The sequence below is a fragment of the Streptomyces sp. NPDC043876 genome, from assembly GCF_056435825.1.
Map to the genome: position 1 here is coordinate 678,349 of NZ_JBWKDV010000004.1, position 57,131 is coordinate 735,479.

Sequence of the window (57,131 nt, forward strand, 5' to 3'; positions counted from 1 at the left end):
AGGACCATGACGGCCATCTGCAGCCCGAGCGAGGAGAGTTGTCCCGTGCGGACCGCCTGCTGAAGTCCGGTCGGCGCCTCGGTGTTCTTCTGGACGAGCTGGATGAGCACGTTCTGCAGCGGCATCATGTCCTGGTCGGTGAGGTAGAGGGAGGCGTTGAACCAGGCGCTCCAGTAACCGACCGCGTAGAACAAGGAGATGACGGCCAGCACCGCACGCGACAGCGGCAGGACGATGGTCAGCAGGATGCGCAGGTCACCGGCCCCGTCGATGCGGGCCGACTCGGTGAGTTCGGGCGAGATCCCCATGAAGAAGGACCGCAGGACCAGGATGTTGAAGACGCTGACGGCGCTCGGCAGGACCAGCGACAGGTAGGTGTCGGTGAGGCCGAGTGACTGTACGAGCAGGTACGTCGGGATGAGGCCGGCCCCGAAGAACATGGTCGCCATCATGGTCATGAGGAAGAACCGGTGGCCCAGGCTGCCGGGGCGCGACAGCCCGTAGGCCGCCAGCACCGAGACCGTCATCGAGAACAGAGTGCCGCAGAGCGTGACCCCGGCCGACACCATGATCGCCCGGCTGACCTGCCCCCCGCCGAGGAGTTCGGTGTAGTTGACGAAGGTGACGCCCCGGGGGACCACGACGAGGCCGCCGACCCGGTCGATCACGGATTTGGGCGAGAGGCTGGTGACGACCACGATCCACAGCGGACCGAGCACCCCCAGGCAGCAGAGCGCCAGGAAGCCGCCCTTGGCGGTCAGTCCCGCTCCGCTCGGCCGTTCCTCCCACACGGGGCGGGCAGGCCCCCTGAGACTACGGACGAGCTGTGTGTTCGGGCTCATTTCTTGTACACCCCCTGCTCGCCCAGCAGGTGGGCGAACTTGTTCGCGCCCAGGACGAGGCAGATGCCGATGGCTCCCTTGGCCAGGCCGACCGCGGCCGCGTAGCTGAAGTCGCCGTTCTGGATGCCCATGTTCCACACGTACGTGTCGAGGACCTCGCTCGCTCCCGCGCCGACCGCGTCCCGCTGGAGCAGGAACTGCTCGAAACCGACGCTCAGCGCGTCCCCCACGCGCAGGACCAGCAGGAGCGCGATCACCGGGCGCAGCGCGGGCAGCGTCACGTGCCACATGCGCCGCCAGCGCCCCGCGCCGTCCATGGCGGCCGCCTCGTACAGGTCGGTGCTGACGGCGGACAGCGCCGCGAGGAAGACGATGACGCCCCAGCCGGCGTCCTTCCAGACGGCCTGCGCGGTGACCAGGTAGGCGAAGAGGTCGGCGTCGGTCATCAGGTCGAAACCGCTCCGTCCGTGCTCCTCCAGGACCTGGGCGATGATGCCCGCGCCGCCGAAGATCTGCTGGAACACGGTGACGACGAGGACCCACGAGAAGAAGTGCGGGAGGTACATGATCGCCTGCGCGACGGCCCGCACCCGCGGCCGGACCACGCTGTTGATGAGCAGGGCGAGGGCGATGGGGACCGGGAAGAACAGCACCAGTTGGAGGGCGAACAGGACGAGGGTGTTCTGCGTGGCGCTCCGGAACAGGGGGTCTGCGGCCATGCGCGAGAACTGTTGGAGACCCACCCAGGGACTGTGGAAGATCGCCGTGACGCCGTTGCCGGCGGCGTACGGGTCGTAGTCCTGGAAGGCGACGACGTTGCCCAGCAGCGGGACGTAGTTGAAGAGCAGCAGCAGGAGGATGACGGGCACCGTCATCAGGATGAGCGTGCGGTCGCGGCGCAGCCGGATCCGGAAGGCAACCTTGGCTCCCCCGCCCGTCCCGCGAGGTGCCCGGCGCGGGACCGCCGCGGTGGCGACGGCGGCCGTGGGCTCTTCGACGGCCGCGGGGGGACGGGTCCCGTCGGGCCTGCTCCCGGCCGTGAGCGTCATCAGTTGCCGCTGCCGTTCTTGTCGAGGAGCTCCTTGTACCAGTCGCGCAGCTCGTCCCCGCCGGAGGACCTCCAGGTGGAGATGGCGGCCTGCACGTCCGACAGCTTCTTGTGGCCGCGAACGTAGTCGATCTGCAGTTGCTCGAACTGGCTGGCGAGGTTGGCGTAGCGGGTGGGCTCGACGATGGTCATGCCGTAGGTGGACGTCTTCTTCATGAAGGCCCCCATCCGCTGCTGCCACTCGACCTGCTTGCGGGCGATGTCGGGGAGGTCGGGGTGGGCGTAGTAGGGGGCCGGCGTGGCCAGCATCGCCCAGGCGTTGACCACTTCCGTCGTGCCCAGGTCGTTCTTGACCGGGACGCCGTCCTCGACCGTGTAGTGGGTGCCCTCGACGCCGTAGTCGACGAGCATCCGCTCCTTGGTGCCGTAGGGCGCGGCCGCGAAGTCGGCGGCGGCCAGCGCGTTCTCCACGGTCTCCTTCGGGGCGCCCTTGCGGATCAGCGACCAGAGGGTGGCGGGCGCGGACGCGTAGAGCGTCGGGCTGCCGCCGCCCGCGCCGAAGATGTCCATGGCCTCGATCCGGAACCCGGGGTTGGCCCGGGCCTGTTCGGCGGCCTTCTGGTACCAGGTGGCGATGTCGGCGTTGAGGACCAGGATCTGCCCGGCGGTGAAACGCTGGCCCGCGTCGCCGGAGCGCGCGCTGTCGTCGGGATGGACCACGCCGGCGTCGAACAGCTTGCGGGTCCACTCCAGGGCTTCGAGGTACTCGGGCCGCTCGACGCCGTACCTGAGCTTGCCGTCGGCGTCGAGGTTCCAGCCGGGACAGGCGCCGAAGATGCTGGAGGAGACCCAGCTCAGGTCGCCGCAGGCGTACACCTTGGCCTTCGCGCTGGTGGCGTCCTTGGCCCAGGCGAGGAACTCGTCGGCGGAGGTGGGGACGGAGTAGCCCCGCTGGTCGAAGAGGTCCTTGCGGTAGTAGGGCACGATGATGTCCGCCGGGGCGGCCGACAGCGGAATGCCACGCAGCGCGCCGCCGAAGACGCCCATGCGCCAGCCGTCGGACGGGATCGCGGCCAGGTTCGGGTACTTCTTGACCCTGTCGCCCGCCAGGTGGGGGCCGAGGTCCATGAACTTCGCGGTGAGGGCGTTCGCCGTCTTTCCGACGAGCTCCCAGCCGGGCACGACCACCATGTCGGGCAGGGAGCTGGAAGCGAGGACGGCGCCGAGCTTCTGCCCGTAGGTGTTGCCGTCCTGGTTCTGCCAGGTGATCCTGGTGCCCGCCGCCGCGTCGAGCGCCTTGTAGTACGCGCAGTCCCCCTTCGGCGGGGTGCCCCAGAAGGGCGACATGACCTTGAAGGGGGCGCCGGTGCCGAGCGGGCTGGGGACCGAGGTGGCCAGGGCCGAGAGGTCGGTTCTGGCGGTGTAACCGGCGGCCGAGCCGTTCTTCGACGGGAGGTCCGGGGCGGCGATCGTGCCGGCCACGTACGTCGGGATCAGCTCGTCGGCGGCCCTGCCCGATGTGGTGCCCTCGCGCGGGCCGCCGTCCGAACCGCCGCAGGCGGTGAGGAGCGGCACTCCTCCGGCCACCGCTGCGGTGGCGACCGCCGTGGAGGCGAGGAAGCTTCTCCGGCTCGGTCCGGGGGAGGCGGCGTTCGGCATCATTGCGTCAACCCTTCATGGCTCGCCCGGACGCCCGGTGAGGGGGCGTCGGCTGCGGCGTCGTGACCGGAACTGACGGAGCGTGAAGCGGACACCGGACCCTGCGACGCGGTCCACAGTCGAAGCGCTTCGATGTTGCAGTGAGGTTAAGTGAACACCCATAGGCGCACAAGGGTCGCTGCCAAGATTCCCGCCTATCGAAGCGCTTCAACGTCTGGAGGTCGGGCCGCTGCGCGACGGCGCCGACGCGCGCAGCCCCCGGAGGCCCTCAGCCGAGCCTGGTCATGTTCCAGTTCTGCGCGGGTCCGCCGTTCGCGGCCCGCTGGATGACCGGGCTGCCGTCCCCGCTCGCGCAGCCGTTGTCCAGCGCCTTGCCGCTGTGCCGGTTGGTGAGCCGGAAGGCGCCCTCGCCCACCGCGGTGACCGCCCACTGTTGGCTCCGGCCTCCGCCGTCGGCGCGCTGCACCAGGCCCGGACCGTCGGCGCCGGCGCCGTTGCCGTCGAGGGCCTTGCCGCTGCGGACGCAGACCAGGGTGTAGTACCCGTGGCCCGCGTCGGTGACCCTCCACTGCTGCGGCGGGCCTCCGTCGGGGGTCCGCTGGACGACCTGACCGCCCTCGGTGACGGTGTCGTCGTTGTCCAGGGCCTTGCCGCTCTGCGCGCTGACCAGCCGGTAGACGCCGCCCGCGAGGACCGCCGGCATGCCGTCGACCTCCACGCAGACCACGCAGCCGTACGCGTTCGACGCGGTGGACGGCACGGTCGGCACGGTGACGGTGATCTGGCCGCCTGCGACGGTGTGGTCGAGCGGCACGGAGGGGTCGTTCATCAGGTGGACGCGGCCGATCGTGTTGTGGACGGCGGGTATCCGCAGGGTGCCGTCCGTCGGCAGGCTGAAGACGTGGGCGAAGAGTGTGCCGCTCTTCTTCGTGATCCGGCCCCAGGACGGCTCGACGGCGAAGGGGCTGCCGCTGGTGCCGTGGATGCTGTCCGCGTGGGTGCCCATCCAGGAGGCGAGCCCGCCCAGGACGGCGGCCGCTCCCGCGGGCACGGCGCCGTCGCCCTCGGGGCCGATGTTGAGCAGGTAGTTGCCGTCCCGGGAGACGACCGTGACCATCTCCTGGACGATGTCCTGCACGGACCGGTAGTCGTTCTCGGCCCAGTCGGTGTGGCCCCACTGGCCGTTCATGGTGGCGCAGGTCTCCCACGGCCGGTCCAGCGGCCGCGCCGGCACCGTCTGCTCGGGGCAGGCGAAGTCGCCGAGGCCGAGGTCCCGCTTGACGCGCTCGTTGACGACGAGGCCGGGCCTGCGGGCCGTCAGCCAGTCGTAGAGGTCCTCGCCGTCGGCCCCGGTCCACCAGTCGGTGAGCGTGGGCGCGGCCGGGTTGCCGCACCAGTCGCCGTCGAACCACAGGACCGCCGGGTCGTAGCGGTCCAGCAGTTCCTGCAGCTGGGCCTTCATGTCGGTGACGTAGGCGGAACGCGCGTCCTGCGAGGACATGTCGGAGAAGAGGGTGGTCCGGTTGACGGTCTGGGAGCGGTGGCTCCAGTCCACGATCGAGTAGTAGAGACCGAACGTCACGCCCCGCTTCTCGCACTCGGTCTTCAGCTGGGCGAGCAGGTCGGGCCGGAAGCCGTTGTAGTCGGGCAGGTTGTACAGCTTGGCGCCGGTGGTGTCGGTGAAGCCCGTCACGTCGGAGTCCCACATCGCGTAGCCCTCGTGGTGCTTGGCCGTGATCACGAGGTACTTCATGCCGGCGTTCTTCGCCAGCTCCGCGATGGTCGCGGCGTTGAAGGACGTCGGGGCGAACGGGGCGGTCACCCGGGTCTGGTAGTCGGCCTTGTCCCAGTCCTCGGTGCAGAACGCCCACTCGCCGTGGCCGCGGTGGGAGTAGGACCCGAAGTGGATGAACATGCCGAACCTGGCCCGGTACCACCAGTCCAGCTTCGGGGGGACGGCGTAGGCCCGGCCATCGGTGGGCGACGGGCCCTGCGGCAGGCCGGAGGGCGCGGCGCCGTCGGCGGGGGCCGTGGCCTTCGTCAGGGAACGCGGGCTGAGGGAGGAGGACATCGTTCGGCTCCTGGGGGGGGCGACGGATGGCGGGGGTTCCGGTGGGTGACGGGATGCGGCGCCGGGTTCTCCGTCCGGAGGCGGCGGCGTGACGGGCCGGGGAAGAGCGGGACGGGGTGGCGTACGCCGGTCCGGGGCGGGGTGCGTCGCCGGCCCGGCGCGGGGTGCGTACGCCGGCCCGGCGCGGGGTGCGTACGCCGGCCCGGCGCGGGGTGCGTACGCCGGCCCGGCGCGGGGTGCGTCGCCGGCCCGGCGCGGGGTGCGTCGCCGGCCCGGCGCGGGGTGCGTCGCCGGCCCGGCGCGGGGTGCGTACGCCGGCCCGGCGCGGGGTGCGTACGGCGGTCCCGGGCGGACTGCGTACGCCGGTACGGGCCGTCCGGCAGGCTCCGGCCCGCGCAGGGCCGAGCCGGTCATCGGATGCATGCCGGGCGCAGCGGCCACAAGGGCGGAGACCGCGACTGAACATGTGTCCCGCGAGCATCTTCCGCCGCTGCCCCTCCAGGCTGCCGGAGCTCCGCCCAGGCGCACAAGAGGGCCTCGTGCAGGGGCACATGTCCGGAGGGCGGCCACCGGGGGCCTGCGGCACGCGGTCCGCCACCTCATCGGGTACGGACCCGGGCGCCGGCCTCAGCGACAGCCTGCTGCGGACCGTCGACGGCCGACCGGCCCCGCGCGCCCGGCTACGGGGCCGGCAGCCGGGTGGGGTCGGCGAGGAGCTGCCGGACGGTCGACCAGGCCGCGCCCAGCACCGGTCCCCGGCGCCCCAGCGCGGAGGGGCGCACCGCCTCCGGGGACCAAGGCCGCACGGTGACCCGGGCGGCGAGTTCGGCCCGTACCGGCGGCAGCAGCCACTCGGCGAGTTCGGCGTAGGCGCCGCCCAGGACGACGGCGTCCGGGTCGATCAGGTTCACCGCCGACGCGAGGGCGAGGCCGAGGGCCCGTCCGGCGCGGTCCAGGGCGCGCAGGGTCGCCGCGTCCCCGGCGCCCGCCCGTTCGGCCAGCAGCGCCACCGGATCGCCGGCCCCGCGCAGCCCGGCTTCGCGCAGGACGGCCGCCTCGCCCGCGTACTGCTCCAGGCAGCCGCGCGACCCGCAGGGGCACCCGGCCCCCTCCGGGTGGACGGGCACGTGGCCCAGTTCTCCCGCGAAGCCGCGGGCGCCCCGGAACAACCGGCCGCCGATGACCAGCGCGGCCCCGATTCCGGCTTCGGCGGAGACGTGGACGAAGGTGTCGGCGGGCTGTCCCCGGTGCCACTGCTCGGCCAGCGCCCCGAGGTTGGCCTCGTTCTCCGGCTCGGGCACGGTGGCGGGGTCGGGCCAGTGGTCGGCGAGGCGGACCGCCTGCCAGCCGAGGTTGGGCGCGTTCGCGACGAGCCCGCCCGGCGCGTTCGGCACCACGCCCGGCACGGCGAGGACGCGGCCCTCGACGCGCAGCCCGAGGGCGGTGGCCTCCGCCTCGGCCTCGGCTCCGAGGGCGGCGGCCTCCGCCAGGACCCGCGCGGGCGGCCGGCCCGCGTTGGCCCGCTCCGCGCGGCGCCACACGCGGGGCTCTCCGCGCAGGTCCACGACGCAGGCGGCGAGGTGGGTGACGCCGATCTCCAGGCCGAGGCCCGCGGGGCCCCGGTCGTTGAGCGCGAGGGCCCGGCCGGGGCGGCCGACCCGTCCGCTGGGCGCGGTCTCCGTCTCGGTCAGCGCTCCGCGGCCGATGAGTTCGTCGACCAGGGAGGAGACCGCCGGCCGGGTCAGGCCGGTCTGTCCGGCGACGTCCGCCCGGGAGAGCGGGCCGTGCGCGGCGACCGCGCCGAGCACCACCGCGAGGTTCTGGCGGCGCATGTCCCGCTGCGAGGCGGGCGCGGCCTCCGTGCCGCCCTCGCCCGCCCTGCCGATCCCCGCCATCGCGCCGGTCCTCCTGTATCGCCTGGTCGGCTCTCACCTGGTCGGCGCGGCCTCCTGCAACGCCCGCGCCCGCCGCAGCGTACTGGTGATCCGTTCGAGCGTGTCGTCGTCACGGGCGACGGGCTCCCGTACCGGGCCCTCGGCGGTCCGCCAGCGGCGGGCCACGGCGTCGGCCGGCTCCCCGGTGAGCAGTGCGGCGGCCTGGGCGGCGGCGCCGAGGGCGACCAGTTCCCGCGCTTCGGGCACCTGGACGGCGCGGCCGGAGAGCCGCAGGACGGTCCGCTGCCAGGCCGCGCCGCGGGCTCCGCCGCCGATCAGCAGCAGGGGCTCGCCGGAGTCCGGGTTCTCGCCGCCGGCGCGCAGTACGCCGTCCAGCGCCGCCAGCAGGGCGTGGGCGGCGCCGTCGTAGGCGGCCTGGAGCACCTGTCCGGGGGTGGTGTCGTGGCGCAGGCCGTGGATCAGGCCGGAGGCGTGCGGGAGGTCCGGGGTGCGTTCGCCGTCCAGATGGGGCAGCACCACCACCGTGCCGCCCGCTTCGACGTCCTCGCGGTCGCGGCCGACGAGGGCGGCGAGGCGGTCGACGGCGAGGGTGCAGTTGAGCGTGCAGGCCAGCGGCAGCCAGCCGCCGAGGGCGTCGGCGAAGCCGGCGACGGTGCCGCCGGGGTCGGCGGGGCGGGTCCGGCCGACGGCGTAGACGGTGCCGGAGGTGCCGAGGCTCAGCACCGGGCGGCCGGGCGTCAGGCCCAGCCCGAGGGCGGCGGCCATGTTGTCCCCCGTGCCGGTGGCCACCGGCGTGCCCTCGCGCAGGGGCGTTCCGGCCCGTACGACGCCTGCCCGGGCACCCGGCGCGAGGACCCGCGGGAGCAGCGCAGGGTCGAGGCCGATCCGGTCGAGGACGTCCCGGTCGTAGCCCTCGGGGCCCCACCAGCCGGTTCCGGAGGCGTCACCGCGGTCCGTCACCGCCTCGCCGGTCAGCCGCTCGGTCAGGAAGTCGTGGGGAAGCCGGACGGCCGCGACGCGCTCGGCGGCGGCGGGCTCGTTCGCCCGCAGCCAGGCCCACTTGGCGGCGGTGAAGGCGGCCGTCGGGACGCTTCCGGTGCGGCGGGCCAGCTCCGCCGGGCCGAAGGCGGCGGTGAGCGCGCCGGCCTGGGGGGCGGAGCGCACGTCGTTCCACAGGAGCGCCGGGCGCACCGCGCGGCCCGCCGCGTCGAGGGTGACCAGGCCGTGCTGCTGGCCGGCGATCGAGCAGGCCGCGGCGCGGTCCGCCCAGCCGGTGGCGGCCACGGCCGCACCGAGGGCCCGCCACCACTGCTCGGGGTCGCTCTCGCGGGCGGCGCCCCCGCTGACCGCGTGCTCGGCCCGTCCCTCGCCCACCACCGCGCCGCTGTCCAGGTCGACGGCGAGGGCCTTGGTGGACTGCGTCGAGCTGTCGACACCGATCACGACACGCTGTGCGGACATGCGTTCCTCCGGTGGGCTTCCTCTTCAGGTCCCCGCATATTAGTTTGTTTTCTGTCATTACAAATAGCCCCTCGGCACCTGACTCCGGAGCGCCCCATGACCAGCGACCCGCTCGTCCCCACTCCCGCGCACAGGTTCACCTTCGGCCTGTGGACCGTCGGCTGGCAGGGCCGGGACCCCTTCGGCGACGCCACCCGGCCCGCTCTCGACCCGGTCGAGAGCGTGCAGCGGCTGGCCGAGCTCGGCGCCTACGGCGTCACGTTCCACGACGACGACCTGATCCCCTTCGGCTCCGACGAGGCCGCGCGCGAGCGGGCGGTCAAGCGGTTCCGCAGCGCGCTCGACACGGCCGGGCTGAAGGTGCCCATGGCCACCACCAACCTGTTCACCCACCCGGTGTTCAAGGACGGCGCCTTCACCGCCAACGACCGGGACGTGCGCCGGTACGCGCTGCGCAAGACGATCCGCAACATCGACCTGGCCGTGGAACTCGGCGCCTCGGTCTACGTCGCCTGGGGCGGCCGGGAGGGCGCGGAATCGGGCGCCGCCAAGGACGTGCGCGCCGCCCTCGACCGGCTCAAGGAGGCCTTCGACCTGCTGGGCGAGTACGTCGAGGAGCAGGGCTACGACCTGCGCTTCGCGATCGAGCCCAAGCCCAACGAGCCGCGCGGCGACATCCTGCTGCCCACCATCGGCCACGCCCTGGCCTTCATCAACGAGCTGGAGCGCCCCGAGCGGGTCGGCCTCAACCCGGAGGTGGGCCACGAGCAGATGGCCGGGTTGAACTTCCCGCACGGCATCGCCCAGGCCCTGTGGCACGACAAGCTCTTCCACATCGACCTCAACGGCCAGACCGGCATCAAGTACGACCAGGACCTGCGCTTCGGCGCGGGCGACCTGCGCCAGGCCTTCTGGCTGGTCGACCTGCTGGAGTCGGCGGGCTACGACGGCCCCCGGCACTTCGACTTCAAGCCGCCGCGCACCGAGGACGCCGAGGGCGTCTGGGCCTCGGCGGCCGGCTGCATGCGCAACTACCTGCTGCTGGCGGAACGTTCCCGGGCCTTCCGGGCCGATCCGGAGGTCCGCGACGCGCTCGCCGCCTCCCGGCTGCCGGACCTCGCGCTCCCCACCGCCGAGGACGGCCTGGCCGGGCTGCTGGCCGACCCGTCCGCCTTCGAAACGTTCGACGTCGAGGGCGCCGCCCGTCGCGGCATGGCCTTCGAGCAGCTGGACCAGCTCGCCCTGGAACACCTCCTCGGCGCCCGCTGAGCCGGCCGCTCGGGCCCCGCGTCACGCGCGGGGCCCGGGGGCGCCTTCGCCCGGCCGCCCGGCCGCCCGGTTCAGGACGGGTAGGCGAAGGCCGCTTCCGGGGTGCCTGCGGGCCGGGCGTGCAGGGCGCCCTGCGGCCCGCCGAAGCGGAGCCGCCAGGGGCGCGTGCTGTCGGTGGTGACGTGGAGGCGCCCGCCCCGGCGGCGCAGGGTGAAGCGGGCCGCCCCACCGGTGCCCTCGGGACGCGGGATCACGACCGTGCGTTCGGCGCCGTCCGCGAAGTCGTGCACCCGCAGCTCGACGTCATCGGCCCAGGCCGAGACGGGCCGCTGGTCGTCCGCGGCGAGCGGGACGACGGAGTCGGGGCGGGCCAGCAGCGGCAGGGTGTGGAACCCGTGCCGCTCCCGGACCCAGCGGGGACCGGTGATCCGGTCCCCGGTCAGCACGTTCGTCCAGGTCCCTTCGGGCACGTAGTACTCGACCGTGCCGTCGTCCGTGAAGACCGGGGCGACCAGCAGGTCGTCGCCCAGCATGTACTGCCGGTCCAGGGTGGCGGCGGCCGGGTCGTCGGGGAACTCCAGCACCATGGCGCGCATCACCGGGACACCGGTGGTGTGCGCCTGCTGCGCGGCGCGCTGGAGGTACGGGGCGAGGCGGTGCTTGAGCAGGGTGAACTCCCGGGTGACCTCGACGGCCTCCTCCCCGTAGTCCCACGGCACGCGGTAGGACGTGCTGCCGTGCAGCCGGCTGTGCGAGGAGAGCAGGCCGAACTGCACCCACCGCTTGAAGACGGCCGGCGTCGGGGTGCCCTCGAAGCCGCCGATGTCGTGGCTCCAGAAGCCGAAGCCCGACAGGCCGAGGGAGAGTCCGCCGCGCAGCGACTCGGCCATGGCGTTGAAGTGGGACTCGCAGTCGCCGCCCCAGTGCACGGGGTACTGCTGACCGCCCGCCGTCGCGGAGCGGGCGAAGAGCAGCGCCTCGCCCTCCCCGCGCACCTCGCGCAGCAGCTCGAAGACGGCCTGGTTGTAGAGGTGGGTGTAGTAGTTGTGCATCCGCTCGGGGTCCGAGCCGTCGTGCCACACCACGTCGGTGGGGACGCGTTCGCCGAAGTCGGTCTTGAAGCAGTCCACACCCATCTCCAGCAGCGCCCGGAGCTTGCCGGTGTACCAGGCGCGGGAGGCGGGACGGGTGAAGTCCACCAGGGCCATCCCGGGCTGCCACAGGTCCCACTGCCACACGCTGCCGTCGGGGCGCCGCACCAGGTGGCCCTCGCGCACGCCCTCCTCGAACATCGCCGACTTCTGCGCGATGTAGGGGTTGATCCAGGCGCTGATCCGCAGTCCCCGCCGCCGTAGCCGGTCGAGCATGCCCGCCGGGTCCGGGAAGGTGTCCGCGTGCCACTCGAAGTCGCACCACTGGTAGGCGCGCATCCAGAAGCAGTCGAGGTGGAAGACGCTCAGCGGGATGCCGCGCTCGGCCATGCCGTCGACGAAACGGTTGACGGTGGCCTCGTCGTAGTCGGTGGTGAACGAGGTGCTCAGCCACAGGCCCAGCGCCCAGGCCGGGGGCAGGGCGGGGCGGCCGGTGAGGTCGGTATAGCGCCGCAGGACGTCCTTCGGGGTGGGGCCGTGGACGACGAAGTACTCCAGCGACTGGTCCTCGACGCTGAACTGGACCTGGCCGACCGCCTCGGACCCGACCTCGTAGCCGACCTTGCCGGGGTGGTTGACGAAGACCCCGTACCCCCGGTTCGTCAGGTGGAAAGGCACGTTCTTGTAGGCCTGTTCGCTGCTGGTGCCGCCGTCGGCCTGCCAGATGTCCACGCTCTGGCCGTTCTTGACGAACGGCGTGAACCGCTCCCCCAGGCCGTACACCGCCTCCCCCACCCCCAGGGCGAGTTGGCCCAGCATGAAGTGCCGGCCGGCGGCGTCGGTGGCGAAGCCGGTGCCGCGCTCGCCCACGGAGGTCAGTACCTCTCCGGCCGCGGTGAACTCCAGCCGCCACGGCCGGGAGGTGTCGACCCGCAGGGTCAGTTCGCCCGCGCCGAGCTCGACCACCGGCCCGTCGCGGCGCACCTTTCCCGCGTCCTGCCGCGCACCGGGCAGGGCGAACTCCGGTCCGCGCCGCACCGCCCCGGCGTGGTGCGTGACGCGGACCCCGATCACGCCCTCGGCCGGCGACCAGCAGTCGACGGTCAGCAGGGCGCTGTTGAGCGTGCCACCGCGCCCGCGCACGTGTTTCACCGGCGCGTAGAGGGTCATCCGGTGCTCGTCCGCCCGGACGTCCGCCACCTCCGCGGCGTACTGCGCGGTGACGCCGGGACGCATGAGCCAGTAGCCGTCGGTGAACTTCATCGTGCGGGTCCCCCCGTCCGCGCGCGGTGCGGCTGCGGCGCCAGGCCGCGCTCGCGCAGCCAGGCCAGCTGGACGGGCGGGTGGGAGCCGCCGCCGCCGGCGTGGTCGCCGAAGGGCCAGACGGTCATGGTGCGGTCCTCGGCGGCGTAATGGTTGAAGGCGGCGTAGACCGTGGAGGGCGGGCAGACCGGGTCCATCAGGCCCACGCTGAAGAGCGTCGGCGCGGTGGCCCGCCGCGCGAAGTGGACGCCGTCGAAGTGGGCGAGGGTGGCGAAGGCGGGCTCCACGCGGTGCCGGCTGTGCCACCGCAGGTAGTGGGCGATCTCCTGGTACGGGCCCTCGCCGCAGATCCCGGCGGCACGGCGGAAGTGGCACAGGAACGGGACGTCCACGAGCGCGGCCGCCACCGCGTCCCCGGCGAGACCGGCCACGGCGAGCGCCAGGCCACCGCCCTGGCTGCCCCCGGCCACCGCCACCCGGCGGGGGTCGAGTCCGGGCAGCTGTGCGACCGCGTCCACGGCCCGCACGCAGTCGGTGATCAGCCGCCGGTAGTAGTGGGTGTCGGGAGAGTCGATGCCGCGGGTCATGAAGCCCTCGACCCACTGCGTACCGTCGCCCTCGCCCCGGTCGGGGGTGTCGTGGCCCTGACCGCGGCTGTCGACGACGAGTTGGGCGTAGCCCGCGGCGGACCAGAACAGGTGGTCGGTGGGCAGGCCCCGGCCGCCGCTGTAGCCGATGTAGGTGACGACGACGGGCAGCGGTCCGGTCGCGTCGCGCGGGCGCAGCAGCCAGGCGGCCACCGGCTCGCCGTTCCAGCCGGGGAAGCGCACGTCGTCGACCTCGACCGTGCGCAGTCCGTGCCGCTCGGTGACCGGCTCGGCCTTCACCACCCCCTCGTGCGAGCGGGCCGCGGCGAGGGTCCGCCGCCAGAAGGCGTCGAATTCCGGCGGCTCGGGCAACTCGGGCCGGTAGTAGACGAGTTCGTCCTCGCCCAGGTCGGTCAGCGGCATGGGGTGTTCCTCCGGTCGGAGCGTGTGAGGACCTGACGTGGCGAGTCGGCGACGGGGAGAGGTTGCGAGGGGACACCGGGTGCCGGAGCGCGGCGGCGGGCGCGCGGTCCTGCCCCTCGGCCCGTGCACCGGAGTGCGGGCCCCGTACGGGGGGACCGGCGGCCCGCCCCCCCCTGTGGCGGGCCGCCGGTCCCGTGGGCGTGGGCCTCAGTCGGTACCGCCGGACGCGGCGAAGCCGAAGGCAGCCAGCCGGAAGCCGCCGTGCAGCGTGAGCCGCAGGTCGTGGACCCCGTCCGGCGGCGGGGCGAGCGCGGCCGCCGTGGTCGTCCACGCGTAACGGTCACCGGTGACCGGGACCGCGATCTCGGCCAGCAGCCGGTCACCGGCCCGGACCTCCAGGCGGGCCGCCCCGCCGACGGCGCTCTCCAGGGCCGTCTCCGCCTCCACCCGGACGGCCCCGGACAGGTCGACGTCGCGGAAGAGGAGCGTCGCGGGCCGCGCGGGGTCGGCCGGAGTCACGGCGTCCCCGTCGGCGCGGGTGGCGTCGACGAGGACGGTGTCCGCGTGGTCGTCGAAGTCGGCGGCCGGCGTGCGGCGACCGACGACCACGCGGGGCGCGGGGGCCTGCCCGGTCACGGTGAGCCGCGCGGTCAGGACGGGGTGCTCGGCGGAGCGGGCGACGGCGATCTCGTACGCGCCGGGGTCGACGGTGAAGGCGCCGGTCGCGACGTCCCAGTGGGCGAGCTGGTCGGCGGGCAGGGAGAACGCCACCTCCCGGCTCTCGCCCGGCGCCAGGCGGACCTTCCGGAAGTCGGCCAGGCGCCGCCGGGGGGCCTCGTAGCGGGCGTCGAGCGCCCGGACGTAGAGCTGCACCACCTCGCTGCCGGTCCGCCGCCCCGTGTTGACCAGGGTCACCCTGACGTCGACCGAGGCGTCCTGGCCGATCGACGCCCGCGACAGGCGCAGGTCGCGGTGGGCGAAGTCGGTGTAGGACAGCCCGTGTCCGAAGGGATAGAGGGGCGCGGCCCGGTGGTACTGGTAGGTCCAGCCGGCCTTGATGATGTCGTAGTCGAGCGGCTCCGGCAGTGGGTCCGCGCCCCGGTACCACGTCTGCGGCAGACGTCCGGCGGGCTCGGCCTCCCCGAGCAGCACCGCGGCCAGCGCGTGGCCCGTCTCCTGGCCGCCGTGCGAGGTCCACACCACGGCCGGCAGGTGTGCCTCGGCCCAGTCGACGGCGTACGGGTAGCTGCTCATCACCACCAGCGCCGTCTCGGGGCGGACGGCCGCGACCTCCCGCAGCAGTGCCTGCTGCGTCTCGGGAAGGTCGAGGCCCCTGCGGTCCTCGGTCTCGCGGCCATTGATCATCGGGTGGTTGCCGAGGACGACGACCGCCGCGTCGGCCGCCCCGGCGGCGGCCCGCGCCGCGGCCGCGCCGTCGCGCAGCAGTTCCCGGTGCCAGCGCTCGGCGGTGTCGGGGGTGAGGGCGGTGACGGTCACCCGGCCGTCCGCGGGGTCGACGGCGGCGTAACGGCGGGTGAGCACGGAACGCAGCAGTACGGTGCCGTCCCCGGCCGGTTCGAGCCGGAAGGTCTCCCGGACGTCCCAGCTCTTGATCACGTCCCGCTCGGCGGCCAGCGACTCGTCCTGCGTCAGGCTCAGGTAGCGGCCGGAGTCGGCGGCGCGCAGCGTCAGGACGCCGCGGCCCCAGTCGGTCACGTCGAAGGCGGTCCTGCCCAGCAGGTCGCCGGTGGTGGCGGAGCGCAGCGCGATCTGGTCGGCGCCCTCCTCGTGGACCACGTCGCCGCCGTGGACGCCGAGCGCCGCGGCGAGTCCGGCGGCGACGCCGACCTGGTAGGACATGGTGCCGCTGTACCAGTCCTCGCACAGCCTGTCGGCGAGCGGGCCGATGACGGCGACCCGCGCGGTGCGCGCCGGGTCGAGCGGCAGCAGGCCGTCGTTCTTGAGCAGCACCACCGACTCGGTCGCGGCGTGCCGCGCCAGCTCGCGGTGTTCGGCGCAGCCGACGACATCGGGGCCGATGCCGGCGTAGGGGTCCAGTTCGGGGTCGAACTCCCCCAGACGAAAGCGCAGTTCCAGCTGCCGCCGGACGGCTCGGTGCACGTCGGCCCGGTCGATCAGGCCGCGCTCCAGGGCCTCGCGCAGGCGGCCGACCGGCGTGGCGCTGTCCTCGCCGTGGTCGGTGAAACTGTCGATGCCGGCCTTGAGCGCGGCCGCGTGGGATGCGGCGTGGTCGTCGAAGTACCGCTCCGGGTCGACAAGGTTGGACGGGGCTTCGGCGTCGCTGACCACGAAGAGTTCGTGGCCGGTCGGCTCCGCCCAGCGGCGCAGTTCGCTCTCGATGAGCGGACTGACGTGACAGGGACGGCCGTTGACGAGGTTGTAGGCGGCCATGGCGCCGGTCGCGGCGCCGGAGGCGACCACGGGACGGAAGGCCGCCAGGTCGTACTCCCTCAGTACCCGGGGGCGCACGCCGGAGGACGTGGTGCACCGCTCGTCCTCGTTGTTGTAGGCGAGGAAGTGCTTGAGCACCGGGGCCACCCGCAGGTAGACGGGGTGGTCTCCGGACAGGCCCCGGCAGAACGCCTCCCCGAGACGCGCGGTGTGGGCGGGGTCCTCGGAGTACCCCTCCTCGTTGCGACCCCAGCGCGGGTCGCGCAGCAGGTTCAGTACGGGCGCCCAGGCCTGGAGGCTGTGGGGTGCGCCCCCGCCTGCGGGCGGGCGGTGGTGGTGGAAGGCGCGCAGTTCGGTCGCGACCGCCTCCGCGACCCGGTGCACCAGCCCCTCGTCCCAGGTGGCGCCGAGGCCGACGGCCTGCGGGAAGACGGTCGCCTCGCCCAGCCAGGAGACCCCGTGCAGAGCCTCGCTGCCGGTCCGGAAGGCGGGGAGGCCCAGACGCGGAACGGCCGGCACCAGCTGGTGCAGCATCGCGAGCCCCTCCTCCGTCGTGAGACGGGCGGCCAGGTCGTCGACGCGCTCGCGCAGCGGCAGCGCCGGATCCCGGAAGGGAAGGAGACCGACGACGGGCGGGGACAGGGAACTCACGTGGACAACCCCTCGGCAGGCTGAGCGTGGCGGCCGTATGTCGAAGCGCTTCGACGCTGACACGAAGCAGTGCCGGTGTCAACTACTCTGCGCTCATCAGGCGTTGTATTCACGCGACGCCGTGGGCAGGCACCGGGGGCGCGAGGTGCACGGCATGCCAGTCCAAGCGCTTCGACGGTGTGGCGAACAGGCACCGAGGGCGATCGACCATCGTGTTGTGAACGTTAACAAAGGGCGCTGCGCGCGGGGAGCGGATTCGTCACGGAACCCGCGTCGTCACGGAACCCGCGTCGCCGCCAGGGCCCCACCGCAGCCGGGAGTCATACCCCCGCGCCGCCTCAACGGCGCCCGGCGGGCCCCACGCTGCGGCGCAGCACCATTTCCGGCGTGATCCGCACATGGGTGCGCGCGTGCGCGCCGCCCGCCAGCTCCTCCACGAGCAGCTCCAGGGCCCGGCGGCCCAGCTCGCCGAAGTCCTGCCGCACCGTGGCCAGGGGCGGAGTGAAGTATGCGGCCTCGGGAATGTCGTCGAAGCCGACCACGCTGATGTCGCCCGGGATCGAGCGCCCGGCCTCGTGCAGGGCGCGCAGCAGGCCGAGCGCCATGTGGTCGTTGGCGCAGAAGACCGCGGAGACGTCGTCCAGTTCGGCGATGCGCAAGCCCGCCTGGTAGCCGGCGCGCGCACTCCAGTCGCCGCGTTCCACGGGCGGTACGGGCGCCCCGGCCGCCTCCAGCGCGCCGCGCCAGCCCTCCTCGCGGTCCTGGCTCTCCAGCCAGCCCGCCGGTCCGGCCAGGTGGTGCACGGTGCGGTGGCCCAGGTCGAGCAGGTGCCGGGTGGCCCCTTCCGCGCCGGACCGGTTGTCCACCGAGACCATGGGAACCGGTGACTGGCTGCCCGATCCGACCGCGACGACCGGCACGGAGCTGGAGAGCCGGGCCACCGCGCTGACGGCGGAGATCTGCGGCGCGATCACGACCACGCCTTCCACGCCCTGGTCGCGCAGCCGGTCGACGGCCTCCTGGACGGAGCGGCCGTCCAGCGAGCGCAGGCTCGCCACGCTGACGAAGTACCCCGCGCTGCGGGCGGCGTGCTCGATGCCGTCCAGCATCGAGGCGGGACCGTAGAGCGTGGATTCGAAGCTGACCACCCCGAGGTTGCGGGAGCGGCGGGTGACCAGGGCGCGGGCGGCCGAGTTGGGCCGGTAGTCCAGCTCCCGGATGGCGGCGAGCACCCGCTCGCGGGTGCCGGGCCGCACGTGCGGGGCCCCGTTGAGCACCCGGGACACCGTCTGGTGGGAGACGCCGGCCAGTTTCGCCACGTCCGCCATCACAGGGTGGCGCTGCTCGGTCCCGGCACTGTCGGTTCCCACTCGCACGTCCCTCCTCGATTCCGGGCCACGGTACGCTACCGGCCCCCGCCGAAGGCTATGCGAGCACCGGCGGCCCGTGCGGCGCGCGGCGGGGTACGGGCCCGGCCGTGAGCAGGGACGACGGGGGCGGCCGCCTCGGCACGCGGCTGCCCGCAGCGGCCGATCGCTCGCCCGATTGTTGGCCCAACAGTGATCGAGCAGACCCTTGACGACTCACTTGTGAGCGTTAACACTCATGTAACGCCAGGCTGGAGCGGCTGTAACTCCAGCCCGGCGCAGCGCGGGAAACCGGCTCTCGGCCGCCCCGCTCGACCGCTTCCGGTCGCCCAACCGGGTCGCACTGTGCCGGTCGCGGAACATCACTGGAGGAACTGTGCGGAAGCTTTCAGCGGGCCTTGTCGCGGTGGGTCTGACCCTGTCTCTCGCGGCCTGCGGCCAGAGCGCCAACGGCGCGGGCGACGGCGGGGCCGGTGGGGCCGGCGCGACGGGCGGGGACAACAAGGGCGCCCTCGTCGGCATAGCGATGCCCACCAAGTCGTCGGAGCGCTGGATCAACGACGGCGCCAACATGGTCAAGGAGTTCCAGGCCAAGGGCTACAAGACCGACCTCCAGTACGGCAACAACGTGGTGGAGAACCAGGTCTCCCAGGTCGAGAACATGATCACCAAGGGTGCCAAGCTGCTGGTGATCGCCGCGATCGACGGTTCCTCGCTCACCAACGTGCTCCAGAAGGCCGCCGACGCGCACGTCCCCGTGATCTCCTACGACCGCCTGATCCGCGGCACCGGGAACGTCGACTACTACGCGACCTTCGACAACTACAAGGTCGGCGTCCTCCAGGGCAGCTACATCGTCGACAAGCTCGGCCTCAAGGACGGCAAGGGTCCGTTCAACGTCGAGCTCTTCGCCGGTTCGCCGGACGACAACAACGCCACCTTCTTCTTCAACGGTGCGATGAGCGTCCTCAAGCCGTACGTCGACGAGAAGAAGCTGGTCGTGCGCAGCGGCCAGACCTCCTTCAACCAGGTCGCCACGCTGCGCTGGGACGGCGGTCTCGCCCAGTCCCGGATGGACAACCTGCTGAGCAAGTCGTACACGGGCGCCCGCGTCGACGCCGTGCTCTCCCCCTACGACGGCATCTCGATCGGCATCATCTCCTCGCTCAAGGGCGTCGGCTACGGCTCCGGTCAGGCACTGCCCGTCGTCACGGGTCAGGACGCCGAGCTGGCCTCGGTGAAGTCGATCATCGCGGGCGAGCAGACCCAGACCGTCTACAAGGACACCCGCCAGCTCGCCAAGGCCACGGTCCAGATGGGCAACGCGCTGCTGACCGGCGGCAAGCCCGAGGTCAACGACACGAACCAGTACAACAACGGCGTCAAGACCGTGCCGGCGCAGCTGCTGCAGCCGGTCAGCGTCGACAAGGAGAACTACCAGAAGATCCTGGTGGAGAGCGGCCAGTACACCGCGGACCAGCTCAAGTAGCCCCCGGCGCCCGACCGACGGGTCCGGCGACGCCGAACCGGCGGTGCGACGCCCGCGAGAGCGCCCGGCGTCCCACCGCCCCGACGATACGGATGCACAACCATGGCCCGACCCGTGCTCGAAATGCGGTCGATCACCAAGACGTTCCCCGGCGTCAAGGCCCTTTCCGAGGTCAACCTCACCGTCGCCGCAGGTGAGGTGCACGCCATCTGCGGGGAGAACGGCGCCGGCAAGTCCACCCTGATGAAGGTGCTCAGCGGCGTGTACCCGCACGGCGGCTACGAGGGCGAGATCCGCTTCGAGGGCGAGCCCTGCCGGTTCCGGGACATCCGGGCCAGCGAGCAGCGCGGCATCGTGATCATCCACCAGGAACTCGCCCTGGTGCCGTACCTCTCCATCGCCGAGAACATCTTCCTCGGCAACGAGCACGCCACCCGGGGCGTGATCAGCTGGCACCGGACCCTGACCCACGCCGCCGCGCTGATGCGCCAGGTCGGGCTCGACGAGAGTCCGCACACCCGGATCGCCGATCTCGGCGTGGGCAAGCAGCAGCTGGTCGAGATCGCCAAGGCGCTCGCCAAAGAGGTCAAACTGCTCATCCTGGACGAGCCGACGGCCGCCCTGAACGACGAGGACAGCCGCAAGCTGCTCGACCTGATCCTCGACCTCAAGACGCAGGGCATCTCCTGCATCCTCATCTCGCACAAGCTGAACGAGATCGCCCGGGTCGCCGACGCCGTCACCATCCTGCGCGACGGGCGGACCATCGAGACCCTGGCCATCGGTTCCGAGGGCATCTCCGAGGACCGGATCATCCGGGGCATGGTCGGCCGCGACCTGGAACACCGCTATCCCGAGCGCACCCCGCAGATCGGCGAGATCGCCTTCGAGATCGAGGACTGGAGCGTCCAGCACCCGATCGACCACCGGCGCAACGTGGTGGACGGCGTCTCGCTGAACGTCCGCCGGGGCGAGATCGTCGGCGTCGCCGGCCTCATGGGCGCCGGCCGCACCGAGCTGGCGATGAGCGTCTTCGGCCGCTCGTACGGACGCTGGACCGGCGGCCGGGTGCGGATGCACGGCAAGGAGATCCGTACCCGGACCGTGCCAGAGGCGATCGGGCACGGCATCGCGTACGTGACCGAGGACCGCAAGCAGCTCGGCCTCGACCTGGGCGACGACATCAGCCGGAACATCTCGCTGAGCGCCCTCGGCAAGGTCTCCCGGCGCGGCTGGGTCGACCGGCACGAGGAGACGCGGGTCGCGGAATCGTTTCGGCGGTCCATGAACATCAAGGCCCCTTCGGTGTTCGCGCAGACCGGCAAGCTCAGCGGCGGCAACCAGCAGAAGGTCGTCCTCAGCAAGTGGATCTTCGCCGGTCCGGAGGTGCTGATCCTCGACGAGCCCACCCGCGGCATCGACATCGGCGCCAAGGCGGAGATCTACACCGTCATCGCCGACCTCGCCGCCGAGGGCAGGACGGTCCTCGTCATTTCCTCCGAACTCCCCGAACTCCTGGGCCTGTGCGACCGGATCTACACCATGGCCGAAGGCCGGATCACCGGTGAGGTGGCCCGTGCCGACGCCACCCAGGAATCCCTCATGCGGCTCATGACCATGAGCGCGGCATACCCCGACAAGCAGGTGTGAGGCATGGCCCAGATCCAGACCACCCCCAAGACAGAGCCCGGCGCACCGGACACCGGCCGACGACCGTCGGCCGGCGCCGTACTGGCCCGGGCCCTGCGCGGCAACCTGCGCCAGTACGGCATGCTGTTCGCGCTCGCGCTGATCGTGCTGCTGTTCCAGATCTGGACGGACGGCATCCTCCTCCAGCCGCTCAACATCACCAACCTGATCCAGCAGAACGGCTACATCCTCATCCTGGCGATCGGCATGATGATCGTCATCATCGCCGGTCACATCGACCTGTCGGTCGGGTCCCTCGCGGCCTTCGTCGGGGCGGCCGCGGCGGTGCTGATGGTCAAGCACGACGTGCCGTGGCCCGCCGCGGTGGCGGCCGCGCTGCTGATCGGGGCCCTCGCCGGCGCCTGGCAGGGGTTCTGGATCGCCTACCTCGGGATCCCCTCGTTCATCGTCACCCTGGCCGGCATGCTGCTGTTCCGCGGCGGGACCCAGATCCTGCTGCAGGGCCAGTCGGTGGCACCGTTCCCCAAGGGCTTCCAGAACATCAGCAGCGGCTTCCTCCCCGCGGTCGGACCCCGCACCGACTACCACAACCTGACGCTGCTGCTGGGCTTCGCGGTGCTCGCCGTCGCGGTCCTGCAAGAGGTGCGCGGACGGCGGCGGGCCGTCTCCTACGGGCTGGAACCGCTCCCGATGAGCCTGTTCCTGGTGAAGCTCGGCGCGATCGCCGCGGCCGTGGTGGCCTTCACGCTGCTGCTGGCCAGCTACCACGGCGTGCCGATCGTCCTGCTGATCCTCGGCGTGCTGCTGGTGGGCTTCGGGTACGTGATGCGCAATTCGATCCTCGGCCGCCACACCTACGCCATCGGCGGCAACGAGGCGGCGGCGCGGCTGTCCGGCGTGAAGAGCAAGCGGGTCGTCTTCCTCGCCTTCGTGAACATGGGCGTCCTCGCGGCGCTGGCCGGACTGGTCTTCGCCGCGCGGCTCAACGCCGGTACGCCGCAGGCCGGCATCAACTTCGAGCTGGAGGCGATCGCCGCGGCCTTCATCGGCGGCGCCTCCGCGAGCGGCGGCGTGGGAACGGTCATCGGCGCCCTCACCGGTGGCCTGGTGCTCGGCGTACTGAACAACGGCATGTCGCTGGTCGGTGTGGGCACCGACTACCAGCAGGTCATCAAGGGCCTGGTGCTGCTCGCTGCCGTCGGCTTCGACGTCTACAACAAGCGCAAGGCCGGAGGCTGAGCCGGGCGGGGTCCTCTTCCCTCGTTCCTCTTTGCTCTTTCCTCCTTTCCTCGGCAACCTTTCCGCCTCCGGCGGCGACCGGGTAGTGCACCTCGACCCGGATCGTCGAACGGACAGACATGCACACGGCACGGCAGGCCGCGCGGCAGCGCAGGCAGCGACAGAGACGGATATGGGCGACGGCGGTGACGGTGACCGCCGTCGCCGGCCTCGTCTGCCTGGTGACGACCCTGCTCCCCAACCACGGGACCCGGGCCGCAGCGGGCCGCGCGGCCGGGGCCGGGACGGAGGCGGCCGCCGCCACCCGGCCGGGCGCCACGCTCCCGGCCCCGACCGGCTCCGCGCCCCCGGCCACACCCTCGCCCACCGCGGCGACGGCGACCCCGACCGCCCCCGCGACCAGCGCCGCTGCGGAGCCGTCGGCCCGTGCCACCCCGCAGGCCGCGCCCCCGCCCGCGCCGTCGGCGGGACGCATCAAGCCCGGCGCCACCTACCAGGGCGTCGCCACCGCCTACGCCGCGGGCGACGGCAACGGCGCCTGCCTGTTCGGCCCGACCGACGACGTCATGACGGCGGCGATGAACACCACCGACTACGAGACCTCCAGGGCGTGCGGTGCCTACGTGCGCGTCCGCGCCGCGAGCGGCGCCTCGATCACGGTGCGCATCACCAACGAGTGCCCGCTGCCCTGCGCCCCCGGCCAACTGGACCTCAGCCAGCAGGCCTTCGCGAAACTGGCCGAGCTCAAGGTCGGCCGCATACCGATCACCTGGACCCTGCTGAGCCCCGCGGACTCCGGCACGATCGCGCTGCGCTACAAAACCGGGTCCAGCGTGTACTGGTGCGCACTCCAGGTTCTCAACCACCGCAATCCGGTGGCCCGGTTGGAGGTGCGCACCGCCGCGGACTGGCGGAGACTGCCGCGCACCGGCTACAACCACTTCCTCTCCGCCGACGGCGGCGGGTGCGGCGGCGCGGTGCGGATCACCGACATCTACGGCGAGCAACTGACCGTCGAGGGGGCCGCGATACTGCCGGACGTCGCCCAGCCCACCCGCCTCCAGTTCGCCCCGCACTGAGACCGTGGGCCGGGAGCGGGCCGGAGCCGGGGGCGGGGAGTCCGGCCCGCCGCGCACTGGTACGCTGCCGTCCTTTGTTAACGCACACATTTTCGGAGGGGGCGACCGACGCACATGGTCCCCGATGACGCGTCGGCGGAGTTCCACGACTTCTTCGAACGCCACTACGCCGGACTCGCCCGGTTCGCCCACCTGTTGACGGGTGAAGCGGACGGCGCCGACGATCTGGCCGCGGACGCCCTGGTCGCCCTGTGGCAGCGCTGGGACCGGCTGCGCCGGGCCGAGCACCCCGTGGCCTACGCCCGCGGTGTGGTCGCCAACCTGGCCCGCTCGCGCATCCGCAGCGCGGTGCGCGAGCGCCGCCGGGTGGCCCTGTTCTGGTCCCGCGGCGTGGAGCCGGCGGACGGTCCGGACGTGGCCTCGGTGGTCGACGTGCGGAGCGCTCTGGCCCGGTTGCCGTTCCGCAAGCGCGCCTGCGTGGTGCTGCGGCACGCCTTCGACCTGTCGGAGAGGGACACCGCCGAGGCGCTCGGGATATCGGTCGGTACGGTGAAGAGCCAGACCTCGAAGGGAATGGCCGAACTGGAACGGATGCTGGGCGGCACACGAGCGGCCAGGGATCTGCTGGCGGGGAGGAGGAGCCGTTGAACGAGGAACTCGCCCGGCGGCTGCGCGCAGCCGCCGAGGCCCACGAGCCCGACCGCGCCCGGATCCTGGCACGCGTGGAACGCGGCATGTCCGGCGCACCCGCACGCCCCCACCGGGCGGCGGGCGCATGGCGCTGGCAGGGGATCGCGCTCGCCTCCGTCGCCGCGGCCGGGGTCCTGGCCGTCGGCGGAGTCGCCGTGGCCTCCCTCGTGCAGACGCCACCGGAGCGGCCGCGGATCTCGGCCACCCACGCGGCGCCGTCCGGTCCGGACGCATCCCCGGGGCCGTCCGCGCACCCCTCGTCGGAAGGTGCCCGTACGACGCCCTCGGCGCCCGCCACCGGCGGCCCGACCGCGTCGGCGCACCCGTCCCCGACGGGCCCGGCCCCCGGGGCGTCGGGCGGCGCGGATTCCGCCCGGCCCGGCGCGCACGTCCAGGACGGGCCCCTGTGGTCGGCCGGTTCCCTGGCCGCGAACGGGAACGCCTACTGGACGCAGAGCAACATCACCCTCAGGACCACGCAGCCGCTCACCGCGCTCACCGTGGAGCTGCGCGTCGCGCAGACCGGTGACGTGCGCAGCACCGGGCACTGGCGGACGATGCCCGCCGACGACTTCAGCGTCACCGTGCGGTCCGAGGCCGGGGCCGTGGTCTACCGCTGGGTGCTGAAGCCCGGCCGCACGGTCCCGACCGGGCAGCACGTCTTCGCGGGACAGTACAACCACGCCGCGGGCGCGCGCGAGCTGGCCCGGGACGGCTACCGCGTCGACGCCGTCGGCGCCCACGGCGCCCTCGCGGTGTGGGGCGGCTTCACCCCGGCGCCCTGACGGGGCCGCGGCCTCCCCGAAGGCCCTCAACGCCCCGCTCCCGCCGCGCCTTCCCGCTCGCGCTCCGGAGCCGACGCCTGCGCCTCCCCCGGGGCGTGGGTGGCGGACGCACGGCGCACCTCGTCGTCGATGCGCCGGACGAGCAGGACGGCCTCCGAGTCCTCGGCCGGCCCGCGCGCCCGCCGCAGGAGGGTCCGGGCCCGGCCGGGGTCGCCGGCCGCACGGCAGACCTCGGCCAGGTCGGCCGGCGCCGCAGCCAGTTCGACCCTGGCCTCGCCCTGTTCCAGCAGGCGCACGGCCCGCTCCAGCGGGGCCGCGCGCTGCCCGACCGCAAGGGCGGCGGCCATCGCCCGCCAGGCCAACACCGAGGTCGCGCGGCGTGAACTGACCGGGATCGAAGGCTGGTTCGCCGAGCCGGGCAGCGCGGCCGCCACCCCGCCGCGCTGGAAGAGGGCGGTCGGTTCCGCCCTCGGTATCTTCCCCGTCCCCCTGCTCGGCGGCGCGGTCCTGACCCCGCACCTGGCGGCATGGCCCGCCCCGGCGCGGACGGCCGTCTTCGCGGTGCTGTTCAGCGTGCCGATGACGTACGCCGCGATGCCCGCCGTCACCCGCGTCCTGCGCCCCTGGCTCAGCCCCGGCGCCTCCACCACCCCCCCGACAGAACGAGACCCCATGAACGCGACGACGACCCCGGCCACCACGACGGCTGTCGGCGCTTCGGTCACCACGGCCGTCATTCGTCTCTTCCCGATCACGGGAATTCGGCCGCGGGGTCCTCGGTTACAGGCCATATAGTTAAATAATCAACAACATGGGAGTGGGAAGAATGAGCGGGATGCAGTTCGGCATCTTCACCGTGGGCGACCTGACCGAGGACCCCACCACCGGCACGACGGTCACCGAGCACGAGCGCATCAAGGCCATGACCACCATCGCCCTCCACGCGGAGCAGGCGGGCCTCGACGTCTTCGCCACCGGTGAGCACCACAACCCGCCGTTCGTCCCCTCCTCCCCCACCACGATGCTCGGGTGGATCGCCGCCAGGACCAGCACGCTGCTGCTGTCGACGTCCACGACGCTGATCACCACCAACGACCCGGTGAAGATCGCCGAGGACTACGCCATGCTCCAGCACCTGGCCGAGGGCCGGGTGGACCTGATGATGGGGCGCGGCAACACCGGCCCGGTCTACCCGTGGTTCGGCAAGGACATCCGCGACGGCATCGACCTGGCGCTGGAGAACTACGAGCTGCTGCACCAGCTGTGGCGCCGGAAATCGGTGGACTGGGAAGGCCGGTTCCGTACGCCGCTCCAGTCGTTCACGTCCACTCCCCGGCCGCTGGACGGCGTCGCGCCCTTCGTCTGGCACGGCTCGATCCGCTCCCCCGAGATCGCGGAACAGGCCGCCTTCTACGGTGACGGGTTCTTCCACAACAACATCTTCTGGCCCAAGGAGCACACCGAGAGGATGGTCCGGCTCTACCGGCGCCGCTACGCCCACTACGGCCACGGCACCGAGGAGCAGGCGATCGTGGGCCTGGGCGGTCACGTGTTCATGCGCGCCAACAGCCAGGACGCGGTCCGGGAGTTCCGCCCGTACTTCGACCGTGCGCCGGTCTACGGAAACGGCCCGTCGCTGGAGGACTTCGCCCGCGAGACGCCGCTCACCGTCGGGTCGCCGCAGCAGGTCATCGAGCGGACGCTGTCCTTCCGCGACTACGCGGGCGACTACCAGCGCCAGCTGTTCCTCGTGGACCACGCGGGCCTGCCGCTGAAGACCGTCCTGGAGCAGATCGACCTCCTCGGCGAGCACGTCGTACCGGTCCTGCGCAAGGAGTTCGCGATCGGCCGGCCCGCCGGAGTGCCGGACGCGCCCACGCACGCCGCCCTCGTCGCGGCGCGCGACGCCGAGGCGCCCGCGACCACCTGACCTCCGGGCCCCCGGCCCCCGGCCCCCGGAAACCACTCCCCACCCAGAAAGCGGACCACCATGAGCACCCTGCGACTGGTCGCGGTCACCGCCGGCCTGAGCCGGCCCTCCTCGACCCGCCTGCTGACCGACCGCCTCACCGGCGCGACCCACCGGCTCCTCGCGGAGCGCGGGGTGACGGTGGAGGTGGAGACGGTCGAACTGCGCGACCTCGCCGTCGACATCGCCACGGCCATGACCACCGGCTTCCCGGTCGGAAGACTGCGGGAGGCGCTGGACGCGGTCGCCCGGGCCGACGCCCTGATCGCCGTGACCCCGGTCTTCACCGCGTCCTACAGCGGGCTGTTCAAATCGTTCTTCGACGTCCTCGACAAGGACGCCCTGACGGGGACGCCGGTCCTCATCGCCGCGACCGGCGGCACGGCCCGGCACTCCCTCGCCCTGGAACACGGACTGCGCCCCCTGTTCGCGTACCTGCGCGCCCTGGTCCTGCCGACCGGCGTCTACGCCGCCTCCGAGGACTGGGGGACCACGGACGGCCTCGCGTCCCGGATCGAGCGCGCCGCCGGGGAGCTGGCCGACCAGCTCTCCGAGGGCCGCGGCCGCGCAGGGACGACGGCCGACGCGTTCGAGGACGTCACGCCCTTCGCGCAGCGGCTGGCCGGCCTGTACGAGCGGTGACGGCGCGCCCGCCGCCGGGGACGGGGGGGCGCGTCCGCGGCGTCGCGGGCGGGCCAGAGCCGCATCGCCGCCACGGCCGCGGCCAGACCGATGACGCCGAGGACGACGACGGCGGCGAGCAGTCCGGCCGTGGCTCCGACCCAGCCCGCCAGCGGGTAGGTGAGCAGCCAGGCGCCGTGGGAGAGGGAGAAGTGGGCGGCGAAGGCGGCCGTGCGCTCCCCCGGCGGGGCCGAGCGGCGGATGACCCGACCCGTCGGGGTGAGGACCAGGGCGCACCCTGCTCCGAAGGCCGCCCAGGCGCCGAGGAGCGCGGGCCAGCGCCAGGCGCCGCCGGGAGCCGCGGTGACCACACCGACCGCGGCGAACACCGCGGTCAGCAGCGCGGCGCCGCGCAGCATGACGGCGCGGTCGGCGACCCGGTCGAGGAGCCGCGGCAGCAGCAGGGCGACCAGCATGGAGCCCGCACCGTAGGCGCCCAGGGCGAAGGCGACGTCGCCGCCGGAGCGGCCGAGGCGGTCGCGGACGTAGACGACGGTGTTGACGGTGACCAGGGCGCTCGCGGCCGCGGCCGCGAGGTCGAGGCACAGCAGGGCCCGCAGGCGCGGCACCCGGAAGAACAGCCGGCTCCCCGCGGTGGCCGCGGTGTAGGCCCCGCCCGCCCGCTCCGGCTGGGGCGCCCGCGCGGGCAGGACCGCGGAGACGACGAGCGCGGCGGAGGCGAGAAACCCGGCGACCGTGCCGAGGAAGAGCAGGCCGTAGCTCATGAAGGTCATGAGGGCGGCCGCGAGCGCCGGACTGAACAGGCTCTCCAGGTCGTAGGCGAGGCGGGAGAGGGACAGCGCCCGGGTGTAGTCGCGCTCCTCGGGCAGTACGTCGGGGATGACCGCCTGGAAGGTCGGCGTGAAGGCCGCGGAGGCCGCCTGGAGGGCGAAGATCAGGACGTAGACCTGCCACACCTGGTCGACGAAGGGCAGTGCCAGGGCCACCCCGGCGCGGACGAGGTCGGACCCGGCCATCAGGGCGCGGCGCGGGATCCGGTGCGCGACGACGCCGATCGCCGGCGCGATGGCGACGTAGGCGACCATCTTGATCGCGAGGGCCGTGCCGAGCACCGATCCGGCCCGGGGGCCCGCGATGTCGTAGGCGAGCAGGCCCAGGGCGACCGTGGCCAGGCCCGTACCGACCAGGGCGATCACCTGGGCGGTGAACAGGCGGCGGTAGGCGCGGTTGCGGAGCACGGAGAGCATGCGGGCGTCCTTCACGGGGGTGCGGCGCTGCCGGACGCCCCCACCCTAGCGTCATGTGCGCAACTGCGCACATGTACTCCCGACGCTGCCCGTGCACGCGGCGCGCGGGCGGGGGTGCGGGTGGAGGCGGCGGAGGCCGCGGGAACGGCCGACATACCCTGGTCGCATGCCCGTCAGCGAGCCAGCCCCCGTTGCCACCGCGTCACACCTGCGCGCCCCCGACGACGCCCGCCTGAGCGAGGCCGCGGCGGTCTTCGCGCTGCTCTCCGACGCCACCCGGCTGCACCTGCTGTGGCTCCTCGCCCAGCACGAAGCGGACGTCGGCTCGCTCGCCGAGCGGTGCTCGGCCTCACGCACCGCGGTGAGCCAGCACCTGGCGAAGCTCCGGCTGGCGGGGCTCGTCGAGACCCGCCGGGAGGGGCGGCACGTCGTCTACCGGCTCGGCGACGGGCACCTGCGCCGCCTCGTCGTGGAGGCCCTCAGCCACGCCGACCACCGGGTGAGCGGCGAGGCCCCCCACGACTGACCCCGGACGGGCGGGGGCCGGTGGCCCTATCCCTGGCCGCGGCGCCGGGAGCGGCGGACGGCGAAGACGATCAGCACGACGACCGCGATCACGATCAGCAGGACGACCACGACCGCGGCGGCGCCGAGCTTCTTGAAGAACCCGCTCTTTTTCTTCTTCTTGCTGCTCTTCTTCTTGTCCGCCTTCTTGTCCGCGACGGTGCTCCCGGCCGCGAGCTGCCGCTCGCCCGCGGTCGGCGCGACGGGCACCTGGCCCCCGACGCCGCCGGCCACGGCGCTGACCGCGTGGGTCCGTACGGGGGCCGCCTGCGCGCTCGCCTGCGGCCCCGCCAAGAGCCCGGCCAGCACAAGTGCCGTGACCCATCCCGCTGTTCTGCCCATCCGCACTGCGTTCTCCCGTCATCGGTGGCCCGTCGCGGCTGCTCGCCGCCGGCCGTTGCTGCTGGAACCTGTACCCGCGAAAGCCGTGGGCCACCAGGAATCATGAAAAGCGCGGGGGGCCGCCCACCCGCACGACGGCCCCCCGCACCACCCGGGGATCAGCCGGTGGCGGGCCCTACCGGCTCCGCCACGGCGTCACCGTCCCGGTGTGCGGGCCGGGGCGCGAGGAGACGCTCCGTCAGCGCGCCGAAGATCAGGCCGAATCCGGCCCACAGGACGGCCTGCATGCCCAGGGAGGCCATGCGGAAGTCCCACAGCAGGGCGGCCGGGAAGGTCTCCTTCACCGCGTCACCGTTGTCCGGCAGCACGAGGAAGAGGACCGCCATGACGACGGCGAAGCCGACCCCGGCGGCCACGGTGGCGTTCCAGTTGCCCAGGCGCGGCGCCAGCCGCCGTCCGATGACGACGGCCCCCACCGCGAGCAGCACGCTGAGCAGGATCATCAGGAAGAACAGCGTGGTGCGCTGACCGATGGTGTCCGGATTGCCCACCGCCGGCGGGGTCGCCGGGTACTTGAGGAACGGCACCAGGTAGACGGTGGTGAAGGTGCCGGCGGCGACGAGCGCCGCCGTCGCCTGCGGACCGAAGCGCCCGATGCGCCCGAAGGCGAAGCAGAACGCCAGGGAGGCGATCCCGCCCAGCGCGACCCCGTAGACGAGCAGCCCCGTGGCCAGGCCGAAGGTCGACTGGACCGAGCGGCTGACGAGTTCCTCCTCCTCGTCCGCGGCGGGCGCCGCCCCGGCGCCGTGGTGGGCGTGGCCCGCCGGAGCGGACTGCGTCTGCTCCAGGGCGATGGAGTCGTTGATCGACGGCTCGCCGACCACGTAGGCGAAGGCGAAGGCGATCAGGCCGGCGAGCAGGCCCGCGACCATGCCGCGGACGAGGAGCCGTCTGACGGTTGCTGCGTGCATGAGTGCGTGTCCCCCGCGTATCAGTGGCAGGGGAAACCGAGCAGGTGCCGGCCGTCGTGCACCCACTCGTGCACCTCCTTGCCCGCGAAGACCGACGTGGCGCCCTGCTCGGCGCCGACGAAGTAGAGGGCGACGAGCATGAGCGTCCCCACGAAGAGGGCCCAGGGCAGGACGGCGCGCAGCGGGAGCGGCGCACCGGCCCCGATGACGGGGGAAACGGCGGGGGCGACGGTGGACTGAGCCATGGCAGCAGAACCTCCTTGGGAACAGCGCGTCCCATTCGGTGGAGCAGGAACGACGGCTCTCGGGTCTGACTGACCGGCATCCGCTCCCTCGTGAGGTGGCGGATCCCGGCTACACAGTGGCGCGACCGTGCCGGAGTTGCACCGGGCTTCCGTCCTGCCGTCGTCGATATCGCTGCGACCGTACCGCGTACATGCCATACCGCCAAAGGGACGGCCCGTCCGTGGACGGTCCCGGGGTGACGGCGGGCGTCCGGTCCCGGCCGCCGGCGCGGGGCCTCGCGTAGTCTCGGGCCCTTCCAGACCTCGTAACGGACGGCCTACCACCAGTGAGTGCACCCATCAGCGCCGAGCGCGCAACGGCGCGGGGCCGGGGCCGGGGCCCGGTCACCGGCCCCGGCACCCGATGCCCCGGCCACCGCATATCCCCGCGGGGAATGGTCGACCTCCGGGGGGACGCCGGCCGGGACGTCCTGCTGGCCTACCCCCGCGGCGCGGCGGTCGTCGTCGCCGGACTTCCGGGCAGCGGAAAGAGCACCCTGCTGCGCGCCTGGTCGGGGGCCGCCGCCGTGATCGACCCGCGCGCCACCCGCACCGCCTTCGCGTCCCGGATGCCCGGCTGGCTCCCGTACGCGGCGTACCGTCCGTGGGCCCGGCTGTGGCACATGGCGGGCACGCGGTCCGCGATGCGCCGGGGCGGCCCGCTCCTCGTCCACGACTGCGGCAGCAGGCCCTGGATGCGCCGCTGGCTCGTCCGCACCGCGCGCCGGGCCGGACGCCCCCTGCACCTGGTCGTCCTGGACGTCGGCCCGCGCGAGGCCCTCTCCGGCCAGCTCGCCCGTCGACGGGTGGCCTCGCGCCGGGTCTTCGGCGTCCACCGGCGCGGGCTGGCCCGGTTCCTGTCGCGCCTCGCACGCGACGGCGCGGCCGCGGCGCCGGGCATCGACTCCGTGGTCCTGCTGGACCGCGGCCAGCGCGACCGGGTCACCGCGGTGCGGTTCGGCCGCCCACCCGGCTGAGGGGGTCGGCGTGCACGGGCCCGGGTGCGGCGCGAGGCCGTGAACGCCCGCCGTCAGCCGCGTGGGCCGGGCAGCGGCAGGGAGAACCAGACGGCCTTGCCCTCCGCCGTCGGGAGGGTGCCCCAGGAGCTGGCGAGGGAGTCGACGAGGAGCAGCCCGCGGCCCGACTCCGCGTCCGGGGCGGCGAACCGGGCCTGCGGCAGGACGGGGCTCCCGTCGCAGACCTCGACCCCCAGCTCGCGCCCCGCCTGGCGCAGTCTGAGCTTGAGCGGGCCGACTCCGTGGCGCACCGCGTTGGACAGGAGCTCGGACGCCAGCAGGCACGCCGTCTCCCGCAGGTGGTCGTCCTCCCTGCCCCACGCGGCCAGGGTGGCGCGCAGGAACCGGCGGCCCTCGCCCACGCTGCCCGGTTCGGCCGGCAGGACCACGGTCCGCGAGGTGGCCGGGGCCTCGGGGATGCGCACGAGCAGCAGGGTGACGTCGTCCGCGTTGTCGTCGGCGTCCGGCAGCAGCTCCGCCAGCAGCCGGTCCGCCGCGGTCTCCAGGCACTCGGTCGTCGCGAGGCCCTTCTCCAAGGCCACTGCCAGCCCGTCCACTTGGGATTCGATGTCGCTGCCCGGGGTCTCCACCAGTCCGTCCGTGTAGAGCGCCAGCACGGATCCGGGCGGTACCCGGTGCCGGCTCTCGTGGTGGGGGACCTCGCCGACGCCGAGCGGGACGCTCACGTCCGCCGGGAGCCGGGTCACCTCCCCACCGGGACCGGCCAGCAGGACGGGCAGGTGTCCGGCCGAGCAGACGGTGACCTCGGCCGCGTCGGCGTCGACCACGAGGTAGCAGCAGGTGACGAACTGGTCCGGGAGTTCGCTCACCACCGCGTCCAGGGCGCGCATCAACTGCCAGGGCGGCATCCCGGTCTTGGCCAGGGCGTGGGAGGCCGACCGCAGCTGCCCCATGACGGCGGCGGCGTCCAGTCCGCGTCCCATCACGTCGCCGATCATCACGCCGACCCGGCCGCCGCCCAGCGGGATCAGGTCGAACCAGTCCCCGCCCACCCCGGCGCCCTGGCGCGCCGGGAAGTAGCGGCTGGCCGTCGGCATGCCCGGGACGTCGGGCGGCGAACCCATGAGGCTGCGCTGGAGGGTGAGGGCGACGTGGCGCTGCTGTTCGTAGAGCCGGGCGAGCATCTCCTCGGCGGCCTTGCGTTCGGTGACGTCGCGGATCGCGGCGGAGACGAGCGTGCCGTCGGGAGTCTCCAGGGGGCTGAGGCTGATCTCGACGGGGAACTCGGCGCCGTCGCGGCGCAGTCCGTAGAGCTCCAGGCCCGCGCCCATCGGCCGGACCTGCCGGTTGACGAAGTAGCCCTCGCGGAAGGCGGAGTGGTGGCCGCGGAACCGGTCCGGTACGAGGACCTCGACCGGGCGCCCCAGCAGGTCCTCGCGGGCGTATCCGAAGAGCGTCTCCGTCTGCGCGTTGACCAGCTGGATGGTGCCCCGCTCGTCGACGATCACCATCGCGTCGGGCGCCGCCTCCAGCAGGGCGCGGAAGCGCGCGTCGGCGGCCCTGCGCTCGCTGACGTCCCGTACGGCGGCCGAGATCAGCAGCCCTTCGGGGGTCTCCAGCGGGCTCAGGCTGATCTCCACGGGGAACTCGCGCCCGTCCCGGCGCAGGCCGTGGAGCTCCAGGCCGGCGCCCATCGGGCGCACCTGCCGGCTGGCCGCGTAGCCGCGGCGGTGACCGGGGTGCTGGCCCCGGAACCGCTCGGGCACCAGTACGTCGATGGAACGCCCCAGGAGTTCCTCGCGGGGGTAGCCGAAGAGCGCCTCGGTCTGGGCGTTCACCAGGCGGATCACTCCGGCGTCGTCCACGATCACCATCGCGTCCGGTGCCGCTTCCAGCAGGGCCCGGAAGGGTTCTTCGGTCGTCGTTGCCATGCCGTGCCTCGCACTCGCCGGATCCCGCAGAGGGGAACATCCGACCACGCGGCCGGAAACCGCGCCCTGTGATGACCGGGATCCCACCACATTTGACCGAGTGTGAACACACCTACGCACCCACGCTCGGGAGGACCGGCGGGCCGGGAGCCTACGCGGAGGCGGTGGGCGCGGCGGGTGCGGCGAACAGGGTCCGGACGATTTCGGTGGCCCGTTCCCTCAGCCAGGCGTGGGCGCGGTCGTTCTCGTAGCGCTGGTGCCAGAGCAGGTACAGGGGTACGTCGGGCAGTGCGAGCGGCGGGGGCAGTGCGGCGAGGCCCAGGTGCTCGCGCGCAGCCCGGGTGACCGCTTCGGGGAGGGTGACCACCAGGTCGGTGTCGCGGGCGAGGCCCAGCGCGAAGGCGGCGGTGGGGCCCGCGGCGACGACGCGTCGCGCGAGGCCGCGGGCGGTCAGGAGGTCGTCGATCGGGTCGCGCAGGTTGCCGCGCCGGGAAACGGTGAGGTGTTCGGCGGCGGCGTACCGCTCGACGGTCAACGGGCCTTCGGTGAGCGGGTGTCCGGGGCGGACCGCGACGACCAGCCGGTCCCTGCCGAGGAGGCGGTGGCGGATGTCGGGGAGGGCCGGAGCGCTGGAGCTCGATTCGAGGTCGACCTCGCCGCGGCGCAACTCGGCGTCGTCCGAGCCGGGTTCGGCGGACAGCCGCAGCCGGACGCCGGGGGCCCGTTGACGGACGGCCGCGATCAGGTCCGTACCGCACGCGGCGGTCAGCGCGTCGTGCCAGCGCACGGTGAACACCCGGTCCAGGGCCGCCAGGTCGAGCTCCTGCTCCGCGGACAGGAGGTGGTGGGCCTGCTGCACGAGGGTGTGGACCTGAGCGCGCATGGTGAGGGCGCGGGTGGTGGGGACCATGCTGCGGCCGGTGCGGACCAGGATCGGGTCGCCGGTGGCCTTGCGGATGCGGCCCAGGGAGCGGCTCATCGCCGGCGCGGTGACGTGGAGGCGGGCCGCCGCCCCCGCCACGCTGCCCTCTTCCAGCAGGGCGTCCAGAGCCGTGAGCAGGTTCAGATCCAGTTGCATGGCAGTAACTCTACAAGTGACAAGCATGCACTTGTTGTTAATGATCGGGCGGCCTACTTTCGAAGTGCGGGGCGAGAACGACCGCCCCGCTCCACCGAATCCCCAAGGAGTCCACCATGAGCACCACCATGCCTTTCGCCGTCGGTACGACCCTCCTGTCCGAGGTGACGGAGGCGGTGCGGACCGCCGGTGTCACCCTGCGCGACCGCTACACCGTCCACGCCCGGGGCGTGAGTTCGGACGAGATCGTCGCCGAGATCCACGCCAACGACGACGCGGTGCTGGAGGTGCTGCGCGCACCGCTGCTGGCGGCCCGGCCGGGATCGCTGTGGGCCGAGGACGAGCTGGCGGGCGGCGCGCTCCCGGCCGGGGAATGGTGGATCGTCGACCCCGCTGAGGGGAACATCAACCACGTCCACGGCCTGGACGAGTGGGCCGTCACCGCCACCCTGGTCCGCGACAACCGGCCGGTCCTCACCGTCGTCCACCTCCCGCTGACCGGCGACACCTACACCGCGGTCGCCGGGGGCGGCGCCCACCTCAACGGCCGGCCCCTGAAGGTGTCCGCCAAGACGGACCTGGGCGCGGCGCTCATCGGTACCGGACAGGCCAAGCCGGGCGAGGACGAGCGCACCTTCCGGCGGATCGGCGACTCGGTCACCGCGATGCTCGTCAACGGCCTGGTCGTGCGCGTGTCCGTGCCCGCCACCCTGCAGCTCATCCACGTCGCCGCCGGACGCACGGACGCGTTCTGGCAGTTCTCCGACGTCCGTTCGGGCCTGGTCGCCGGCGCCCTGCTGGTCGCCGAGGCCGGCGGCACCGTCACCGACCTGGCCGGCACGCCCTGGAGCACCGCCGGCGGCGACTTCCTGGCTTCCGCCCCCGGGATCCACGGCGCCGCCCTCGGGGTCCTCTCCTCGATCGCCTGACCGGGCCCCTCCGCTCGTTTCCACCCCCGCGCCACCCCACCGAAGGAGCACCACCATGACCCGCATCGGAATCCTGGGCGCCGGCCGCGTCGGCACCTCTCTCGCCGCCAAACTCGCCTCGGCCGGACACCAGGTCACCCTGGGCGGCCGCAGCCCCGAGGGCAGCGCCGCCCGCACCGCCGGGGCCACGGCGCCGGTCGCCTTCGCCGACCAGCGCACCACCGCCCGTACCGCGGACATCGTGATCAACGCGACCCCGGGCGACAGTTCCCTGGAGCGGCTGACCGACCTGCGCGCCGAACTCGCCGGAAAGATCCTCATCGACGTCTCCAACGCCACCCGCGACGCCGCCGACGGCCTGCCCGGCGATCTGTGCTACCCCGGCAGCAGCCTCGCCGAGAAGCTCCAGGCCGCGCTCCCCGACACCCGCGTGGTCAAAACCCTCAACACCATGCTCTTCATGGTCATGACCGCGCCCGAAACCCTGTCCACCCCACCGACCGCTTATCTCTCGGGCGATGACGACGCCGCGAAGGCCGTCGTCACCGGCCTGCTCGGCGACCTCGGCTGGCAGCCGCCGCAGATCGAGGACCTCGGCGACATCACCACGGCCCGCGCCACCGAGGCCATGATCCTGGTCGTGCCCCACGTCCTGCGCCGGCGCGGCTTCGAGCCCTTCGCCGTCTCCCTCGCCCGCTGAGCCGGCGGCCCGTCGCCCCACCGGCTCGTCCGGCCGACGCCAGGGGTGAAACCCGATCCCGCGTGCGGCGTTAGAAGGGCGGACTCGTCGCGCCCCCGCCGGGCGCGCCGTCCTGGCGACGACACCGAACACGAGGAGCGAGATGACCATCCCGAAGCCGTCCGGACGCGGCCGCATGAAACTGGCAGCACGATGCCGGGTGGTCGCGGAAGCCCCCGCCTTCGGGATGACGGTCTTCTGCGTGATCCTGCTCAACGCGGCACTGATGGGCGCGGAGACCTACAGCGGGCTCGCCCATGACTACCAGCGGCTGCTCCAGGGCGCGGAGGACGCCTGCCTGGTGGTGTTCACCCTGGAGATGCTGCTCCGCATGGGGGCCCACGCCGACCAGCCGAAAGCATTCTTCCGGGATCCGTGGAACCTCTTCGACCTGGCGATCGTGCTCTCCGCCTTCGCGCCGTTCGTCCGCGAGAACACCACCGTGCTGCGGCTGCTGCGGCTCGCCCGGGTGCTGCGGACGGCGCGCTTCCTGCCCCACCTGCGGATCCTGCTGATCGCCGTCGGCCGGAGCCTGCCGGGGACGGTGAGCTTCATGTTCGTCGGGGCGCTGGTGATCTACGTGTACGCCATGGTCGGCTGGGTCTGCTTCGCCGGCTCCGACCCCCAGCACTACGGTTCGGTGGGCCGGGCGGCGCTGACGCTGTTCCTGCTCACCACGCTCGACGGTCTGACCGACGCCGTGCGCGCGGGGCTGGCGATCTCCCGCCTGAGCATCTTCTACTACGCCTCCTACGCCCTGCTCGCTTCGTTCGTGCTGGTCAACGTGCTGATCGGAGTCGTGCTGAACTCCCTGGACGAGGCGCGCGAGATCGAGGCCGAGGCCCGTCGGGCTCCCGCGCCCACGCCCGGGGGTCCCGGCGCGGACGGCGGCGACGTCAGGGCGCGGCTCGCCACGGCCCGCCGCGCGCTCGACGAGATCGAGGCCTCTCTGGCCGCAGCCGAGCGGTCCACCCCCGCCGCACGCGAGCTGGAGACCTCCCGGGCCGGGTCCTGAACCCCCTGGAGCGACCCCTCAGCCCGACACGGGCGCGGGGGCGGGGACGGTCGCGGCGTTGCCGCGGCGCACGGCTTCGACGACGGCGTCGTGAAGACCGCGACTGGCCTCTTCGGACGGGCAGGGCGCCGGGCTCCCGGCCATCACCAGCCATTCGGAACCACCGCGGTACTGGACCGCCACGTCGGCGTGCCCGTCGGCCCAGGTGGTGTGGATGTCCAGTTCACCGCCCAGCGTCACACCCTCCTGGGTGAGGACGCCTCCGCGTCCGGCGAACACTGCGACCGTCGTCCAAGAAGCCCAGCCCATAGTCGACCATCCGATCACAAGGAGAAGTGATAGTCGGCCAACGCCGACCGATCTGCCCCATACCCGACTTTTCGCCGGTAAACACCTCTTCGGCGGCACGGCCGGGGAATGCACCCGAGGGGGTGACGCGGTGCGCCCGCGGGGTGACCCGGGGCTGCGGGCGGCTCACGGCGCTGCGGGCGGCTCGCGGCGGCTCACGTGCCGGGGACCGGAATGGTCAGACGTGCGCCGTCCGGGCCGCCCTCGGCGGAGGCCCGGTGGCCGTGCCACTGGCAGAGCAGGACCGTGGCGTCGTCGCCGAGCTGTCCGTCGTGGTGGCGCAGTACGGCGTGGACCAGGCGGCGCAGGGTTTCCGGCACGGGAAGGGCGTCGGCCTGCTGGCGGATGACGAAGTCGACGAAGCGCTCCAGGCCGAATTCACGGCCCGCACGGTCGCGGGCTTCGGTGATGCCGTCGGTGTAGAGGACCAGACGGTCCCCCGGTTCGAGCTGCTCCCGGTGGACGTGGGCGGGCAAGCCGAGGTCGGTGCCCAGCGGGTGGGTGGGAGTACGGGTGAGCGTGGTGATCCAGCGGCCGTCGCGGATGAGGAGCGGCGGCGGATGGCCGCAGTTGATCCAGGACAGCAGTCCGGTGTTCAGATCGAGGTCGGCGAGGACGGCGGTGGCGTACCGGTCGCGGGTGAACTGCTCGATGAGCGTCGCTTCGATGGTGTCGCGCGCCTGGTTCAGGCTCGCGCCCTGCCGCCGCTGGTTGCGGCAGGTGGCCATGGCGAGGTTGGCGGTCAGGCCGGCGGCGGTGTCGTGCCCCATGGCGTCGAAGATCGCGAGGTGGGCGATGTCGGCGGCCAGGGCGTAGTCGAAGGCGTCCCCGGCCGTGGTGTACGCCGGTTCCATCGCGGCGGCGACCGTCACCCGGGGTCCGGTGAAGGTGCGCGGCGGCATCAGCGTCCACTGCATCTCGGCGGACACCGACATGGCTTCCAGGCGGATCAGGCGGGCGTAGGAGTCGCTGTGCGCCCGCGCCGCGACCAGCATCATGCCGACCACGGAGGCCAGGTCCCCCATGGCCTGCCGGGCCTCCGCGTCCGGCTCCCCCGCCGTGGTGACGGCGATGACGCCGAGGCGCTCCGTGCCGTCGAGCAGGGGCAGCCAGTACTGCGGGGCCCCGGTGGTGCCGGCCTGCGGCCGCATGCCCTGGAAGGCCCGCCCGGCCAGGGTGGCGTCGATCCGCAGCTCTTCGCCGCCCTCCCCGGCGTCCAGTCCCTTGCCGGTGACCTCCCGCAGCATGTCCTCCCGCAGGTCGCAGACGTAGAGGTGGACCGGCGCGAATCCGGCGCCGGCGGCATGTTCCGCGACCAGCGCGGGCAGCTGCTCGAAGGTCGTCAGGTGACTGGCCCGCAGCAGCCCGGTGAGCATGTCGCTGTACCTGTCCGGCATGGCAATCCCTCCGGCCTCTGATGACGCCACGGCTCGCCTACCCCGTGACAACCCTCCCAGACGAAAGCGGACGCAGCACCTCCGCCGGGGCCTCGGGCGCTGTCCCCGGGAGATGCCGTGCACCGGGCCGGGGCATGTGGAAGGGTGCGCGTACCGGCGTGCTCCCGGAGCACCCGCACCACTGGTCCGCTGGAAGTGACTCGGAGTCGTCGATGGCCGTGCGTCGTGTCGTGCCCAACCTCTCGTCCGCAGCCCGGGAGGAGAACCGGGACTTCTACGGCCTGCTGGGCTTCGAGGAGGTGATGGACCACGGCTGGATCTTCACGCTCGCCGACCCGGCCGCTCCGGCCGCGCAGATCAGCTTCATGACCGCCGACGCAACGGCGCCGGTCAACCCCGACCTGAGCATCGAGGTGGACGACGTGGACGCGGCCTACGCGGCCGTCCTCAAGGCCGGCGCGGAGGTCGTCCACCCGCTCCAGGACGAGGACTGGGGCGTGCGGCGCTTCTTCGTCCGCGACCCCGCCGGCCGGGTCGTGAACGTACTGGGCCACCGCTGACAGGGAACGAGCGGGTCGCCCTGACGGAAAAGGCGTGAGGCCCCGCGTCGGGGGGGATGACGCGGGGCCTCACACCTGGACCAAAGCGCGCCCGCAGCGCGTACGACGGCACCCGGCCCGTGTCGGGCGCGGCGCAGGTTCCGCAGAACGCCCCGGCGGACCCCCGGCCGCCCGGTACGTTATGCGACGGTATGCGAACGCGGAGGCCGTTCCCCCGGCCGCTGTCGGTGCGCGTCCCGCTGGGAGCGGGAGCCGGGGCCGTTCGCTCCGTGCGGCGGGTGCGGGGGCTGGGGACGCCTGCGGGGGCTGAGCGCGGTCCCCGCCACCACGGCGCCCGGGGCGGCCGCGGGCCGCGGCCTGCCCGGGGGACGCGGCCGCGGTTCAGGCGGTCACGGCGGACGCGGTGGTGATCTCCGTGCAGCGGGTGACGACCGCGGCCAGGTCGCCCCGGGTGCGCATGAGTTCGCGCTGGACGCGCGCGCCGTTCCCGTCCCGCAGGAGGGCCGCGAGGCCGTCCCGGACCAGGTCGTCGTCGCCGTGGTCGCGTACCGCGTCGCGCACATGGCGGTGGAGGGCGTCCACCACTTCCTCCGGCGAGGCCTCCCGCATGGTCTCGGGGTGGAGCAGGGAGCCCTCCAGCCCCGACCGGCCGGCCTGCCACGACGCCAGCCGCAGCAGGCTCGTACTGACCGGCGCGGGCGGTTCCCCCGCACGCCAGGCGCGCGCGGCCGTTTCGACCAGGCCGCGAACGAGCGCGGCGAGCAGGACCGGCGTCGAGGCGTCCAGACACACGTCCGCGACCCTGATCTCCACCGTGGGATAGGCGGCGGACAGCCGGGCGTCGAACCAGATCATCCCCTCGTCACGGAGCACACCGCTGTCGACCATGGCCCGGACCTGGTCGTGGTAGCCCTTCGGAGATCCGAAGAGGTCCACGGGTCCTGCCGACGGCAGCCGGTTCCAGACCCGGCTCCGGTAGCTCCCGTATCCCGTGTCCTGCCCCTGCCAGAAGGGCGAATTCGCGCTGAGGGCGGTCAGGACCGCCAGCCAGGGCCGGATCCGGTCCAGGACCGCGACCCCCTCCTCGTCCGACTCCACCGACACGTGGATGTGGCAGCCGCACGTCAACTGCTCCTGCGCGGTCAGCCCGAACTGCTCGGCCACCCACTGGTAGCGGCGCCCGGTGTTCAGCGAGGGCTCCACGGGCAGCGGGGAGGTGCCGAGGGCGGCCACGACCGCGCCTACGCCCTCCGCGTGGCGCGCGGCCTCGGTCCGCCAGCGGCCGATCTCGCGCGCCAGCTCGCCCAGGTCCGTGACCGGCTTCGTCGCGAACTCGACCTGCTCCTTGGCGAGTTCGCGCTCGAAGTTGTGGCCCTGCTCCCAGCCGTCACCCGAACCCGGCCCGTCGGACCGGTCCGCGGCCTCCAGCACGTGCCCCGACAGGGCCACCGGCACGCCACTGGCAGGATCCACCAGGAGCAGTTCCTCTTCCACGCCCACACTTCGCATGCCTGCACCCATCACATCGACGATCGAACAGGTCCCGCCTGCCCGGGACGGCCCCGGGCCATGCGGTCCATCCCGAACGACATATTTCGGACACGTGCAGGCGACCCGAGCCGTACCGTGGCGGCGTGCTGCCAAGGGAGGGCGGAACGTGACCACCTCAGCCAGGATCTTCGTCAACGAGGGCAGCTTCGGCATCCTCGACGCGGGCGCAGTGCCCATCGAAACCGCCGACTGGTCGCAGACCCTGCTCGTCCCCCTGGCTCAAGGAGCCATCGTGCTGACCGGGATCAATACCGGCAACGTGACCGTCGAGGTGGCGGCGGCCGGGGAGCGCGAAACCGGAAACGGGGAAGAAACGGCCGGCACCCTCCTCTGGGCGCCGGCCGGCAGCCTCCGGGTGGAATCGCTCGTCCTCGGCGCTCACGAAGACCTCCCCCTCCTGAGCACGGACGGCCCCGGGTGGTACCGGGTCGAGGTCACGGCGCGCGGTCGCCATCCGGAGCGAGACGGGTGCAACCTCGAATCCACCGAGTCGTACCTGATCTCCGTCCGCCCCTCCCCCGGCCCCCGGGTGGCCCCCGGCGCCACGCCTCTCCCCTTGCAGGAGGCTCCCACCGAGGCCGACACGCCGAGGCAGCACCTGATCCGCCGTGCGCTCGAAGCATCGGCAGCGAGCAGGGGCTCAGCGGGTGAACGGGCCGTGGTGGCCGGGCGGCTGGTGTTCCGGGCGGTGGAAGCGCTGGGCGCCCTGGGGGTCGTGGATCACGAGGAAGCCGGCGGCCGTCAGCCGCCGCGTGATCCTCTCGCGGCGGATCGCGCCCACCCTGAACGCCACGGCGACGAGCAGGGCGACCGCGGCGCCGGAGGCGACTGCTTCGACCGGTGACTTGTCGATGAGCATGAGCAGGGTCAGGACCGCGCAGGTGAGGTACACCAGCACCTGCTGGCCGCGGGAGGCGACGTACTGGGCCATGACGTCGTAGGTGACGAGGTCCTTCATCACGGCCACGGCGCCGACGGCCTCGGGAAGCGGCTTCAGCGAGCCCTGCTTCAGCCCGGGCACCGTCCCGCCGTTGCCCGCCTGCGGATGGGCGCTGACGGCGGCCGCCTCGCGGGCACGCGCGCCGGGTCGTGGGTCCCGGTACATCCGGACTTGGACGAGCGAGTTCTTGTACCCGGTGCGGTACGCCATGCCGTACGTGTAGCCGTACCGCTCCGCCACGTGCGCCAGCGCGGCCGCCTTCCGCGGGGTGCCCTGGGGGGCGATGTCGACGACATCCTGACGACGGGCGATCTGCCGGAGCATCCCCGCTATGTGACGTTCCGCGCGCATCCTGTTCCCCGCCCCCCGGGCCCCGCGCCCGGGGCCGCCCGGCGCACAGCCTAGGGGTGCGCCGACGTCCGGAACCCCGCGGGCCCCCGCGCTGCGGTCAGCGCCCCCAGCGCAGCGCCGCCGTCTGTACGGGTGCGTCCCACAGCCGCAGCAGTTCCTCGTCGGCCCGGCAGAGCGTCACCGAGCAGCCGGCCATGTCCAGCGAGGTGACGTAGTTGCCCACCAGCGTCCGGGCCACCGGCACTCCCCTGGCCGCCAGCACCCGTGCCACCTCCGCGTGGAACCCGTACAGCTCCAGCAGCGGCGTCGCGCCCATCCCGTTGACCAGGGCCAGCACCGGACCGTCGCCCGGGGCCCCCGCCGCCATGTCGTCCAGTACGGCCCCGACCGCGAATTCCGCGATCTCCCGCGCCGTCATCATGGCGCGGCGCTCCCGGCCGGGCTCGCCGTGGATGCCGACCCCCAGCTCCAGCTCTCCGTCCGGGAGGTCGAAGGTCGGACTGCCCTTGGCGGGCGTCGTGCAGGCGGCCAGGGCCACGCCGAAGCTGCGCGACGCCTCGTTGACCTGCCGCGCGAGCGCGGCGACCCGCTCCAGAGGGGCGCCCTCCTCGGCCGCCGCCCCGGCGATCTTCTCGACGAAGAGGGTGGCTCCCGTACCGCGCCGCCCGGCCGTGTAGAGGCTGTCGGTGACCGCGACGTCGTCGTTGACCAGGACGCGCTCGATCCGGATCCCGTCCTCCTCGGCGAGCTCGGCGGCCATGTCGAAGTTGAGGACGTCCCCGGTGTAGTTCTTGACCACGAACAGCACACCCTGCTCGGAGGCGACGGCTTGCGCCGCCCGCAGCATCTGGTCGGGGACGGGAGAGGTGAACACCTCGCCGGGGCAGGCGGCCGACAGCATCCCGTACCCCACGAATCCGGCGTGCAGCGGTTCGTGCCCGGAGCCTCCGCCGGACACCAGGCCGACCCGGCCGCCCTCGCGCGCGTCCCGCCGTACGACGACCCGCGCCTCGACGTCCACGTCGAGGTCGGGATGGGCGGCGGCCAGCCCGCGCAAGGCATCGGCGACGACCGTCTGCGGACTGTTGATCAGCATGTTCATCGGGTGCCTCCCGGTGGCGACAGGCGGAATAGCGGACCAGCGACCGAGCGCCCGGACGGCGCTGCCCCGGCGCGGCGGCGGGCGGGCCTTCCACGGAGTGCACGCCCCCGGCACCCGGCACGTCCTGTACCCCCAGTGTGCCGCCCTTCCGCGCTCGCGCGCCCGCCGGTCACCCAGACGTCACGGTGGTCCGCCCGGATCTCCGTCCACCCGCTAAATGGCCGGTGGCGTAGAGAAGCGGTGCAATGGGAAGGAGACCCATTGCTGGACGGGCGTCGCGCCCGGTGCGCCCCGCCCCGTCCAACGTCGCACCAGTGGACTCGGGGGAGTCGAAGCCGGCCCGCGGGCCGACGGGAAGCGGTTCCCATGACTGCGCGACTCAAGACATCGGGGCTGGTCGGCGAACTCTCCGCCGAATTCGCCGGCACCATGGTCCTCATCCTCTTCGGTTGTGGTGTGGTGGCCCAAGTGGTCGCCGGCGGCGCCCTGACCAATCCCCCGGGCGGCCTCGGAAACCACGACAGCATCGCCTGGGCCTGGGGCCTCGGCGTGACCCTGGGCGTCTACGTCGCGGCCCGGCTCAGCGGCGCCCACCTCAACCCGGCGGTCACCCTCGCACTGGCGGCCTTCAAGGGCTTCCCGTGGAGCAAGGTGGCCCCGTACGCGCTGGCCCAGACGGCCGGCGCGTTCGTCGCCGCCCTGATCATCCGGTGGAACTACAGCGAGGCACTGAGCAAGGCGGACCCCGGGCACACCATCAAGACCCAGGGCGTGTTCTCCACGCTCCCGGCCAACGGCAACACGAACCTGCCGGTCACCGAGTGGGGCGCCCTGCGGGACCAGGTCATCGGCACGGCGCTCCTGCTCCTGCTGATCCTCGCGGTCACCGACCTCCTGAACACGCCCCCCGGCGCCAACCTCGGCCCCTTCATCGTCGGTCTGATCGTCGTGGCCATCGGCATGGCCTTCGGCACCAACGCCGGGTACGCGATCAACCCCGCCCGTGACTTCGGACCGCGCCTGGCGAGCTTCCTCACCGGGTACGGCGGGGCGTGGCGAGATCAGTACGGGCACTTCTACTTCTGGGTGCCCCTCATCGGCCCGGTCGTCGGCGGCCTGCTCGGCGCGGCCGTCTACAAGTTCTTCATCGGCAGGTTCCTGCCCACCGCCGAACCGGAACCCCCGGGACGCGTCCCCACCCCGGACGAGAGCTGACCGCACCCGCCCGGGCGCAATCCCCAAGAGAGGCGCACGCCATGGCTGACTTCGTCGGCGCGGTGGACCAGGGGACCACCAGCACCCGATTCATGATCTTCGACCACGCGGGCAACGAGGTGGCACGGCACCAGCTGGAGCACTCCCAGATCATGCCCCGCTCGGGGTGGGTCGAGCACGACCCCGTGGAGATCTGGGAACGCACCAACTCGGTGATGCAGAACGCGCTCCGGCACGGCAACCTGTCCGCCGCCGACCTGACCGCCATCGGCATCACCAACCAGCGCGAGACCACCGTCGTATGGGACCCGCGCACCGGTCGCCCCTACTACAACGCCATCGTCTGGCAGGACACCCGTACCGACTCCATCGCCGCGGCCCTGGAGCGCTCCGGACAGGGCGACGTCATCCGCCGGAAGGCCGGCCTGCCCCCGGCCACCTACTTCTCCGGCGGCAAGATCCAGTGGATCCTGGAGAACGTCGACGGAGTCCGCGAGGCGGCCGAACAGGGCCACGCCCTCTTCGGGAACACCGACTGCTGGGTGCTCTGGAACCTCACCGGCGGACCGGACGGCGGGGTCCACGCCACCGACGTGACCAACGCCAGCCGCACCATGCTCATGGACCTGGAGACCCTCGACTGGGACGAGGAGCTCCTGGGCTTCTTCGGTGTCCCCCGGTCCATGCTGCCCACCATCAACCCGTCCTCCCATCCGACGGCGTTCGGGCAGAGCCGCACCTCCCGCCCGCTGCGGGAGGCCATCCCCATCACCGGAGTCCTCGGCGACCAGCAGGCGGCCACGGTCGGGCAGGTCTGCTACGCGCCCGGCGAGGCCAAGAACACCTACGGCACCGGCAACTTCCTGGTGCTCAACACCGGCACCGAACTGGTCCGCTCCCAGCACGGCCTCCTGACGACGGTCGCCTACCAGTTCGGGGACAGCCCGGCCATTTACGCGCTGGAGGGATCCATCGCCGTCACCGGCTCGGCGATCCAGTGGCTGCGCGACCAGCTCAAGATCATCAAGGACGCGGCCGAGAGCGAACGCCTCGCCCGCACCGTGGAGGACAGCGGAGGCATCTACTTCGTCCCCGCCTTCTCCGGCCTCTTCGCCCCCTACTGGCGCTCCGACGCCCGCGGCGCGATCGTCGGACTCGCCCGCTACCACGACAACGGCCACCTGGCACGGGCCGCCCTGGAAGCGATCTGCTACCAGAGCCGCGACGTGGTGGACGCCATGGAGAAGGACTCGGGCGTCCACCTAGACGTCCTCAAGGTGGACGGCGGCGTGACCGCCAACGACCTGTGCATGCAGATCCAGGCCGACGTCCTCGGCGTACCGGTCAGCCGCCCGGTGGTCGCCGAGACGACCGCGCTCGGCGCCGCGTACGCCGCCGGGCTGGCCACCGGCTTCTGGCGCGACACGGACGAACTGCGCACGCACTGGCAGGAGTCCAAGCGCTGGCAGCCCGCATGGTCCGAAGAACAGCGCGAGGAGGGGTACGCGGGCTGGAAGAAGGCCGTGGAACGCACGCTCGACTGGGCCACGGTCGAATAGGTCGCGGGCGCATAGGTCACGGTCGGACAGGCCTGCCGCCCGGTCGGTGGCCGTCAACTTTCCCGATCCGAGGGGCCGTTGTCGGACCGCACGCATACGATCAACGGCATGACACCAGTGATCGCCCCGCTGCCGGGCGGTACGCCCGCGCAGCTCGGAGGTCACCGGATCCTGGGGGTGCTCGGCGCCGGCGGCATGGGCACGGTCTACCTCGCCCGCCGCCGGGGGCGTCCGGTCGCCCTCAAGACCATCCGGCCCGAACTCTTCCGCGACGCGGACCTGCGCGAGCGGTTCACCCGCGAGGCCGCCGCCGCGGCAGCTGTCCGCAGCCCCTTCGTCGCCAACGTTCTCGGCTCCTCGACCGCCGGGCACGTGCCCTGGATCGCGGCCGAGTTCGTCCCGGGCGCGACCCTCGCCGCCGCCGTGCTGCGGCACGGGCCCCTGCCCGCGGCCGCCGTGCGGGTCCTCGCCGGGGCGCTCGGCCGCGCCCTGACGGCCCTGGGCGCGGCCGGGGTCGTCCACCGCGATCTGAAACCGTCGAACGTCATCCTCGGCGCCGACCGCCCCCGTGTCGTCGACTTCGGCATCGCCCGGGTGACCGGCGACGCCACCCTGACCGCGACCGGCCAGCGCCCCGGAACGCCCGGCTACATGTCGCCCGAGCAGGTGGTGAAGGGGCCCCTGGGGCCACCCAGCGACGTCTTCTGCCTCGGCGCGCTACTCGCCTTCGCGGTGACCGGCCGGCACGCCTTCTACGACGGCGACCCGGTCCGCTCGGACTTCCGCATCGCCTACGAGGAACCCGACCTCACCGGCGTACCGGACGAGTTGCTGCCCGTGATCCGCGGCTGCCTCGAAAAGCGCCCGCAGGACCGGCCCGCCGCCCCGGAGGTGGCCGCGGAGCTGGACCCGCAGAGCGCCGCCCCGCGCCCCGCCACCCGCTGGCTGCCGCCCGCGGTGCTCGCCGACGCCGCCGGGATGGCCCGGGCGGCGGCCGCCCTGGGCGCCGGCCCGCGGCGGCCGACCCGGCGCGGGGTGCTCAAGGGCGTCGGCGCGGCCGTGCTCCTCGCGGCGACCGGCGCCACCGCCCTGCACGCCCTCCAGGAGGACGGCGGCCCCGCCCGCACCCCCGCCCCCCGCTGGACCGGGCCGCCCGGCACGGTGCCGGAGCCCCTCTGGTCGTACGACGGCGCAGCGGCGCAGCCGGCCTTCGGGCCGGTCGACGTCGACGGCCGGGTGTGCTTCGCGGACGGCGGCGGCGAGCTCCTCCTCCACGATCCGGTCACCGGCGAACGGCGCTGGCGCGGCCCGGTGGTGCGCGGCCTCGTCGGCGGCCGTCGGCCCGTGGCCCTGGATCCGGACGGCGCCCTGCTGTTCCTGGACCCCGGCAGCGGTACGGTCCGCCACCGCACGCGCGACCGGGTGACCGGGCTGCTGGGCGCCGACGAGGACCAGGTGTACGCGCTCGACGCCGACGGCCGCGTGGCCGCGCTCGGACGGGCCGACGGCGGCGTGCGCTGGCGCGTGCCGCTCCCCGTGCCGGGCACGGCGCTCTCGGCGGCCGCCGGGTACGGGCGGCTGCTCCTGGCGTCCGCCGCCGGCGGGGTGGTGGCCCTGTCCGCTTCCGACGGCGGCCTCGTGTGGCGGCGGGCCGCCGGCGGCTCGCGGACGGCCCTGTTCGCGGGCGGCGTGCTGCTGGGCGGGGCCGGGGACCGGACGCTGGCCTGCCTGGACCGGGGGCGCGGCGAACAGTTGTGGACCGTGCCCGCGGACGACAGCGCGGGCTTCGGCGTGCCCACGCCGGCCGGCGACAGCGTGTACGTCGCCGACGGCCGCCAGCTCCGGAGCATCGACGCGAAGACCGGAGGCTCCGCCTGGACCGTACTGGCCGCCGAGGAACTGGCCCAGGACCAGGCACCGTTGATGGCGGGGTCCGGGGTCTTCGCGCCGCTGCGGAGGCCCGAGCTGGGCATCCTCGTGGCGCACCGCGAGCGGGCGGCCGAACAGTACGTGTTCGCACCGGCCCTTGCCGGGGAGGGCCGGGCCGACGTTTCCTGGCGGGGAGCGGTCGCCGGAGGCAGTGTCATCTGGCAGCGCGGCGGCGCGGTCCGCGCCCTGCCGGGCATGTGAACGGCCCCGGGCGGGGCCACGAGGTGGGGGGGGTAACGCATGGGGGGCGGACGTCTGGGGGAGGGCCCCGGTCCCGGGGATCCGCAGTGGGCCGGGCGGTACCGGCTGCTGGCCCGTTGGCCCGGCCCCCGGCCGGCGCCGCCCCGGGGCGGCATGTACGTCGGCCGCGACCGGAGCCACGGGCACGCCGTGGTGTGCCTGCTGCCCCCGTCCGCGTACCGGGCGGCCGAGGCGCTGAGCCGCGGGCCCGTGGCGGGAGTGCCGGCCGTACTGGACCTGGACACCGGGACCGAACCCGCATGGGTGGCCCTCGCCCACACCCCGGCCGTGTCGCTCTCCGACGTGGGGCAGCGGGCCGGAGCGGAGTCCGGGATCCTGCCCCTGGAGCAGTCGGTGCTGCTCGCGGCGGAGATCGCCGACACCCTGGCCGCCCTGCACGCCCGGGGCGTCAGCTACGCCGCGGTGGCGCCCGACGGCGTCTGGCTCACCACGGGCCGCCCGCTGCTGATGGCGCTGCACGCCTGCCGCACGCCGTCCGCGCGCTCGCCTCACGAACCGGACCGGGGACAGGGGCAGAGGCACGAACAGGGCCAGGGAGCACGGCCCGAGGCAGGCCCTGGGCGGCCCGAACCGTTCAGCCGGGTGTCGACCGTGCCCGCCGCCTTCATGGCCCCGGAAGTGGCCGCGGGCCGGCCCTCCTCCCCCGCCGCCGACGTGTACTCCCTGGGGGTGCTGCTGCTCCACACGGCCACCGGCCGGCTCCCCTTCGGGGACGGCCCGCCGCCCGTGCTGGCCTACCGCGCCCTCCACGACCGGCCCGAACTCAGCGACTTACCGGGAGAGTTGCGCGAGGTGGTGACCGCGGCGCTGTCACCCTCCCCGGCGGACCGCCCCACCGCGACGGAACTGTCCCGGACGCTGGCCCCCGAAGGGCACGACACGCAGCGGACGCGGGACCCGCTGCCCGGCCGGGTCGTCGCCGCCCTGGCCGTGCGCACGCAGGCGATCGCCGACCTGGAGATCGCGGACGCGGACGGAGAAGGGGCGAGTGCCGGGGGCGGTCATGTGGACGACCGGTCCCCGGCGGACGCCGATGCGCACGAGCCCCCGCACCCCGCCACCCGGGCGGGTACGCCCCTGGCCCCCGTACCGGCCCCGGGCCCGACCACCCCGGGTGGGCAGACCCCGCCCACCCGCCGCCGGGTGCTGTCCGGCCTGCTGACCGGTGCGGCGGGCGCGGCCCTGGGCGTCTCCGGGACCCTCGCCTGGTCCGCGCTGACGCGCGCGGACGACCGCACCGGGCCGTCCGCGGCGGCCGGCACCTCCGGTACGGGCTCCCGCGTGCCCGGCATGCCGCCCGCCGCCCTGTGGCGCCTGGACGACCCGACGGCCCGGACCCGGCTCCTGCCGGTGAGCAGCGCCGACCGTTGCCTGATGACGCGTGGCGACGCCCTGTACGGGCACGATCTGCGCACCGGCAAGGAGGTGTGGCAGCTGCCCACGAGCGGCAGCACCCCGCCCGTCGCCGTGTCCGGCGACCGCTTCCTGACGGCCACGCGCAAGGGGCTGTCGCTCTGCTCGATGCGTGACGGCCGTACCCAGTGGCTCCAGCGCAACGATCAGCTCGCGAGGGTGCTCGCCGCGGACGGCGCCACCGCGTGGCTGCTCGTGGGGGACGGGAATCCGACGGGCGGATACCTGCTGGCGGCCTTCGACCTGGACCAGCGCAAGGAGGCGTGGCGCACCCCGCTGCCGGGCGGCTTCGCCGACGCGCAACTCACCGCCACCGTCGGCCCCGAGACGGTCGTCGTGGAGGTGCAGGTCCCCCGGCAGGCGTTCCGGGACGTCACGGCCGTCCGGACCCACTCGATCGCGGGCTTCGAGCGGAGCGGCGGACGCATGCTCTGGAACCGCTCCTATTCCGACGTGCACGCCGGCCCCGCGTCCGTGGTGGACCCGGCCGGCGGCGGACGCCTGTTCCTGCTCTCCCGCGGTCGCGCCCACGCCTACGACCTGAGGACCGGCACCCGGCTGTGGGAGTCGCAGGCCGTGGTCGCCGGGACCAACGCCCCGCCCCTCTTCAGCGGCGGCGCCCTGTACCTGTGCGACGACGGCACGGGCCCCGTCGTCGCCGTCGACCCGGACACCGGCCGCACGCGGTGGGAGCAGTCGCTCGACGAGAACCTGGAGTGGAACATGCTCGGGAGCATGACCGCGAGCACCTCCGGGCGCACCCTCTACCTCGCCACCCTGCACCAGGTCACCGCGACCGGGCTCCCCTCGGGCAAACGGATGTGGCAGACCGGGCTCGCGGGCGTGGAAGCCCGGGAACCGTTCCAGCTCGCCGCGGTCCCCGGGACCCTGCTCGTCGCCCGGCCGTCCGCCGTCGTCGCCCTCCCGGCGGACTGACCCCGCGCCCTCTCCCCCGCAGCTGCACATGCCGGCACGCGGCACACAGCACACAGCACACAGCACACAGCACGCCCAGGTTCGACCGCCCCGAAGGAGTCCACCGGTCATGTCCACGCTCCTGCCCCTGCTGCCCGACGATCCCGAACGGCTCGGGGAGTACACCCTCCTGGGCCGGCTGGGCGGCGGCGGCATGGGGACCGTCTTCCTGGCCCGTACCGCCGGTGGCCGGCTCGCCGCGGTCAAGACCGTCCGGTCCGACCTGCGCGACCAGCCCGGCTACCGTCAGCGGCTGGCCCTGGAGGCCGAAGCCTCCCGCGCCCTCGGAGGGGAGCACACCGCGCCCTTCCTCGGCGCCGACCCCGACACCGCGCGGCCCTGGCTGGCCACGGGGTACCTCATCGGACCCTCGCTGACCGAGGCGGTGGCAGCCGCGGGGCCACTGCCCGAACCGGTCGTCCGCGGACTCGGCTCGGCGCTCGCCGCCGCCCTCGCCGCCCTGCACCGTGCCGGTCTCGTCCACCGCGACGTCAAACCGTCGAACGTACTGGTCACCGCGCAGGGCCCGCGCCTCATCGACTTCGGGCTCGCCCAGGCCCCGGGCAGCCCCCGCCTCACGGAGGCCGCGGGGCTCGCGGGCACCCCGGCGTACATGTCACCGGAGCAGGCGCGCGGCGGGCCGCCCGGCCCGGAGGGCGACGTCTTCGCCCTGGCGGCGGTCCTGGTGTTCGCCTCGACCGGTCACGGCCCCTACGACGCCCGCGGCAGGCAGAGCACCCTCGAACTGCTGCGGGACGGCGCCGACCCCGACCTGACGGGTCTGCCGGACGGGCTGCGCGAGACGCTCACCGCCTGCCTGGCACCGGAGCCGGGTGACCGGCCCGCCCCCGGCCGGCTGCGGGACGAGTGGGGGCCGTTCGACCCCGGGGAGTTCGCCGAGCTGCTGCCGCAGGCGCTGCTCTCCGACCTGTCCCGCCGGATCGGGGAGGTCGCCACCGTCGCCACCGCCCCGCTGCGCGCTCCGGCCCCGCGCCGAGCCCTCTCCCGGCGCACCCTGATCGCGGGCACGGCGGCCGCCGCGCTCACCGCCGTGGGGGGCGCCTCGGCGCTCTGGGCCACCGGGAACCTCCCGGGCTCGGGTTCCGGTTCGGGCTCGGGCTCGGGCTCGGGCTCGGGCTCGGGGAACCGTACGGCGTCGCCCGGCCCCGGCCGCAGGTCCCGCCCGCCCGGCACCCCACCGGCGCCGCTGTGGTCGGTCCCGTCCCCGTTCTCCGCCGCTCCGGCCGTCGCGTCCGACGAGGTGCTGATCCACACGAGCGACGTCCTGCGCGGCATCTCGACGGCCGACGGCCGGATCCTGTGGGAGACCCGGACCGCCACGGTCGGTGTCGTCGTGGCGGGAGACCGCCTCGCGGGCCTCGTCTTCGACGACGAGGGCATCGCGAGCGCGGGGTACCTGGACCCGCGCACCGGCCGCCTCCCCGCCGACGCGGCCGACCCGGCCGTGCTGGGCGGCCTCGCCCACACCACCCAGCTGCTCGCCGCGGACGCCCAATGCCTTTACCTGAAGGCGTACTTCCGCTCCGACGACCAGCGGCAGCAGGAGGAGGCCTGGCTGCTCTCCTACGATCCGGGCGCCCGGAGACTGCGCTGGCGCACCCGGGTCGAGGGCGCCGTCCTGAACGGGGACGGTTCGCTCATGATGTCGGCCGTCCTCTCCGGCGGCCGGCTGATCTGCTCGGACCCCGCGCGCGTCTTCGCCGTCGACCTGCGCGACGGCCGCGTGCTGTGGGCCTGCCGGGTCCGCAGCGACCAGGAGGCGACGTCACCCCACCAGTCGGGTGGCATCAACCCCCCGGTCGCCTCGGAGCGCCACGTCTTCGACTTCGAGGAGCGGATCACCGCGGTGGACCTGGTGACGGGCGCGGTCGCCTGGAAGCTGGAGCCGGAGGGGACCAAGCTGCTGAGCGCGCCCGTCTGCGTGAACGGCACGGTGTACGTCGCGGACGGGGCGCTCCAGGCCTTCGACGAGTCGACCGGCAAGAAGGTATGGACCCACGACCCGGGTGCGTACGTCTCCATGCTGGCGGCTCCCGCCCCGTTCCGCGGCGAGCTCTACGCGGCGGTCGGCGGCGCGGGCCGGGCGGTCGTCGCGGTGGACGTCGCCACCCGCCGCGTCGCGTGGACCCTCTCCGCGGGCGCCGTGAACATGCCCGACGGCCCCACCATGATCGTCCAGCGCGGCACCCGCCTCTACCCCCAGACCACCGACCGCCTGGCAGCCGTCCCCCTCGACTGAGAGCGTCCGCGGCCGGCGACCTGCGAGCGCTCCATGCGCTCCCTCCCGTGCCGGGGCTCTTTGGGCCATCCTGGTGGACATGGCGACCCTCCCGAAGGCTCCATGCCCGTCCTGCTCCGTTCCGCACGCCCTACTGCCCACTAAACGCATCGGGTACGGGTCGGTCAAGGACCATAAGACCGAACCCCGGGCACTGGTGCTGTGCCCGGGCAGCATGGTCCACGTCGCCTACGCCGAAGCGCGAGCGTGGCAGCTCGAGTTCGAGCGTGCACAGCCGGAGGCAGCGGCGCCGGCCGCGGTGGAAGAAATGCTCTTCGAGGGATGAACGGGGCGTCCCTGAACGGCGATGCGCAAACCGAGTTCCGGATCGCCGGGGCCGTCGTGGTTCATGAGGATCGAGTACTGCTCGTACGGCGACGAATCGCAGAGGGCCGACTCTCCTGGCAGTTCCCCGGTGCCGGCGACCATCTCGCAGGCCGTCCCTGTCTGAGCTCCCGCAATACGTCCCGTACGGACTCTTCGAGCCGGTCCAGCGATACCTGGACGTGGCCCTGCGAACTTGATCACGGGGTCGGTTCACCTTGTCGGCCGCGGACTTGATCGCGTCCTTCTGAGCGGCGTTGAACTGCGCGGTGGACTCGGCGACGGTCTTCCAGTCGGGACGGCTCGCGCCCGCGCCCGGATCGTCCGACGCGACCGGTGGGCCGTGCCCCGGGGGCGGAAGACGGGTCAGGACGCCGCGGGTCCGGCAGGTGGTAGCAGCTCGGCGATGACGAAGGCGACCACGGCCGCCAGGATCACGACGGGCATCATGGCGGCGCTGCCGAGGAGGAGGACCACGAGCACCACGCTGCTCACCGGCAGCCGCAGGGTGACGGCGGAAGCTGCCGCCATGCCCGCCGCCATCGCCGGTACGACGCCCAGGCCCGGCAGGGGCGAGAGCAGGACGCCGACCGCAGCACCGAGGAAGAGCGCCGGAAACACGGGGCCGCCTCGCAGGCTGCCCAGGCACAGTGCGTAGGCGGCGCCTTTGAACAGCAGGACGGCGAGCAGTGCGCCAACTCCCCACGCGTGCGGGTCGGAAGCCAGTGCGGCGAGGGTGGACTGACCGGACGAAACGACCTGCACGGGTGAGCGGCCGGTGATCAGCGAGTAGAGGGCGGCGCAGGCCGCGGCGCCCAGCGCACACAGGACGGTCCGTACCAGCGGCCTCGCCGTGACGTACGAGGCGATCAGCCGGGCTCCGGCCAGCAGCGGGTGCAGGACCACGGCGAGAGCCACGGCCAGCGCCAGCGCCCAGAGCACGTCCGCCACGTCCAGGCGGGGCAGCGGGGTCGACAGCTTCAGGGAGAGTTCGCCCGTCTCCAGCCCCACCCAGCGGCCGAGTCCGGTGAACACCAGGGATCCGACCCCGCTGGAGAGCAGGGCGGGGAGCATGACCGCGAACAGCTGCGGCCCGCCCACCCCCGCGACCTCGATGAGGAGCACCGCGGCGATGAGCGGGTTGCCGAAGATCGCCGATATGGCGGCCGCCGCTCCGGCCGCGCCCAGGAGGGCGACGCTCTGGGGGGTCGCCGGCACCTTCGCGAGGTCCCGGAACACGAGGGCCAGGCCGCCGCCCAGGGCGATCAGCGGGGCCTCCGGTCCCAGCACGGCGCCGAACGGCAGACTGGCCACCGCCGCGAGGAGTACGCCGGGCAGGGCGGCCGACGACGAGCCCCCGGTGTGCAGTCCGGAGGCGGGGACGTGGCCGCCCCCGCCGGGCAGGTGCGTGGCGACCAGGCCGACCACGGTTCCGGCGACGAGCAGCAAGGGGAACGGCCACCACCAAGGTGGAGCGTCCAGGCCCATGGCGTGGGGAAGGTCTGCCCACAGCACGTGTTCCAGTTCGTGCAGCATGACGAGGAACCAGTAGGCCGCGAGCGACACCGGAATGCCGATGAGGGCGCAGAAGGCGAGCGTCTTGAGGTAGCCGGGATTGCGGAGCATGTGCCGGAGGACGTCAGCCTCCTGCGGTTGCGTCCCACTGACCGGTGCGTCGGATCGTGCACGCGCCTCCGTCATGGACTTCCTCCTTCCTGGGCCGCGGCGGGAGGGCCGGGGCGGGGCGGCTGTCGGGCCGGGCCGGTCATGACTCGTCCTGCGGAGCCCGCGGTACCTCCCCTCGCCTGCCCACGCCGATCCTGACGGCGCCGAAGAGGACCTTGGCGATCACTCCCACCACGATCAGATCGATGGCCATCTGTACGGTGGTCAGCGCACGGGCGGTCTGGCTGACGGGTGCGATGTCCCCGAAGCCCACGGTCGCGAACACGGTGACCGTGAAGTACAGCGCGTCGGTCCGGTTCAACGGTTCCGCGAACGATCGCGGCAGCTCCTGCGAGAGCAGGAAGTACGACGCGGAGAACAGCACGAGGAAGAGCGGTACCGCGGTGGCCAGGGCTTCGATGGCGCGCAGCCGCGGATGCTCCGCATGGGTGATGGCAGCGATCTGCCAGGCGATCAGGCCGCCGAAGAGGGCCAGGCCGCACACGAGCAGTACGACGGTCAGGACGCCGAACCCGCGGTCCAGCGGGGCCAGGTAGTACAGCGCCGTGAGGAGGACCACCGAGGCGGCTGCGCGGAGCAGGTGCCCGGCCAGCAGGCGGAGGGACCAACGGCGCGGCTCGGGCAGCAGCCGCGGGCGGCCTGCCACCCTCACCGGCCTCCCGGATCGCCGATCGGCCCGGTATCGGCCTGCCCCGTGTCCTCGAACTCGTCACTCATGACTACTCCTCGCACACCACTGGGCGACTCCCGCGCCTCCCTTGGCGGGCAGGGTCCTCCCGCCATTGCAGCACCCGTGCGATCGACCCGCACTTCTGGACTCCTGGGCGCTGCGGGCCTCCGGCTCAGCGCGTGAGGTCGTAGAGGCTCCGGCTCACGAGCCACAGTCCGAGGAGGAGGCAGGTGATCACAATGGCCTGGTCCTTGCGTCTTGACAGCCACGCACGGAGGTCCATCAGCGCGAGCGCGGCCTTCTCGGGCGCGAACACCATGTACAGCTCCATGGCCAGGAGGCTGGACGTCGCGAGTACGCAGAAGGCCGGCAGAGCCAGGTACGCACCACGATGGGAGAGGTCCGCCTCGATGACCGTGGCGGCTCCGGCACCGACCATGCCCCAGGGCTGAAGGAGCACGGCGAGCGTGGCCGCCGACCAGCCGGAGACCTGGTCCATCCGGGATGTCAGCGACGTCCCGGCGGAATCCGACCCCGCAGATGACGGGGTGGCAGCTGCGATGCGCCGTCGGCGGCGCCGGTGCTCGCCGTACAGGACCAGCCCGGTGCCGATGGCCAGCTTGGCCGCCAGTGCGGCGGTGGAAGGCGGCGAACGGGGCTCGGGCGGCTCCCCGCCCGTGAGCAGGAGCACGATGGCGATCACGACGACGAGGCAGGCGAGCCAGGCGGTGATGAAGGCCAGTCCCTTGCGCACGCCCCCGGGCGCGGCGAGCACCAGTACGAACGCCGTGATGGGCAGCGGGTAGAGCGTGATGACCAGGCCGATGACGAACAGGTCGAGCACCATGGCCACGCACCCCGAATCGCAAGGACCTCGCGGCGGGCATAGCGG

At 73.4% G+C, this 57,131-nt stretch carries 45 protein-coding genes and 2 pseudogenes (1 of these 47 running past the window's edge); 21 read left to right on the forward strand and 26 right to left on the reverse strand.

The window, feature by feature from the left end; genetic code table 11:
• The 6 genes from AC0693_RS16730 to xylB form a co-directional block, all read right to left on the reverse strand.
• Window positions 1-842, reverse strand: the 5' portion of a protein-coding gene (locus tag AC0693_RS16730; RefSeq protein WP_469331798.1) for a carbohydrate ABC transporter permease. The gene continues 85 nt to the left of window position 1, outside the view; only the first 842 of its 927 coding nucleotides appear in the window; it begins with the start codon at window positions 840-842; its stop codon lies beyond the left edge, outside the window.
• Entirely contained in the window at window positions 839-1,891 is a 1,053-nt protein-coding gene (locus AC0693_RS16735) for an ABC transporter permease (RefSeq protein WP_478740252.1), read from the reverse strand. Before AC0693_RS16735 ends, AC0693_RS16730 begins: the two co-directional genes overlap by 4 nt.
• Complete coding sequence (locus AC0693_RS16740) at window positions 1,891-3,552, reverse strand: extracellular solute-binding protein (protein ID WP_478802204.1); 1,662 nt, start codon at window positions 3,550-3,552, stop codon at window positions 1,891-1,893. Before AC0693_RS16740 ends, AC0693_RS16735 begins: the two co-directional genes overlap by 1 nt.
• 265 nt (window positions 3,553-3,817) lie before the next feature.
• Window positions 3,818-5,620, reverse strand: a complete 1,803-nt coding sequence (locus tag AC0693_RS16745) for an alpha-L-fucosidase (protein ID WP_478802205.1) — start codon at window positions 5,618-5,620, stop codon at window positions 3,818-3,820.
• Between the two features lie 680 nt (window positions 5,621-6,300).
• Window positions 6,301-7,515, reverse strand: coding sequence for an ROK family protein (locus AC0693_RS16750; RefSeq protein ID WP_478802206.1), 1,215 nt, complete (start codon window positions 7,513-7,515; stop codon window positions 6,301-6,303).
• Window positions 7,516-7,548: 33 nt separating this feature from the next.
• On the reverse strand, window positions 7,549-8,976 hold the full coding sequence (xylB, locus tag AC0693_RS16755; RefSeq protein WP_478802207.1) for a xylulokinase: 1,428 nt from the start codon (window positions 8,974-8,976) through the stop codon (window positions 7,549-7,551).
• A gap of 96 nt (window positions 8,977-9,072) precedes the next feature.
• Here xylB and xylA point away from each other — a divergent pair, with 96 nt between their 5' ends.
• Window positions 9,073-10,245, forward strand: a complete 1,173-nt coding sequence (xylA, locus tag AC0693_RS16760; protein ID WP_469331790.1) for a xylose isomerase — start codon at window positions 9,073-9,075, stop codon at window positions 10,243-10,245.
• A gap of 71 nt (window positions 10,246-10,316) precedes the next feature.
• Here xylA and yicI read toward each other — a convergent pair whose 3' ends face one another.
• From yicI to AC0693_RS16780, 4 genes are all read right to left on the reverse strand, one after another.
• Window positions 10,317-12,599 (reverse strand): alpha-xylosidase, encoded by a 2,283-nt coding sequence (gene yicI / locus AC0693_RS16765; RefSeq protein ID WP_469316355.1) that lies wholly within the window; start codon window positions 12,597-12,599, stop codon window positions 10,317-10,319.
• A complete protein-coding gene (locus AC0693_RS16770) occupies window positions 12,596-13,609 on the reverse strand; it encodes an acetylxylan esterase (protein ID WP_478802208.1) in 1,014 nt (337 codons plus the stop codon). The genes yicI and AC0693_RS16770 overlap by 4 nt, the downstream gene beginning before the upstream one ends.
• A 207-nt stretch (window positions 13,610-13,816) precedes the next feature.
• A complete protein-coding gene (locus tag AC0693_RS16775) occupies window positions 13,817-16,672 on the reverse strand; it encodes a glycoside hydrolase family 3 C-terminal domain-containing protein (protein WP_478802209.1) in 2,856 nt (951 codons plus the stop codon).
• A gap of 338 nt (window positions 16,673-17,010) precedes the next feature.
• Window positions 17,011-18,042, reverse strand: a complete 1,032-nt coding sequence (locus AC0693_RS16780) for a LacI family DNA-binding transcriptional regulator (RefSeq protein WP_356407032.1) — start codon at window positions 18,040-18,042, stop codon at window positions 17,011-17,013.
• Window positions 18,043-18,415: 373 nt separating this feature from the next.
• Between AC0693_RS16780 and chvE the strand changes: the two genes are divergently transcribed.
• The 6 genes from chvE to AC0693_RS16810 all read left to right on the forward strand — a co-directional run bounded on the left by chvE (window position 18,416) and on the right by AC0693_RS16810 (window position 24,971).
• Complete coding sequence (chvE, locus tag AC0693_RS16785; RefSeq protein ID WP_356407035.1) at window positions 18,416-19,528, forward strand: multiple monosaccharide ABC transporter substrate-binding protein; 1,113 nt, start codon at window positions 18,416-18,418, stop codon at window positions 19,526-19,528.
• A 102-nt stretch (window positions 19,529-19,630) separates the two neighbouring features.
• A complete protein-coding gene (gene mmsA, locus AC0693_RS16790; protein WP_468463709.1) occupies window positions 19,631-21,178 on the forward strand; it encodes a multiple monosaccharide ABC transporter ATP-binding protein in 1,548 nt (515 codons plus the stop codon).
• A 3-nt stretch (window positions 21,179-21,181) separates the two neighbouring features.
• Window positions 21,182-22,417, forward strand: a complete 1,236-nt coding sequence (gene mmsB / locus AC0693_RS16795; protein WP_356407041.1) for a multiple monosaccharide ABC transporter permease — start codon at window positions 21,182-21,184, stop codon at window positions 22,415-22,417.
• A gap of 191 nt (window positions 22,418-22,608) precedes the next feature.
• The gene (locus AC0693_RS16800; protein ID WP_478802210.1) at window positions 22,609-23,496 is read left to right on the forward strand and encodes an expansin EXLX1 family cellulose-binding protein; all 888 of its coding nucleotides are present in this window, start codon (window positions 22,609-22,611) and stop codon (window positions 23,494-23,496) included.
• A 114-nt stretch (window positions 23,497-23,610) separates the two neighbouring features.
• Window positions 23,611-24,144 (forward strand): SigE family RNA polymerase sigma factor, encoded by a 534-nt coding sequence (locus AC0693_RS16805; protein ID WP_478802211.1) that lies wholly within the window; start codon window positions 23,611-23,613, stop codon window positions 24,142-24,144.
• On the forward strand, window positions 24,141-24,971 hold the full coding sequence (locus tag AC0693_RS16810) for a hypothetical protein (RefSeq protein WP_478802212.1): 831 nt from the start codon (window positions 24,141-24,143) through the stop codon (window positions 24,969-24,971). The genes AC0693_RS16805 and AC0693_RS16810 overlap by 4 nt, the downstream gene beginning before the upstream one ends.
• A gap of 26 nt (window positions 24,972-24,997) precedes the next feature.
• Here the strand turns inward: AC0693_RS16810 and AC0693_RS16815 are convergent, their stop codons facing one another.
• Window positions 24,998-25,708: a hypothetical protein gene (locus tag AC0693_RS16815; protein WP_478802213.1), complete on the reverse strand. Its 711-nt coding sequence runs from the start codon at window positions 25,706-25,708 to the stop codon at window positions 24,998-25,000.
• 98 nt (window positions 25,709-25,806) lie between these two features.
• On the opposite strand from AC0693_RS16815, the gene AC0693_RS16820 reads away from it, so the two are divergent.
• Window positions 25,807-26,901 carry an LLM class flavin-dependent oxidoreductase gene (locus AC0693_RS16820; RefSeq protein ID WP_478802254.1) on the forward strand — a complete coding sequence of 365 codons (1,095 nt, stop codon included), beginning with the start codon at window positions 25,807-25,809 and terminating at the stop codon, window positions 26,899-26,901.
• Between the two features lie 60 nt (window positions 26,902-26,961).
• Window positions 26,962-27,582 carry an FMN reductase gene (locus tag AC0693_RS16825; RefSeq protein WP_478802214.1) on the forward strand — a complete coding sequence of 207 codons (621 nt, stop codon included), beginning with the start codon at window positions 26,962-26,964 and terminating at the stop codon, window positions 27,580-27,582.
• Here the strand turns inward: AC0693_RS16825 and AC0693_RS16830 are convergent.
• Window positions 27,576-28,829: pseudogene (locus AC0693_RS16830) on the reverse strand (MFS transporter); the annotation flags it as partial. The gene AC0693_RS16825 and the pseudogene AC0693_RS16830 overlap by 7 nt on opposite strands.
• 166 nt (window positions 28,830-28,995) lie before the next feature.
• On the opposite strand from AC0693_RS16830, the gene AC0693_RS16835 reads away from it, so the two are divergent.
• Entirely contained in the window at window positions 28,996-29,355 is a 360-nt protein-coding gene (locus AC0693_RS16835; protein ID WP_356407100.1) for an ArsR/SmtB family transcription factor, read from the forward strand.
• 26 nt (window positions 29,356-29,381) lie between these two features.
• On the opposite strand, the gene AC0693_RS16840 is transcribed toward AC0693_RS16835, so the two are convergent.
• The 3 genes from AC0693_RS16840 to AC0693_RS16850 form a co-directional block, all read right to left on the reverse strand.
• Window positions 29,382-29,735, reverse strand: a complete 354-nt coding sequence (locus tag AC0693_RS16840; RefSeq protein ID WP_478802215.1) for a hypothetical protein — start codon at window positions 29,733-29,735, stop codon at window positions 29,382-29,384.
• Between the two features lie 158 nt (window positions 29,736-29,893).
• Window positions 29,894-30,706 (reverse strand): CbtA family protein, encoded by an 813-nt coding sequence (locus tag AC0693_RS16845; protein WP_469316332.1) that lies wholly within the window; start codon window positions 30,704-30,706, stop codon window positions 29,894-29,896.
• A 20-nt stretch (window positions 30,707-30,726) separates the two neighbouring features.
• On the reverse strand, window positions 30,727-30,951 hold the full coding sequence (locus AC0693_RS16850; RefSeq protein WP_469316331.1) for a CbtB domain-containing protein: 225 nt from the start codon (window positions 30,949-30,951) through the stop codon (window positions 30,727-30,729).
• Between the two features lie 434 nt (window positions 30,952-31,385).
• On the opposite strand from AC0693_RS16850, the gene AC0693_RS16855 reads away from it, so the two are divergent.
• Window positions 31,386-31,967, forward strand: coding sequence for an AAA family ATPase (locus AC0693_RS16855; protein ID WP_469331760.1), 582 nt, complete (start codon window positions 31,386-31,388; stop codon window positions 31,965-31,967).
• Window positions 31,968-32,020: 53 nt separating this feature from the next.
• Here AC0693_RS16855 and AC0693_RS16860 read toward each other — a convergent pair whose 3' ends face one another.
• Complete coding sequence (locus AC0693_RS16860; RefSeq protein WP_478802216.1) at window positions 32,021-33,898, reverse strand: PAS domain S-box protein; 1,878 nt, start codon at window positions 33,896-33,898, stop codon at window positions 32,021-32,023.
• Between the two features lie 151 nt (window positions 33,899-34,049).
• Entirely contained in the window at window positions 34,050-34,976 is a 927-nt protein-coding gene (locus AC0693_RS16865) for a LysR family transcriptional regulator (RefSeq protein WP_478802217.1), read from the reverse strand.
• A 116-nt stretch (window positions 34,977-35,092) separates the two neighbouring features.
• Here AC0693_RS16865 and AC0693_RS16870 point away from each other — a divergent pair, with 116 nt between their 5' ends.
• The 3 genes from AC0693_RS16870 (at window position 35,093) to AC0693_RS16880 (ending at window position 37,659) form a co-directional block, all read left to right on the forward strand.
• The gene (locus AC0693_RS16870) at window positions 35,093-35,905 is read left to right on the forward strand and encodes an inositol monophosphatase family protein (protein WP_478802218.1); all 813 of its coding nucleotides are present in this window, start codon (window positions 35,093-35,095) and stop codon (window positions 35,903-35,905) included.
• Window positions 35,906-35,960: 55 nt separating this feature from the next.
• On the forward strand, window positions 35,961-36,605 hold the full coding sequence (locus AC0693_RS16875) for an NADPH-dependent F420 reductase (protein WP_478802219.1): 645 nt from the start codon (window positions 35,961-35,963) through the stop codon (window positions 36,603-36,605).
• A gap of 142 nt (window positions 36,606-36,747) precedes the next feature.
• A complete protein-coding gene (locus tag AC0693_RS16880; protein WP_478802220.1) occupies window positions 36,748-37,659 on the forward strand; it encodes an ion transporter in 912 nt (303 codons plus the stop codon).
• An 18-nt stretch (window positions 37,660-37,677) separates the two neighbouring features.
• Here the strand turns inward: AC0693_RS16880 and AC0693_RS16885 are convergent, their stop codons facing one another.
• Both AC0693_RS16885 and AC0693_RS16890 read right to left on the reverse strand, forming a co-directional pair.
• The gene (locus AC0693_RS16885; protein ID WP_469316325.1) at window positions 37,678-37,968 is read right to left on the reverse strand and encodes a hypothetical protein; all 291 of its coding nucleotides are present in this window, start codon (window positions 37,966-37,968) and stop codon (window positions 37,678-37,680) included.
• A gap of 194 nt (window positions 37,969-38,162) precedes the next feature.
• Window positions 38,163-39,404 (reverse strand): PP2C family protein-serine/threonine phosphatase, encoded by a 1,242-nt coding sequence (locus tag AC0693_RS16890; RefSeq protein WP_469331752.1) that lies wholly within the window; start codon window positions 39,402-39,404, stop codon window positions 38,163-38,165.
• A 212-nt stretch (window positions 39,405-39,616) separates the two neighbouring features.
• Here AC0693_RS16890 and AC0693_RS16895 point away from each other — a divergent pair, with 212 nt between their 5' ends.
• Entirely contained in the window at window positions 39,617-39,964 is a 348-nt protein-coding gene (locus tag AC0693_RS16895; protein WP_356407131.1) for a VOC family protein, read from the forward strand.
• Between the two features lie 381 nt (window positions 39,965-40,345).
• Here the strand turns inward: AC0693_RS16895 and AC0693_RS16900 are convergent, their stop codons facing one another.
• The 4 genes from AC0693_RS16900 to dhaK all read right to left on the reverse strand — a co-directional run bounded on the left by AC0693_RS16900 (window position 40,346) and on the right by dhaK (window position 43,908).
• Entirely contained in the window at window positions 40,346-41,473 is a 1,128-nt protein-coding gene (locus tag AC0693_RS16900) for a glutamate--cysteine ligase 2 (protein ID WP_356407137.1), read from the reverse strand.
• Between the two features lie 157 nt (window positions 41,474-41,630).
• On the reverse strand, window positions 41,631-41,897 hold the full coding sequence (locus AC0693_RS16905) for a hypothetical protein (protein WP_469331748.1): 267 nt from the start codon (window positions 41,895-41,897) through the stop codon (window positions 41,631-41,633).
• Window positions 41,898-42,155: 258 nt separating this feature from the next.
• Complete coding sequence (locus AC0693_RS16910) at window positions 42,156-42,806, reverse strand: hypothetical protein (protein ID WP_478802221.1); 651 nt, start codon at window positions 42,804-42,806, stop codon at window positions 42,156-42,158.
• A 97-nt stretch (window positions 42,807-42,903) separates the two neighbouring features.
• Entirely contained in the window at window positions 42,904-43,908 is a 1,005-nt protein-coding gene (gene dhaK / locus AC0693_RS16915) for a dihydroxyacetone kinase subunit DhaK (protein WP_469331744.1), read from the reverse strand.
• A gap of 366 nt (window positions 43,909-44,274) precedes the next feature.
• Between dhaK and AC0693_RS16920 the strand changes: the two genes are divergently transcribed.
• From AC0693_RS16920 to AC0693_RS16945, 6 genes and pseudogenes are all read left to right on the forward strand, one after another.
• Window positions 44,275-45,123: an MIP/aquaporin family protein gene (locus AC0693_RS16920; protein ID WP_356407145.1), complete on the forward strand. Its 849-nt coding sequence runs from the start codon at window positions 44,275-44,277 to the stop codon at window positions 45,121-45,123.
• Window positions 45,124-45,164: 41 nt separating this feature from the next.
• A complete protein-coding gene (glpK, locus tag AC0693_RS16925; protein ID WP_478802222.1) occupies window positions 45,165-46,682 on the forward strand; it encodes a glycerol kinase GlpK in 1,518 nt (505 codons plus the stop codon).
• 108 nt (window positions 46,683-46,790) lie between these two features.
• Complete coding sequence (locus tag AC0693_RS16930) at window positions 46,791-48,812, forward strand: serine/threonine-protein kinase (RefSeq protein WP_478802223.1); 2,022 nt, start codon at window positions 46,791-46,793, stop codon at window positions 48,810-48,812.
• A gap of 39 nt (window positions 48,813-48,851) precedes the next feature.
• Complete coding sequence (locus AC0693_RS16935; RefSeq protein WP_478802224.1) at window positions 48,852-51,221, forward strand: outer membrane protein assembly factor BamB family protein; 2,370 nt, start codon at window positions 48,852-48,854, stop codon at window positions 51,219-51,221.
• A 109-nt stretch (window positions 51,222-51,330) separates the two neighbouring features.
• Window positions 51,331-53,520: a protein kinase domain-containing protein gene (locus tag AC0693_RS16940; RefSeq protein ID WP_478802225.1), complete on the forward strand. Its 2,190-nt coding sequence runs from the start codon at window positions 51,331-51,333 to the stop codon at window positions 53,518-53,520.
• 321 nt (window positions 53,521-53,841) lie between these two features.
• Window positions 53,842-54,083: pseudogene (locus AC0693_RS16945) on the forward strand (NUDIX hydrolase).
• 166 nt (window positions 54,084-54,249) lie between these two features.
• Here the strand turns inward: AC0693_RS16945 and AC0693_RS16950 are convergent.
• The 3 genes from AC0693_RS16950 to AC0693_RS16960 all read right to left on the reverse strand — a co-directional run bounded on the left by AC0693_RS16950 (window position 54,250) and on the right by AC0693_RS16960 (window position 57,086).
• The gene (locus AC0693_RS16950) at window positions 54,250-55,509 is read right to left on the reverse strand and encodes a chloride channel protein (protein WP_478802226.1); all 1,260 of its coding nucleotides are present in this window, start codon (window positions 55,507-55,509) and stop codon (window positions 54,250-54,252) included.
• A gap of 139 nt (window positions 55,510-55,648) precedes the next feature.
• A complete protein-coding gene (locus AC0693_RS16955) occupies window positions 55,649-56,215 on the reverse strand; it encodes a potassium channel family protein (protein ID WP_469331737.1) in 567 nt (188 codons plus the stop codon).
• A 196-nt stretch (window positions 56,216-56,411) separates the two neighbouring features.
• Window positions 56,412-57,086 (reverse strand): GAP family protein, encoded by a 675-nt coding sequence (locus AC0693_RS16960; protein ID WP_469316315.1) that lies wholly within the window; start codon window positions 57,084-57,086, stop codon window positions 56,412-56,414.
• Window positions 57,087-57,131: the final 45 nt, after the last annotated feature.

Excerpts from the sequence above, each read along its gene's own strand:
- mmsB (WP_356407041.1), top strand. The coding sequence starts at position 21,182 with ATGGCCCAGATCCAGACCACCCCCAAGACAGAGCCCGGCGCACCGGAC.
- AC0693_RS16770 (WP_478802208.1), bottom strand. The coding sequence starts at position 13,609 with ATGCCGCTGACCGACCTGGGCGAGGACGAACTCGTCTACTACCGGCCC.
- AC0693_RS16825 (WP_478802214.1), top strand. The coding sequence starts at position 26,962 with ATGAGCACCCTGCGACTGGTCGCGGTCACCGCCGGCCTGAGCCGGCCC.
- AC0693_RS16860 (WP_478802216.1), bottom strand. The coding sequence starts at position 33,898 with ATGGCAACGACGACCGAAGAACCCTTCCGGGCCCTGCTGGAAGCGGCA.
- AC0693_RS16885 (WP_469316325.1), bottom strand. The coding sequence starts at position 37,968 with ATGGGCTGGGCTTCTTGGACGACGGTCGCAGTGTTCGCCGGACGCGGA.
- yicI (WP_469316355.1), bottom strand. The coding sequence starts at position 12,599 with ATGAAGTTCACCGACGGCTACTGGCTCATGCGTCCCGGCGTCACCGCG.
- AC0693_RS16865 (WP_478802217.1), bottom strand. The coding sequence starts at position 34,976 with ATGCAACTGGATCTGAACCTGCTCACGGCTCTGGACGCCCTGCTGGAA.
- AC0693_RS16855 (WP_469331760.1), top strand. The coding sequence starts at position 31,386 with ATGGTCGACCTCCGGGGGGACGCCGGCCGGGACGTCCTGCTGGCCTAC.
- dhaK (WP_469331744.1), bottom strand. The coding sequence starts at position 43,908 with ATGAACATGCTGATCAACAGTCCGCAGACGGTCGTCGCCGATGCCTTG.
- AC0693_RS16835 (WP_356407100.1), top strand. The coding sequence starts at position 28,996 with ATGCCCGTCAGCGAGCCAGCCCCCGTTGCCACCGCGTCACACCTGCGC.
- AC0693_RS16900 (WP_356407137.1), bottom strand. The coding sequence starts at position 41,473 with ATGCGAAGTGTGGGCGTGGAAGAGGAACTGCTCCTGGTGGATCCTGCC.
- AC0693_RS16935 (WP_478802224.1), top strand. The coding sequence starts at position 48,852 with ATGGGGGGCGGACGTCTGGGGGAGGGCCCCGGTCCCGGGGATCCGCAG.
- AC0693_RS16930 (WP_478802223.1), top strand. The coding sequence starts at position 46,791 with ATGACACCAGTGATCGCCCCGCTGCCGGGCGGTACGCCCGCGCAGCTC.
- AC0693_RS16950 (WP_478802226.1), bottom strand. The coding sequence starts at position 55,509 with ATGCTCCGCAATCCCGGCTACCTCAAGACGCTCGCCTTCTGCGCCCTC.
- mmsA (WP_468463709.1), top strand. The coding sequence starts at position 19,631 with ATGGCCCGACCCGTGCTCGAAATGCGGTCGATCACCAAGACGTTCCCC.
- AC0693_RS16815 (WP_478802213.1), bottom strand. The coding sequence starts at position 25,708 with ATGACGGCCGTGGTGACCGAAGCGCCGACAGCCGTCGTGGTGGCCGGG.
- AC0693_RS16895 (WP_356407131.1), top strand. The coding sequence starts at position 39,617 with ATGGCCGTGCGTCGTGTCGTGCCCAACCTCTCGTCCGCAGCCCGGGAG.
- AC0693_RS16805 (WP_478802211.1), top strand. The coding sequence starts at position 23,611 with ATGGTCCCCGATGACGCGTCGGCGGAGTTCCACGACTTCTTCGAACGC.
- AC0693_RS16820 (WP_478802254.1), top strand. The coding sequence starts at position 25,807 with ATGCAGTTCGGCATCTTCACCGTGGGCGACCTGACCGAGGACCCCACC.
- xylA (WP_469331790.1), top strand. The coding sequence starts at position 9,073 with ATGACCAGCGACCCGCTCGTCCCCACTCCCGCGCACAGGTTCACCTTC.
- AC0693_RS16735 (WP_478740252.1), bottom strand. The coding sequence starts at position 1,891 with ATGACGCTCACGGCCGGGAGCAGGCCCGACGGGACCCGTCCCCCCGCG.
- AC0693_RS16870 (WP_478802218.1), top strand. The coding sequence starts at position 35,093 with ATGAGCACCACCATGCCTTTCGCCGTCGGTACGACCCTCCTGTCCGAG.
- AC0693_RS16750 (WP_478802206.1), bottom strand. The coding sequence starts at position 7,515 with ATGGCGGGGATCGGCAGGGCGGGCGAGGGCGGCACGGAGGCCGCGCCC.
- AC0693_RS16880 (WP_478802220.1), top strand. The coding sequence starts at position 36,748 with ATGACCATCCCGAAGCCGTCCGGACGCGGCCGCATGAAACTGGCAGCA.
- AC0693_RS16910 (WP_478802221.1), bottom strand. The coding sequence starts at position 42,806 with ATGCGCGCGGAACGTCACATAGCGGGGATGCTCCGGCAGATCGCCCGT.
- AC0693_RS16875 (WP_478802219.1), top strand. The coding sequence starts at position 35,961 with ATGACCCGCATCGGAATCCTGGGCGCCGGCCGCGTCGGCACCTCTCTC.
- AC0693_RS16740 (WP_478802204.1), bottom strand. The coding sequence starts at position 3,552 with ATGATGCCGAACGCCGCCTCCCCCGGACCGAGCCGGAGAAGCTTCCTC.
- AC0693_RS16745 (WP_478802205.1), bottom strand. The coding sequence starts at position 5,620 with ATGTCCTCCTCCCTCAGCCCGCGTTCCCTGACGAAGGCCACGGCCCCC.
- AC0693_RS16960 (WP_469316315.1), bottom strand. The coding sequence starts at position 57,086 with ATGGTGCTCGACCTGTTCGTCATCGGCCTGGTCATCACGCTCTACCCG.
- AC0693_RS16840 (WP_478802215.1), bottom strand. The coding sequence starts at position 29,735 with ATGGGCAGAACAGCGGGATGGGTCACGGCACTTGTGCTGGCCGGGCTC.
- AC0693_RS16940 (WP_478802225.1), top strand. The coding sequence starts at position 51,331 with ATGTCCACGCTCCTGCCCCTGCTGCCCGACGATCCCGAACGGCTCGGG.
- glpK (WP_478802222.1), top strand. The coding sequence starts at position 45,165 with ATGGCTGACTTCGTCGGCGCGGTGGACCAGGGGACCACCAGCACCCGA.
- AC0693_RS16890 (WP_469331752.1), bottom strand. The coding sequence starts at position 39,404 with ATGCCGGACAGGTACAGCGACATGCTCACCGGGCTGCTGCGGGCCAGT.
- AC0693_RS16845 (WP_469316332.1), bottom strand. The coding sequence starts at position 30,706 with ATGCACGCAGCAACCGTCAGACGGCTCCTCGTCCGCGGCATGGTCGCG.
- AC0693_RS16850 (WP_469316331.1), bottom strand. The coding sequence starts at position 30,951 with ATGGCTCAGTCCACCGTCGCCCCCGCCGTTTCCCCCGTCATCGGGGCC.
- AC0693_RS16920 (WP_356407145.1), top strand. The coding sequence starts at position 44,275 with ATGACTGCGCGACTCAAGACATCGGGGCTGGTCGGCGAACTCTCCGCC.
- xylB (WP_478802207.1), bottom strand. The coding sequence starts at position 8,976 with ATGTCCGCACAGCGTGTCGTGATCGGTGTCGACAGCTCGACGCAGTCC.